Origin of the sequence: Enterococcus hailinensis, assembly GCF_045862035.1 — a bacterium.
In the GTDB taxonomy this organism is placed as follows: domain Bacteria; phylum Bacillota; class Bacilli; order Lactobacillales; family Enterococcaceae; genus Enterococcus_A; species Enterococcus_A hailinensis.
Genome location: NZ_BAAFRV010000012.1, coordinates 1 through 57671 on the forward strand (window position 1 = coordinate 1; position 57671 = coordinate 57671).

Sequence of the window (57671 nt, forward strand, 5' to 3'; positions counted from 1 at the left end):
GTGAGTGATCACCGTACCGGTTCGATTCCGGTCCTCGGCATTAATTAAATACGCACCCGTAGCTCAATTGGATAGAGTACTTGACTACGAATCAAGGGGTTAGAGGTTCGAGTCCTCTCGGGTGCATTTTCGGGAAGTAGCTCAGCTTGGTAGAGTACTTGGTTTGGGACCAAGGTGTCGCAGGTTCGAATCCTGTCTTCCCGATATAAAATAATGGGGCCTTAGCTCAGCTGGGAGAGCGCCTGCTTTGCACGCAGGAGGTCAGCGGTTCGATCCCGCTAGGCTCCATTTTTATTAATAACGCGGTGTAGCTCAGCTGGCTAGAGCGTCCGGTTCATACCCGGGAGGTCGGGGGTTCGATCCCCTCCGCCGCGATTTCATTCGAGCCAGGGACCTTTAGCTCAGTTGGTTAGAGCAGACGGCTCATAACCGTCCGGTCGTAGGTTCGAGTCCTACAAGGTCCATAGTGACTCTTATATGGAGGATTACCCAAGTCCGGCTGAAGGGAACGGTCTTGAAAACCGTCAGGCGGGTAAAACCGTGCAAGGGTTCGAATCCCTTATCCTCCTTTTTAATAATATTATCGCGGGATGGAGCAGTCTGGTAGCTCGTCGGGCTCATAACCCGAAGGTCGTAGGTTCAAATCCTGCTCCCGCAATTAAAACTAAAAAATACGGTTCCGTGGTGTAGGGGTTAACATGCCTGCCTGTCACGCAGGAGATCGCGGGTTCAAATCCCGTCGGGACCGCTTCTTGGCTCGGTAGCTCAGTTGGTAGAGCAATGGATTGAAGCTCCATGTGTCGGCAGTTCGATTCTGTCCCGCGCCATCCCAAGTTGCGGGTGTAGTTTAGTGGTAAAACCACAGCCTTCCAAGCTGTTGTCGCGAGTTCGATTCTCGTCACCCGCTTCTTTTAGTTTTTTATTTGGGGCCTATAGCTCAGCTGGTTAGAGCGCACGCCTGATAAGCGTGAGGTCGATGGTTCGAGTCCATTTAGGCCCATTAAAATTATGGCCCGTTGGTCAAGCGGTTAAGACACCGCCCTTTCACGGCGGTAACACGGGTTCGAGTCCCGTACGGGTCATTATTTTTTACCGGAGGATTACCCAAGTCCGGCTGAAGGGAACGGTCTTGAAAACCGTCAGGCGGGTAAAACCGTGCAAGGGTTCGAATCCCTTATCCTCCTTTTTAATAATATTATCGCGGGATGGAGCAGTCTGGTAGCTCGTCGGGCTCATAACCCGAAGGTCGTAGGTTCAAATCCTGCTCCCGCAATTAAAAACTAAAACATGGTTCCGTGGTGTAGGGGTTAACATGCCTGCCTGTCACGCAGGAGATCGCGGGTTCAAATCCCGTCGGGACCGCCATGCGGGTGTAGTTTAGTGGTAAAACCACAGCCTTCCAAGCTGTTGTCGCGAGTTCGATTCTCGTCACCCGCTTTAGTTTTTATTTGGGGCCTATAGCTCAGCTGGTTAGAGCGCACGCCTGATAAGCGTGAGGTCGATGGTTCGAGTCCATTTAGGCCCATTAAAACTTTTTGGTTTTTGGGGAAGTACTCAAGTGGCTGAAGAGGCGCCCCTGCTAAGGGTGTAGGTCGGGAAACCGGCGCGAGGGTTCAAATCCCTCCTTCTCCGTTTTTTATATTTATTATCATGGCCCGTTGGTCAAGCGGTTAAGACACCGCCCTTTCACGGCGGTAACACGGGTTCGAGTCCCGTACGGGTCATAGTTGAGACGTTTTTGAACGTCTCTTTTTTTGTATTCAAAAATAATTTCCATAAATTTTCTGAATTATTAGTGGATTATTAGTGACAGGTGCTATTTTTCTGTTATAATCGATTCGTTGCAAGTTCCCGATAGGTTCTGGAAAAACCAGAGATTCCTTGTAACCGAATAAAATTAGGGGGAATATTTATAATGGAAGAACGTCGTTTATTTACATCAGAATCAGTTTCAGAAGGACATCCAGATAAAGTTGCTGACCAAATTAGTGATGCTATCTTAGATGCAATTTTAGAAAAGGATCCGAAAGCTCGTGTTGCATGTGAAACATCAGTGACTACTGGGCTTGTTTTAGTTTTTGGAGAAATCTCTACTACCGCTTATGTGGATATCCAAAAAGTTGTTCGTGAAACAATCAAGCGTATTGGTTATACAGAATCAAAATTTGGTTTTGATGGAGACAATGTCGCTGTTTTAGTAGCAATTGATGAACAATCTCCGGATATCGCTCAAGGTGTGGATGATGCTTTAGAAACACGTGATAAAGAAGAAGCAATTGAAGATATCGGTGCTGGAGACCAAGGCTTGATGTTTGGGTTTGCAGTAAATGAAACACCTGAATTAATGCCTTTACCTATTTCGTTGAGTCATCATTTGGTAAAACGTTTAGCAGATTTACGTAAATCTGGTGAAGTTGCTTATTTTGGACCAGATGCAAAATCTCAAGTAACAGTTGAGTATGATGAAAATGGTAAACCACAACGTGTTGATGCAGTTGTTATCAGTACACAACATAGTGATAAAGTTGATAACGAAACAATTCGTAAAGATGTCATGGAAAAAGTAATCAAACATGAAATTCCAGCTGAATTACTAGATGAAAAAACAAAATACTATATCAATCCAACTGGCCGTTTCGTTATTGGCGGACCTCAAGGAGATGCCGGTCTAACTGGCCGTAAAATCATTGTAGATACTTATGGTGGTTATTCTCGTCACGGTGGTGGTGCTTTCTCTGGGAAAGATGCAACTAAAGTAGACCGTTCTGCTTCTTATGCCGCTCGTTATATTGCTAAAAATATTGTAGCAGCTGGCTTAGCAGAAAAAGTGGAAGTTCAATTAGCTTACGCTATTGGCGTAGCTCAACCGGTTTCTATTTCAGTAAATACGTTCGGTACAGCAAAAGTTTCAGAGGAAGCGCTAATCGGAGCGATTCGCGAAAACTTTGATTTACGTCCTGCAGGTATTATTGAAATGCTAGATTTATTGCGTCCTATTTATAGCGATACAGCTGCTTACGGCCATTTCGGACGTACAGATGTTGATCTACCATGGGAACACACAGATAAAGTAGATGCATTGAAAGCTAGTTTGGATTTAAAATAAATCGTACAGACATAAAGTATTTATGGAGTTCACGAGGCGGTTTCTATTGATTTTTTGAATCAATAGAACCGTCTCTTTTTGTCAATTTTTGAATAAGGACATAAAAAAATTGAGAGTCATTTTGTATCAAGACGTGCTATGCTACACAAGACTATAAAAATTCGGAGGTAAAAATGAAACGAACAACAAATGTTAAGGTTGTAACGATAGGTATTTTTATAGCGACATTTATGTCAGCAATCGAGGGAACGATTGTAACGACAGCAATGCCAACGATCGTAGGTAGTTTACAAGGAATCGAAATCATGAATTGGGTATTTTCGATTTATTTATTGACCAGTGCTATGATTACACCGATTTATGGAAAATTGGCTGATAAAATTGGTCGGAAACCAATTTTTTTCATCGGGATTTTACTCTTTGTACTAGGATCAGCACTGTGCGGTTTTTCAAATGAGATGTTGACGCTGATTATTGCTAGAGGAATCCAGGGTTTAGGTGCAGGGGCAATCATGCCTGTTTCTTTGACGATCATAGCAGATCTTTATGATATTGATAAGCGAGCAAAGGTTTTAGGGTTAACGAGTGCAGCTTGGGGAATTGCCAGTGTTTTTGGTCCTTTGGCTGGAGGAGTGATCGTTGATACAGTAGGCTGGCATTGGATCTTCTTTATTAATGTTCCGATTGGCTTGGGATTAATCGGTTTATTAAAGTACTTTTTTATTGAAGAGAAAAAAAATTATCAAGCAAAAAAAATGGATATCTTAGGAAGTTTATTTTTAATGCTAACGCTATTGAGTTTATTGCTAGGTTTTCAACTTTTAGGAGATGAAGGCTTATCCGCAGCGGTCATTGGGCTATTTATTTTTAGTATTGTGGTCTTGTTCTTATTTATTTATACGGAGAAACGGGCAGAAGATCCCGTGATTGACTTGAATCTTTTTAGTAATCAGACGTTTGCTAGTGTCAACATCGTGGCGGCATTGATCAGTGGCTTCTTAATGAGTTTGGATGTTTATATTCCGATGTGGATGCAAGGCGTACTAGAAAAGTCTGCCGGCTTGGGTGGTTTAGTATTAGCTCCGCTGTCGATTGTCTGGATGTATGGTTCTTTCTTATCAGGACGCTTATTATTAAAGTATTCAGCGAAGCGAATCATAATACTGGGTCTATTGATTATTTTAATTGGCGGTGGCTCCTTGTTGTTCTTGCCGCAAGCCAGCCCATTTTGGTTGTTTTTTGTAATCATGGGAATTCTTGGGATTGGATATGGTTTGGCTGTAACAACTACGACTGTGGAAGCTCAGGCGAGTGTTTTGCAAGAAGAAATCGGCGTAGCCACTTCATTCAATACATTGTCTCGTACGATCGGACAAACAATTATGGTCTCAGTTTTTGGAATTATTTTGAATGTTTCTAATGGTCGTCAATTAGCTCAAGCAGGTATCACGGATACCACACTCATGAATCGTTTGATCAACCCGCACACGGCATTGCAAATCGAGCAAACACTACGAGATGAATTGCGGACCATTTTATTCAATAGTTTGCATTGGATTTATTTGGCTGGTCTACTGTTGATTGTGATTGCGCTATTGTTTAGTGTTTTATTTGGCAAACAATCAAAACGTGTTAAACTAAACGAACAATAAGAAAACTGGAGGATCAAAATAGATGGCTTTTTTACAAGTAAATGTCTATTCAAATGTGTTGCAAATGGAAGTGGCAATGAATGTGATCTTACCACAGACAACGCATAAAAAAATAGGGACAGAAACAATCGGTATTACCGATGATATACCCGTACTTTATTTATTACATGGGATGGGCGGAAATCATAGCGTTTGGGAGCGTCGGACATCGATCGAGCGCTATGTTGCAGAGTATCAAATGGCAGTAGTCATGCCCTCAACAGACTTAGCTTTTTATACTGATACTACGTATGATATGAATTATTGGACGTTTGTAGCAGAAGAATTACCGGAAATAGTTCATGAACTATTCCCACAAATCACTAAAAAGCGTGAAAAAACATTTGCAGCAGGGCTATCGATGGGTGGCTATGGTGCTTTGAAATTAGGCTTAGCAAAACCCGAAAATTTTGCGGCGGTCGCTTCTCTGTCTGGTGCTGTAGTTTTAGCAGATATCAAGAGTTTGTTGTTGGTGCGAAATGAAGCCTACTGGCAAGGAATCTTTGGGCCATTGGATCAATTGCAAGGTTCTAAAAATGACCCGCTTTATCTATTAGAAGAATTAGTCAAAAGCGGCAAAGAAGCCCCGCGCTTTTTCTTAGCTTGTGGAACAGAAGACGATCTATATCCTGCCAGTCAATACATGGCGCACAAACTAGAACAGAACCAATTAGATGTCACCTTTGAAGAAGGTCCTGGAAAGCATGATTGGATCTTTTGGGATGCTTGGATTCAACGTGTATTGGAATGGTTTAATGAAAAGAACAGCTGACCTGAAGGTCAGCTGTTCTTTTTCTCTACGCATAATAAAATCGGCGGCGTATTCTTTTGATTGATAAATTGATAACTCAATACATTATAAGCTTCTTGCGGCAATGCTTGACAAAAATCGAGGACTTCATTTTTTTCTGTCTCACCGCCAGCATGACCGTAATAGATCACAACGATCATTCGGCCGCCAACAGTCAAGCGTTTTAAAATTGCTCCCATCGCTTGCTTAGTTGTTTCTGGTAACGTGATAATCTGTTTATCACTTTTAGGTAGATAGCCTAAATTAAAAATTGCGGCTTTGATCGGTTGATCGATGGAAATTTTTTCATCGATCGTTTCATGGCCCGCTAGAAATAATGTCGCTTGTTGATCAGCAGCAGCTAATCGTGTTTGGGTATTTTTTAAAGCTTGCTCTTGAATATCAAAGGCATAGACTTGGCCGCTTTTTCCGACCAATTCCGTTAGAAAAAGGGTATCATTTCCATTGCCCATAGTCGCATCGATCACATGATCGCCTTCGATAACGACTTCTTTTAAGAGTTGATGGCTAAAGCGTAAGGAGGTGAGCAGCATAGCCAGCGTCCTTTCTAATATCAAACTTGCCTTGATAGGAATCTCGTTGGATCAATTCTTGATCGATCGCATTCAAGACTTCCCATTTTTTTAAGCTCCACATAGGTCCAACTAAAGAATCCCAAGGTGCATCCCCAGTTAAGCGATGGATGATGATGTCTTGAGGAATCATTTCTAATTGATCGCAGATCACAGAAACGTAATCTTCTTTGGTCATCAGTTGCAAACGACCTTCAGCGTAATCACGTAACATTTTAGTATTACGCATCAGATGCATTAAATGAAGTTTGATTCCTTGGATATCAGAATCTAAAATAGTACGGCGAACATTTTCCCGCATCATCTCTAGCGATTCTCCAGGCAAACCATTGATTAAATGCGTGCAGACATTGATATTATGTTTGCGCAGGCGAGCGACCGCATCGACATAGGTTCCATAATCATGTGCTCGATTGATCGAATTACTTGTTTCCTCATAGGTTGTTTGCAAGCCTAATTCAACCCAAAGGTATAAGCGTTGATTCAATTCAGCTAAATAATCGACCACTTCTGGCGGTAAACAGTCAGGTCGTGTGCCGACGGAAAGTCCAACAACACCTGGAAGATTGACGACTTGTTCGAAACGCTCGCGAATCACTTCAACCGGTGCATGAGTATTTGTGAAATTTTGGAAATAGACGATATATTGTTCAACATGCGGCCATTTTTGATGCATCATATCGATTTCTTTATGAAATTGCTGTGGTAACGGATCGCTAGGAGCTACAATCATGTCGCCTGAGCCTGAAACACTACAGAAGGTACAACCGCCATGAGCCACAGTACCGTCACGGTTTGGACAGTCAAAGCCGCCGTCTACCGGGACTTTAAAGATTTTCCCACCAAATTCTTGGCGTAAAGCATAATTCCAAGAATGGTAACGTTTGTTTTCATCATCGCTATAAGTAAAGGTCATTTGTTTCTCCTAATTGCTTTTAAATCGTAAGCTAATTTTTTTTGTTGGTAATAAGGATAGGTGAAAAATAGCCAGCTGCTGCCTAAAAGCATCCCTGCTAAGACATCGCTAGGATAATGGACGCCTAAGTAGATACGGCTGATCATGATACTAAAAATCAATAATCCTAAAATGATTTGTCCAATCAAGCGAGGAGTCTTTTCTTTGATAAACAAAGGCAACACAAAGATCAACGTTCCATAAAGCAAGGTGCTGGCAGTCGAGTGTCCACTGGGGAAACTAAAACTGTGTTCGGTGACCATATGGGTAAGAACGGTAGGTCGCTCACGTTGGAAAAAGATTTTTAGTAAATGATTTAACGCGCCGCTGATCAAAACCATTCCCGCGCCTAACCATAGTGCAGTGATCTTTTGTTTATTAAAATAAAACAAACCGACAAAAACGATTGATAATAAGACGATCGTAATCGGATTGGCAAATTTTGTCACCCATAAAAAGTAACCGTTCATCTGCGGATATAAACGGTGGACCCCATGAATGATCGAGTGGTCAAAACCGGATAACGTATCGGGATAAAATCGGACGATGTAACAGAGCACTGCAAAAAACAGCAAAGTGAAACTTCCGATTAAATGATAGAGCGATTTATTTTTCATGATTCTACACAATTCATCCTTTCTATAACCGGAATCATTATATCATGTTTACTTAGCAGTACAATTCTTTCAATGGATTCTTAAAGGGAATTCAATTGAATTCTAGATAGTAATCTGCTAAGATGAAGTTACTTTAATATTTATTTGCCTAGAAGAGGAGTAGTAGAAAGAAACGCATTTCAGAGAGCCCACGGTGCTGAGAGTGTGGTATGCGAGAACTTCGAACTTACCTTGGAGCATGATCGAATGATCCGGTTAGAGACCGTTATTTCTGTTGAGTTCTGCCAGTGTGCAGATAAAGATAGGTGGTACCACGTTGATAACGTCCTATAAAAGTTGTTTTGAACTTTTGTAGGGCTTTTTTTGTTTCATTGAAGAAATGCAGTAAGGAACTAGTGTAAATTTTGTTACATCATCATTCTTTCGGGGATGATAAAAAATAAAAGATTAGGCTTATAGGAGGCGCAACATGAGTTACGATCACAAAGCGATTGAAAAAAAATGGCAAAAATATTGGGCAAGCCACAATACATTCAATACCCAAGATGACCCAGAAAAACCAAAATTCTATGCATTAGATATGTTTCCATACCCATCTGGTCAAGGATTACATGTAGGACATCCGGAAGGCTACACAGCAACAGATGTCATCTCACGGATGAAACGATCACAAGGTTATAATGTTTTACACCCAATGGGTTGGGATGCATTTGGTCTGCCAGCAGAACAATATGCTTTAGATACAGGAAATGATCCTGCAGAATTTACTCAAAAAAATATTGAAACATTCAAACGTCAAATCAATTCATTAGGCTTCAGTTACGATTGGAATCGTGAATTAAATACGACAGATCCTGAATACTATAAATGGACACAATGGATCTTTGAACAAATGTATGAAAAAGGTTTAGCTTATGAAGCGGAAGTTCCAGTCAACTGGGTGCCAGAATTAGGAACGGTTATCTCAAACGAAGAAGTCATCGACGGCAAGAGCGAACGTGGCGGCTACGACGTTATCCGCAAACCAATGCGTCAATGGATGTTAAAAATCACGGCTTATGCAGATCGCTTATTAGATGATCTAGAAACAGTGGATTGGCCTGAAAGTATCAAAGAAATGCAACGCAACTGGATCGGCCGTTCAATCGGTGCAAATGTCAGCTTCAAGATTGAGGGTAGTGAAGAAAGCTTTACGGTTTTCACAACACGTCCAGATACATTGTTTGGTGCGACGTATGCCGTATTAGCGCCAGAATTAGACTTGGTACAAAAAATCACAACGCCGGAACAAAAAGCGGCCATTGATGCTTACATCGAAGAAGCTTCTAAAAAATCAGATTTAAACCGGACAGATTTAGCAAAAGAAAAAACCGGTGTCTTCACTGGGGCTTATGCGCTCAATCCAGCTAACGGAAATAAAATGCCGATTTGGATCGGCGATTACGTCTTAGCATCTTACGGTACTGGTGCTATCATGGCGGTACCTGCCCATGATGAACGTGATTACGAATTTGCTAAAACTTTCGAATTACCAATCGTACCGGTTGTAGAAGGCGGCGATATTGAAAATGAAGCCTTCACAGGTGATGGTCCACATATTAATTCAGAATTTTTAGATGGTTTAGGTAAACAAGAAGCAATTGATAAAATGGTTTCTTGGTTAGACGAACATCAATGTGGTAAAAAAGAAGTAAGTTACCGTTTAAGAGACTGGTTATTCTCTCGTCAACGTTACTGGGGTGAACCAATTCCTGTGATCCATTGGGAAGACGGCACAACTGGTTTAGTTCCTGATTATGAATTGCCATTAGAATTGCCAAAAACAACAGATATCAAGCCTAGTGGAACAGGTGAATCACCACTAGCAAATATCGAAGATTGGGTAAATGTTGTTGATCCAGTTACTGGTAAAAAAGGTCGTCGTGAAACGAATACGATGCCGCAATGGGCTGGTAGTTCATGGTACTATTTACGCTTTATTGATCCGCATAATAAAGAAGCTTTAGCAGATTACGAAAAATTGAAACGTTGGTTACCAGTGGATCTTTATATCGGTGGTGCTGAGCATGCTGTGCTTCATTTATTATATGTTCGTTTCTGGCATAAATTCTTATATGATATCGGTGTGGTTCCAACAAATGAACCGTTCCAAAAATTATATAACCAAGGAATGATTTTAGGGCAAAGTTTCCGTGATAGCCGCGGTGCTCTTGTACCAACCAATAAAGTTGAAAAACGTGATGGTAAATGGTACAGCATCGAAACGGGTGAAGAATTAGAAGAAGCTCCAGCAAAAATGAGTAAATCATTGAAAAATGTCGTAAACCCTGACGATGTGGTAGAACAGTACGGTGCAGATACATTGCGGATGTATGAAATGTTTATGGGTCCATTAGATGCATCGATCGCTTGGAGTGAAAATGGCTTAGAAGGTTCGCGCAAATTCTTAGATCGTGTATGGCGTCTGATCGTAGACGAAGATGGAAAAATGCGTGACCACATTACCAACATCAACGATGGTTCATTGACGAAAGTCTATAATCAAACCGTCAAAAAAGTCACAGAAGATATGGAACAGCTGCATTTGAATACCGCCATCTCACAAATGATGGTCTTCGTGAATGAAGCGTATAAAGTTGAAGCGTTGACCTATGAATATGTGGAAGGTTTTGTTCAATTATTAGCACCGATCGCTCCACATATTTCAGAAGAATTATGGGCGATTTTAGGTCATGATGAAGATATCTCGTATGTTTCATGGCCAACTTATGATGAAGAGGCTCTGATTGAAAATGAAATCGAAGTGATCTTGCAAGTCAATGGCAAGGTGCGTTCGAAAGTAATGGTTGCTATTGATCTAGCAAAAGATGAGCTAGAAAAAATTGCTCTGGCAGATGAACACATCCAACGCAATATCGAAGGAAAAACGATTCGTAAAGTGATCGTGGTTCCTAATAAATTAGTGAATATCGTAGCTAATTAAAAAAAATAAAAGAGGTTGGAACAAAAGTATTCGCTACTTTTGTTCCAACCTCTTTTTACTAGTCTTTTATAAACAATTCAGCTAAATGATAATCACCTTCATAAGGAAGGTTCTCACCATTAACGGTCATGTATTTATCTGTTCCTTTACCAGCTAAAATAATCGCATCATTTGGACCGGCGGATTGGATCGCTTGTTGGATCGCTTGTTTGCGATCTTTTTCAAAGTGGACCTGTACCTGATCATTCTGGATTCCTTGTTGAATTTCAGTCGCAATTTTTTGGGGATTTTCGTAATTGGGATCATCGCTTGTCAAGATGGCAACATCTGCGTATTCGCCGATGGCTTGTCCAAGCCCTGCTCGGCGAGACTCGGCTTTATTTCCTGTTGAACCTGTTATGACTAAGATTTCACCAGCAGGGTGTTGTTCTTTAGCAAATGCAAGTAACGATTTCATACTTAAATAATTATGAGCGTAATCGACATAGATGTGTGCGCCGTTTGGTTTCAATAATAAATTCATGCGTCCTGGGACCAATGCTTCGGCTAAACCTTGTTGACCAGCTGTTTGGTCTGCGCCGACCAAGGCACTAGCAATCAATGCAGCTGCAGCATTTTCTTTATTGAAATCACCAGCTAATAATATCTCGTACGTACCATTGAGCATCAAACTATCTTTAGCACCGGTTAGTGAAAAGGCTAGAGGATGTTCCAACGGCTTCACTTGATAATCTGCTTCAACCTTGTTGCCATAGGTGATTACTGGAATCTTTTTAGCTTTTGCTAATTCGCTTAATAAATCAAAATGATCGATTTCATGATGTAAGATCATTTGGCGTGAGTTGGCTACCAACTGACGTTTGCAATAAAAATAATCTTCGAATGTCGGATGTTCGATCGGTCCGATATGATCGGGTGAGATATTTAGAAAGATCCCGACATCAAAAGTCAGGCCGTAAACACGTGCGACTTTATAGGCTTGCGAAGAAACTTCCATCACTAAGTGTGTCATACCATTTGTGACTGCTTCTGCCATCATACGGTACAAGTCTAAAGACTCAGGAGTGGTTAATTTAGATTTGAAAAAAGTGACTCCATCTAAAGTAGTGTTCAAAGTAGACAGCAAAGCCGTTTTTTGCTGGGTCGTGATATCTAAGATTTTTTTAGTGAAGTACGCAACAGTCGTTTTTCCTTTAGTTCCCGTGATACCGATCAGTTTTAGTTTATTTTGCGGATAGTCATAAAAAGCCATACTTAAAACAGCTAGAGCTTTACGGATATCTGTTACGATAATCGCTAACGCTGCATCGACTTCGTAAGGCTGTTCGGCAATGTAGCAAGCTAGACCTGTTTGTAGTGCTTGTTCCAAGTAACGTACTTGGAAATTATTTCCTTTACAGAAAAAAAGTGTGTCAGCATCTGCTTCACGAGAGTCATAAGAAAGTTTGTGGAAATTTTTTTCAAAAGGAGCAGCTAGACTCCAACGATCAGGCGTGATAAACTCACGCAATAAGTTTTCTTTTTCAAGGATTTGTTGAATTTGGGTAAGTGTCAGCATGTGATAGAGACCTCCATAATATTGTCTAGGCTATTATAGCATAGCTTTATAAATGGTAGGAAAACTAAGAAAAGAGTGATTGTCAGAAAACGTTTTTAGCTTTACTATTAGAGTAGTAATTTTGTAGGAGGAGATCATGAGAGAAACACGACCAAGTGACCTGAGTTATCAGGAAAAAATGATCCAAGGTTCAGCCTGGCTGACTGTAGGAAATATCTTTTCACGCTTACTAGGAGCTGTTTACATCATTCCTTGGTATGCCTGGATGGGTGAAAATGCTCGAGCGGCTAATGGGCTGTTTAATATGGGGTATACGTTTTATGCATTGTTCATGATGATTTCTACTGCTGGACTGCCCGGGGCAATCGCGAAACAGATTGCTCGTTACAATTCCAAAGGTGAATACCAGACAAGTCGTCGATTATTCATTAAAGCGCTCCAAGCCACAGCACTTTTAGGGATTCTTTTTGGCGGGCTGATGTTTTTTACTGCTCCTTTTTTAGCTAGTCTATCTGGTGGTGGTCAACAGCTGATCCCAGTGATCCGTGCATTGAGTATCGCAGTGATTGCTTTTCCTTGTATGAGTGTCTTGCGCGGCTATTTTCAAGGGCAACAAGATATGCGGCCTTCCGCCGTTTCTCAAGTGGTTGAACAAGCGATTCGGGTCTTTTATATGTTATTGAGTGTTTTTATTATCATGAAAGTTCAACATGGTGAATATTTAGCTGCGGTGATCCAGTCAACATTTGCTGCTGCAGTGGGAATGATCGGCTCGTATGGTGTTTTACTTTTTTATTGGTTCAAAGACAAAAAACGCAGTGATCTTCAATTGAACTACAGTTTAAATAAAGTAACCATCGATACAAAAAAATTATTATTAGAAACAATTAGACAAGCAATTCCATTTATATTATTAGGTGGGGGCATCACTTTCTATAAGTTGATCGACCAAGTAACTTTTATCCATACTATGGCAGCAAATACTAATTATAGCCACCGACAATTAGTCGATCTTTATGCTTTGTTCAGTGCAAATCCGGATAAGTTGACAATGGTCGTCGTGGCGTTAGGAACCTCATTAGCACTTACTAGTTTACCGATGTTGACAGAGTTATTTACATTAAGGCGGCGACCTGAATTAGGAAAATTAGTAAATACCAATATTCAATTGTTCGCATTTATCATGTTTCCAGCAATAGCTGGAATGATTTTACTGGCGTATCCACTCAACACACTTTTTTATACACCAGATGTACTGGGCAGTCGAATCTTAGTGGTAGCTTGCTGGGCGGGATTTGCTTCAGCTTTGTTTATGATGCTGTCGACTACACTTCAAGGTATTTCACACAGCCGCATTGCAGTAAGGTATTGGCTGTTTGGCTTAGCTTTTAAAGCGATTATCCAACTTCCGTTGATCAAATTATTTGAAGTATATGGACCGTTGATTGCTACCTTTATGGGCTTAGCTTTAACATGTGGATTGTGTTTATGGAAACTTCGAAGAGTCGTTCATGCAAACTATCAATTAGCGTTTAGACGTTGTCTTTTAATCGCGTTGCTTACAGTAATCATGCTAGTAGCGGCATTGATCGTTCGCCAGATAAGTTATATTGTATTAGATCCTACTTCTAGGATCCAAGCCATGCTGATTTGTGTTCTTACCGCAGGAGCTGGCGGTTTTGTTTATCTTAGCCTGAGTTTGAAACTTCGATTAGCTGATAAATTGATTGGACCGCAAGCGCTGAAGTGGCGCCGACGCTTACGAATTAAATAAAAAAAACTTCTGCTTTTTTAGCAGAAGTTTTTTTAACCCATAAATGGAATCGATCTATACAATTATTTAGCCAAAATTCTTCAGAAAAAATAGAGAGTCTTTATTAAGTTTCTTTACAAAAAGATTTCAATGTTTCTAAAAGTAATTTTTGTAATACAAATATAAAACAGTTACATTTTATTTTAACCCTGCTATAAAAGGGTTTTTAAAAATATGAATGAATATTATATATTTCAAAGTAACACACAAACGCTAGTTTTGTTACATTGTTTCATATTATTGTAATGTATTGTCACAGTAATATTACCCATGAAATACAAAAGGATGGTAAAGTAACTCTCGTAGTCAAAAGGACAGAAGAAAAAGAGACAAAACAATCGGAGGAATTTATATAATGAAATTAGGGAAAACACTTCTTTTTAGTACAGTATTAGCAGCAGGTGCAGGTCTAGCGATGGGAGCTACGGATGCACACGCATCAGAAACTTATACTGTTCAATCAGGAGATACTTTATCAAAGATTTCTCATAAGTTTGCTGGTAATGATAGTTTAGTAAGTTCAATTGCGAAAGCAAATAAAATTTCTAACGTAAACATGATTTTTGCTGGTCAAGAATTGACCATTAATGGTGATACAAAAGCAGCGACAACTTCTACTGAAGCGTCAGCTCCAGTTCAAGAAACTACAACACAAACAACGACAGTTCAAGAAACAGCTCCAGCAGCGACAACTACTGTCACTGAAACACCAGCTGCAACAACTTCTACTGAAACAACAACAGCTACTACAGCGGCAACAACTTCTTCAGCTAAAGAATGGATTGCTCAAAAAGAATCTGGTGGTTCTTATTCTGCATCAAACGGCCAATATGTTGGACGTTACCAATTATCAGCTTCATACTTGAATGGTGATTATTCTGAATCAAACCAAGAACGTGTAGCAGATCAATACGTAACTTCTCGTTATGGTTCATGGGAAGGCGCTCAAGCTTTCTGGCAAGCAAACGGTTGGTACTAAGAAAATAAATATTTTTAAGCCGAGATCCTTGGATCTTGGCTTTTTTTGTTGTGAAAAGTGGAATTTATTAAAAAAGAACAAAAAAAGTGTTGACACGAGGAGTAAATAGTGTGATTATAGTGAACAAATAATAAAGCTTTGAAGAGAAGAGTAACTGATAAGTCATAAGCACAGAGAACCCGGTCGGTGGAAAAGGGGATTGTAAACGTCAGTGAAGATGAGCTCTGAGCTATTTGGCTCGTTCACGCGAACCAAACGGGAAGTGACCGATATATCACCGGGTATCAACAGGTACCGATGAGGCATTATTCGTAAGAATAATGTAAATGAGGGTGGTAGCGCGAAAACATTCGTCCCTTTATCTATTGCAAAAGCAGTAGGTAAAGGGATGGATGTTTTTTTTGTTTCATCGCCTTTTCTTTAAAGCTAAAATTGGAGGAAATTTATTATGACAAAACGTACAACATCACCATTCGCATATGATATCGTAGGAAGTTTTTTACGACCTGAAAAATTAAAAACAGCCCGGACCGCTTTTGAAGCTGGAGAAGTAGACCGCGCATATTTAACGAAAATCGAAGATGAAGCGATTATTGATCTAATTAAAAAAGAGGAAGCTGCGGGGTTAAGAGCTGTGACTGATGGAGAATTTCGTCGTAGCTGGTGGCACCTGGATTTCTTTTGGGGGCTGCAAGGAATTGAATTTTATATTCCTGAACATGGTTATTTCTTTCACGGAGAGGAAACACGACCGGGGACAGTGATCGTTACAGGAAAAGTTTCTGGTGAAAATCATCCTTTCGTTGAACATTTTAAATTTACGCAAGCACATGTTAGTGAAGGAATAGAAGTGAAACAAACGATTCCTGCACCAGCACAGATTCTCGTGGAATTGTTACGACCTGATGTAATTGGAAAAGTTCGCGAGGTTTATCCAACGAATGAAGAATTGATTGCTGATATTGTTCAAGCGTATCGACAAGTACTCGCGGATCTCTATACAGCCGGTGCTCGAACGATCCAATTAGATGATTGTACTTGGGGTGTCTTGGTTGCACCATTGCCGGAAGGCTTTATCAGTGAAGAAGATAAAGATGAAAAAGAAGTACGTAAAGAATTAGCACAATTATATCTAACAATCAATAACGCTGTTCTAGCAGACCAACCAGCAGACCTAACATTGAATACACATGTTTGCCGAGGTAATTATCACTCAACGTGGGCAGCAGCTGGCGGGTATGACGATGTAGCAGATCCATTATTCACTTCGGAAAATGTGACTGCCTATTATTTAGAATACGATACGGATCGTTCTGGTGGGTTTGAACCTTTAGCAAAAGTCAGCGGTGATAAAAAAGTTGTCTTGGGGTTGATCACTTCGAAAGATGGTGAGTTAGAAGATCGGAAACAAGTAATCAATCGGATCAAAGAAGCAGCTCAGTATATTCCGTTAGATCGTTTATCTTTGAGTCCTCAATGTGGTTTTGCTTCAACGGAAGAGGGAAATATTTTGACGGAAGAGCAACAGTGGAAAAAAATTGCTTTGATCAAAAACATCGCCGAAGAGGTTTGGCCAGAAAAGTAGGGATAAAACGATGGTGGAAAATAAACAACCTGTGATCGAATTACAAGAGGCTGTTGTAACGTTTGAACGTAATAACAGTAAAATTACAGCTGTCGATCATGTTTCGCTGACAATTGATCGCGGAGAAATCTATGGCATTATTGGTTATTCGGGGGCTGGAAAAAGTACACTGATTCGTTTAGTTAATCATCTGCAAGTTCCGACCGCGGGAAAAGTACTCGTAAATCAGCAAGACTTAGCTGGGTTAACTAAACATCAATTTCAGCAAGCACGAAAAAAAATCGGAATGATCTTTCAGCATTTCAATTTGATGAATTCGCGAACGATTTTAAATAATGTTGAGTTTCCGTTATTAGGCGAGAAGTTAAGCAAAAATGAGCGGCGCGAAAAAGCATTGGCTCTATTGAAACTCGTTGAATTAGAAGAGTTAGCAGATGCTTTTCCAGATCAGCTTTCTGGCGGTCAGAAGCAACGTGTCGCGATTGCTCGAGCCTTAGCTAATAATCCTGATATCTTAGTGAGCGATGAAGCAACGAGCGCTTTAGATCCGAAAACAACATTGTCGATTTTAAAATTATTGCAGCGGTTAAATCAACAATTGGGCCTGACGATCGTATTGATCACACATGAGATCCAGGTCATCCAAACGATTTGTCATCGGGTGGGCGTGATGGAAGCAGGAAAAATTATCGAGCAAGGCAAAGTAGCAGAAGTATTCAGACATCCTAAAGAACGCCTAACTGAAGAATTTATTGATACATCGATCAATGTTCAAGAAGCACTAAGCCGGATCCAACAAAAACGTTTAGATAATTTGTTCTTGCTAAAATTCATTGGTGAAACGACCAATCAAGCCGTGGTAACTGAAATGGCGCAAAAATATGCACTTTCAGCCAATATCCTTTTTGCAAATGTTGATCAATTCGATGATCTGACTGTTGGTGTAATGATATTGGCATTGAACGGCCCTGAGGTCGCTGGCGGTGTCGAGTACTTACGAGAACAAGGAGTGAGAGTAGAAGAAATAGCGAAGAGGGTGAAACAAGCATGAGTCAACTATTTCCCAATGTGATTGCGATGCAGGCAGATATCTGGCAAGCCACATTAGAGACGATCTACATGACAATTGCGTCAGCAGTGATCGCTGGAGTACTAGGTTTATTGACGGGGTTAGTTTTAGTTGTGACTCAGCCCGGTGGGATTGCTGAAGATCGTCCTTTTTATAGTATTTTAGATAAAATCGTCAATCTTTTACGGAGCATCCCATTCATTATTTTGTTAGCAGTGATTTCTCCACTGACTAGTTTTCTAGTGGGTACGACGGTCGGTACAACAGCAGCACTCGTTCCGTTAGTGATTGGGATCTTTCCATTCTATGCGCGGCAAGTCCAATTGGCTTTACAAGAAGTAGGAACTGGCGTTGTCGAAGCGGCTCAGTCGATGGGCTTGAGCAATCAAGAAATTATTTTCCGTGTCTATTTACGTGAAGGCTTAGCAGATATCATCCGTGTTTCAACACTGACCGTCATCAGCTTAGTCGGTTTGACCACGATGGCCGGTGCTGTCGGTGCGGGCGGATTAGGAAATGTGGCGATCAGTATTGGCTATGCTCGCTTTCAAAATGACGTGACGTTTGTATGTATGATCATCTTATTAGTATTAGTATTTGTTATTCAATTTATAGGCGATCGTTTAGCCGATCGATTTATCAAATTTTAAAGTTAGAAAACAAAGGAGATGTAACATGAAAAAAATAATTGCTTTATTGGGTGTCATCATCGTATTAGGTGTTGTTGGATTTGGCGTACACAGTGTGAGCCACTCACAGAAAAAGGAATCCAATACGATCGTCATCGGATCGCAAGGATCTGATTTTCAAATTTGGCAGTATATCGCCAAAAGTGCAGAAGCTAAAAAAGCTGGTCTAACAATAGAAGTAAAACAAATTACAGACGGTGTTCAATTAAACAAAGCTACTGCAGATGGCAGTGTCGATGTAAATGCATTTCAATCGTATTCATACTTCAATGCTTACAATCAACAAAACAGTAAAAAGAAACTAGCAGCTTTAGGCACCACGTATTTGGAACCATTAGGAATCTATTCAGATAAATATGATTCGATCGAAGCGATTCCAGCTGGTTCGACGATCGCGCTCGCTAATAATCCTGCAAATACAGCACGTGGCTTACTTTTATTACAAAAAGCAGGCCTGATCACATTGAGTGATGATTTCGATGCCTTGAGTGGAGTAGAAAAAATTACTGAAAATCCTAAAAATTTAGTCTTTAAGCAAATCGATGATACGACTGGTCCACGTGTTTTGAAATCGGTGGATGCTGTCTTGATTTCAAATACAGTAGCTTTGGATGGTGGCTTGAATGTACTGGAAGATTCATTATTTCATGAAGAGGTTAATCAAACGACTAAAAATAATATCAATATCCTTGCCACAGCAGAAGATAATAAAGACAACGCTAATTTTAAAAAATTGGTGAAGTTGTATCATAATAAAACGATCCAAAAATATATCAGTAAAGAATTTGGCGGAACTAAAATCGAAGTCGATAAACCGCTAAGTTATTTAGAAAAATAAAGAGGAGTGTTTCAATAATGGCAGAAGTAGAAAGTTTTACCTTAGATCACACAAAAGTAAAGGCACCATACGTACGTTTGATTACAAAAGAAGAGGGTCCTAAAGGCGATGTTCTGACAAATTTTGATTTACGTTTTGTTCAGCCTAATGAAAATGCAATTCCGACAGCTGGATTGCATACGATCGAACATTTATTAGCAGATCTTTTACGCGATCGTTTAGACGGAGTGATTGATTGTTCACCATTTGGTTGCCGAACGGGGTTCCATTTGATTGTCTGGGGAGAACCCACGGCTCATCAAGTAGCTGTTGCTTTGAAAGAATCGTTAGAACAAATTGCTGAAAAAACTGAGTGGAAAGATGTTCAAGGAACAGATATCATCAGTTGCGGAAATTATCGGGACCATTCACTATTCTCTGCTAAGGAGTGGTCAAAGAAAGTTGTAGCTGAAGGTATCAGCGATGATGCATTTGAACGTCATTTGGTTTAGGTGATGACGATGTTTCCAGAGTTAAAGCAAAAAGTCGTTTTAGTCATCGGCAGTAGTCAAGGAATCGGTAAAGCTGTAGTGGATACCTTTTTAGCGAATCAAGCAATCGTGATCGCAGCGGATATTATTTATACTGCTTCACCGCTTGAGATAACCGAGAATCCACAGTATTATCAAGTCAAATTAGATATCAGTAGAGAAGTTGAGATTGCTGAATTGAATCAGCAATTGATTGAAAAACAATTGATTCCAGATATATTAGTGGATGTTGCTGGAATTTCGACGATGGATTTTTTAGTTGAAAGTCAAACGAGCGATTTTGATAAGACTTTTCAAGTCAATACACGCGGAGCTTACTTAGCTTTAAAATACTTTACTAAGACTATGATCGACCATCAGAAGCAAGGACGAGTGATCGTGATTGCTTCTCAAGCAGGTAAAAATGGCTATCGTGGAATGGCTGCGTATGTTGCCTCTAAACATGCGGTCTTGGGATTAGTGAAGACCTTGGCGATCGAAACGGCAGCCAATCAAATTTTAGTAAATGCGGTATGTCCAGGAATCATTGAAACTGAGATGAAACAGCGGGAGCGAGTGGAAGGCGGAACTTTGCGGGGGATGAGTGCAGAAGCTGTAAGGCAAGAAGATATCAGTCAAGTCCCGTTAGGTCGAACAGGAACGCCGCAAGACGTAGCAAATGTTGTTTTATTTTTAGCAAGTCCATTAGCTAGTTATATGACGGGGCAGTCAATCAATGTTACAGGCGGAATGACGATGCATTAAAAAAACAGTACAGCATAATTGCTGTACTGTTTTTTTACCATAATCCAGGAAGTGCTCGAACCGAAATCGATTGACCGGTAAAAGGATGATCAAGATTTAACTCATAGGCATGAAGCATCAAGCGACCTTTGGGATGTTTACTATATAATGGATCTCCAACTAGTGGGTGTCCGATACTTGCAAGATGTACTCGAATTTGATGGGTACGACCTGTTTCAAGTTGGCAGAATATGGCACTTTGATTGGACTTAACGGCTATATCTTTAGCCACTGTCACGTGAGTGATCGCTGGTTTGCCATTTTTATTATCAATACGGCGCTTTTGTCGATCATGTCGATCGCGACCGATTTTTTGATTGATTGTTCGCTCTTGAGTTAGCAAGCCATGGACGAGTGCTTGGTAGCGACGATAGATGTTCTTTTGTTCCAATAAATGTCCTAAGATGGGTAAGACGAAAGGATTTTTAGCAAATAAAATCGCTCCGCTTGTGTCTTGATCCAAACGATGAACAACATGGGGCTGTGTCTCTGGTGCTAGATAATCAGCCAAATGATTTAATAAGGTGTCTTGTTCTTCTGGTTGATTCGGATGGGTCTTCATTCCGTATGGCTTATTGACGATAATCAAATGTTCATCTTCATATAAAACGTCGATTTTTGAGGCATTTCCTAAACGAATCGCTCGTTTAGGGTAGTCGCTCGTTTCTAGCATAATAGTGATAGTATCACCGGCTTTGACTAGGGAGTGAAAAGGTCGGGCTTCGCCATTAACTAAGATCCCTTTTCGTGTTCGGATAAAATGACGAATTTTTCTAGGAACAAACCATTTATTTTCTAATAAATCTTGGATGCTCATCTCAGAAAAATTGAGGGGTAAAGTAATCGTAAATTTCATATAGTAACTCCTAGGATTGATTTTATTGAATAGCTAACGAGAAAATTTCATCGAGTTTATTGTAGCACTTTTAACGGATATTTAAGAAAAAAATTAGTCTTTCCTTGAGAAGCCATGCTAGAATACTACCATATGTGTATCGGTCTTTAGACCCACGCAGTATCACTGTGTTTTATGGTACACTGTGTCTGAATTTTTTTATAGAATGGAGACCAGAGAATGGATTTTCAGGAAATTTGGCGCAAGATAAAAAGTGGAGCGAAAGCGTTTTGGCTGTGGATCAAACCCTATTTGCTTCGTTTTCATCAATGGCGCAAACGAATTTGGAAAAAATATCATGTGAATAAAATCGTATTGCTACTCGCACTTGTCGGTATTTTAGTAATGAGTGTTTACTTATTCATCTTAGCGAAATCTGTCGATGTAGAAACGTTGCAATCTAGTCTGAAACAATCAACGGTCATCTATGATGAAAAGAATGAACAAGCAGGAACTCTTTATGGCCAAAAAGGCACCTATGCAGAAAGTGACCAAATCTCACAAAATTTGAAAGATGCCGTTGTTTCGACAGAAGATCGGAATTTTTATAGTCATCATGGTTTCGACATCAAAGGGATTGGTCGTGCAGCACTGGGCTTAGTGACGTCGGGCCACATCACTGGTGGTGGGAGTACGATCACTCAGCAATTAGCCAAAAATGCTTATTTAAGTTTAGATCAGACGCTAGAACGTAAAGCTAAAGAAATTTTCATGGCGATCGAAATCGAAAAAAAATATGATAAAGACCAAATTTTGACGATGTATCTAAACAATGCTTATTTTGGTAATGGTGTCTGGGGCGTACAAGATGCCGCGCACAAATATTTTGGTGTAGATGCGAGTCAAGTGACTGTCGGTGAAGCAGCCACGATCGCTGGAATGTTAAAAGGACCAGGAATCTATAACCCAATCGATCATTTAGACAATGCTGTCGATCGACGAAATACTGTTTTGTCGGTAATGGTAGAAAACGGCAAATTGACTAAAGAACAAGAAGCCCAAGAAAAGGCTGTTGATCTAGGATCACAATTGAATGATACCTATTCATCTGCTGATTCAGGTTATCGCTATCCTTCATACTTCGATGCTGTTATCGATGAAGCCGTCGAACGTTATGGTCTATCAGAAAAAGATTTATTGAATAAAGGCTACAAAATTTATACAGCACTTGATCAAGATTATCAACAACAGATGGAAGCCGTCTACGAAAATAATTATAATTTTCCGGCTAACGCAGAAGATGGTGCGATGCCGCAATCAGCGTCTGTCGCAATGAATCCAAAAAATGGCGGAGTACAAGCTTTAGTTGGACGGCGTGGAGAGCATGTTTTCCGTAGTTATAATTTTGCGACTCAAATGCAGCGTTCACCGGGCTCTACAATGAAGCCATTAAGTGTGTATGCTCCAGCATTAGAAGCTGGCTATAAACCAGATAGCGTGTTGAAAGACGAACCACAATCGTATTACACAGCAAAAAATTATGATGGAACTTATCAAGGCGAAGTACCAATGTATCAAGCCGTTGCTCAAAGCTTGAATTTACCCGCAGTTTGGCTACTTCATGAAATTGGATTGAGCAAAGGTTATGCTAAAGCTGAAGAGTTCGGAATTCCTTTAAGTAAATCTGATAAATATTATGGTTTAGCTTTAGGTGGATTAGAAAAAGGAACATCGCCACTTCAAATGGCGGCGGCTTATGGTGCGTTTGCAAATGAAGGAAAAGTGTATCAACCATATTTGATTACAAAGATCATTGATTCAACAGGAGCAGTAGTGGTAGATAACAATTCTCCAAAATATGAACAAGTCATCTCAAAACAAGTGGCGAATGAAATGACCTCGATGCTATTAGGAACTTTTTCAAACGGAACAGCTGCTCAAGCAAATCCTTATGGCTATACAGTAGCAGGAAAAACCGGAACAACTGAGACCAATTTTGATGCCAATAAAGTCAATGACCAATGGATCATCGGCTACACGCCCAATATCGTGATCTCTACTTGGCTAGGTTTTGAAAAAGTAAGTGAGACCCATTACCTGAGCGGAACCAGCGGATCAGAAGTTGGACAAGTCTTTAAAGCTGAAGCAGAGTCCATTTTGCCGTATGTGAAACAATCGGCCTTTAATGTAGCGGATGCATATGCTACTGGCGGACAAGTCGTTGCAGCAGATCAGGTCAATACGCAAGAAGACAGCAGTTCTGATTCTAGTAAATGGAAAGAAGACCTCAAAGATATTGGTGGAAAGGCGAGTGAAGCAGCGGCTAGCTTCTTTGAAAAAGCCAAAGCCGGTGCGGATAAACTGAAAGAAAAAGGCCAAGAATTATGGCAACAATACCAACCAGGAAATTAGGGTATGAACCCGTTTCCATTCATGTTACAATAAAAAAGTAACTTTGATAGAAAATGAGGGATACGAAATGGCAAATATTTACGATACAGCAAATGGATTAGAACGTGAAATCCGTGAGTTACCAGAATTCAAATCTTTAGAAGAAGCTTTTGCACAATTAAAAGCGAATGAAACAGCATATGCTGCATTCAAGGATTTCCAAGCTTTCCAACAAGGATTACAAGAAAAACAAATGCGCGGCGAAGATTTTAGCGATGCCGATGCTGAACAAGCACAAGCATTAGCTGAAAAAGTTCAACAAGAAGAATTGATCAATGAATTGATGATGAAAGAACAAGCTTTCAGCGTCATTATCAATGATCTAAATCGTGTAATCATGACACCGATCCGTGAATTATACGAAGGCTAATCAAAAGAATAGAAGAGGTCAAATCAAAAGTAGAAAATACTTTTGATTCGACCTCTTTTTTTATTACCTAATTAAAAGAATTTCTTGAATTGCTCTTTTAGTCCATCGAATTTTTCTGAATTTAACAGGACTTTGGCCTTGTCATAGTATTCGCCTAATTCGTCTTTATGTTCTTCAACAAACAGTTTGGCTTTTTCAACATTGCCTTCATTTAACAACTCTTTGATTTTCTTGATTAGCTGATCATTCGTCATGAGTATCACTCCTTTTTGATGCTCTTATTTTAACGAATTCTTCGTTTTCTTTCGAGAATTTAACTTTTTAAAATCTTCGCTTGAATACGAACAGACTTTCGCTTTTTTATGTTAAAATAAGTGCAGATTGGATAAAATACTTAGCAATGCAAGCTTTTATGCTAAAAAAATAAATGTACTGCTATAGGTGAGGAGGAGAAAAATGAAATTTTTACATGCAGCCGATCTCCATTTGGATCGCTCCTTTGAAGGTCTGACGACTGTACCTGAATATTTCGAAAAACAATTGATGACAGCCAATCAAACAATGTTGCAAAATATCGTTGATGTTGCTGTCAATAATAATGTAGATTTTGTTTTATTAGCTGGCGATACCTTCCATCAAAATCGGCCAACTTTAAAGACTCAACGTTTCTTTTTCCAAGAAATGGCTCGCCTCGATGAAGCCGGTATCCCAGTCTTTATGAATTTTGGTAATCATGATTTTTATCAAGCGGAACGTTATTGGTTCGCTTTTCCAAATAATATTCAATTATTTTCTGACGAGCAGGTTGAAACAAAACAACTAATGACTAGAGCGGGGGAGCAAGTTGCGATCACGAGTTTCAGCTATCAGCATCCAACGATAGAAACAGCGATGGCTGAAAGCTTTCCTTATAAAGGAGCAGCTGATTTTCATATTGGGATGTATCATGGGGGACAAATGCCCTATGCTCCTTTTCAATTGAGTGAATTACTTACAAAGGGATACGATTATTGGGCGTTAGGACACATTCATGTACCGCAAGTATTGTCAGAAAGTCCTTTTATCATCTACCCCGGAACGCCACAAGGGCATACACAAAAAGAAACTAATCTTTCTGGAGTGACGTTAGTAGAATCAAACGGTAGTCAGTTGCTGCGTCAAACGGTTCCGGTAGAAGTGATTCGCTGGGAAAAACGAATCCTTTCATTGAAGGGTGTTCGCCAACCAAGGGAGGTATTTCCTTTGATCCGTAAACTTGAAGCAGCGATGCCGACAATTTTACAATTAGAGTTTTGTGATGTGGAAGGTCTAGGAGAAGAATTAAGCTATCAAATCGCTTCGGGAGAGTTATTAGAGGCAGTACAAGATGAAGTCGCTGACAATATCTTCTTATGGCAATTAGCCGTAGCTGATTTACCACAAGAACGTCCATATCTAGCGGTGGATGAAGCCTTGGTAGAACAATTGCTCACGACCTATCGAGAACCTGAGATTTTCAATGAATTATTAAGTGAGTTGAATCTAAATCCACAATTACATCAAATGATGAATCAATCATTTAGAGAAACGATCGTTGCAACGGTCAAAGAGAAGATGGAGCAACGATATCAGTTTAGGAGGGACGCTGATGTGGATTAAAAAAGCTGAAATCACGAGTTTCGGCAAGTGGCGTCAGCAAAGTTTTATCTTTGAATCTTCAAATCAATTAGTTTATGGATTGAATGAGGCTGGAAAATCCACTTTATATCAATTTATCCAAGCGATTTTATTTGGATTTCCTGCAAAACGAAAAAAAGGTAAAGACTATACACCAAATGATGGCAGTGGTTTTGGCGGTCGTTTACAACTTGTCCATCCAACGTATGGGATCGTAACGGTCGAACGTTATAAAACAAAAAATAAAGGCAAAGCAAAAGTATGGCTGGAAGATGGTCAACAAGGAGAAGAGGATTTGTTAGAGCGAATCCTCTATCCATTAACATTACAATTGTTTCGTGAAGTATTTACTTTCCAGCAAGAGCAACTTCAACAAATGGATGCATTAAGCGAAGAAAATCTACATGATGCACTAATTTCACTAGGTTTGTCAGGTAGTAATGAATTGTTTGAACAACGGTTGCGATTAAAAAATAATTACGAGCGGATCTATCGTCCACGAGGGAAAAAACAGCCGCTTAACCAAGCTCTTCAAACGTATCAGCGCCTACAACAACGAATCAAAGAAAAGGAGTCGCAAGAAGCTTCTTTTCAGCAGCTAGTGAGTCAAGCGGATATTCAAAATGAACAAGTAGCTAAACAAACCCGTAAAAACCGGCAGTTCCAAGAACAGCAATTGAAATTGGAACAGCAGCGAATGAACTGGTCAGCCTATGTGGAGTATTTGACTTTGCGTAAAATGGATCTGCAACGTACCGCGAGTGATACAGAGCAACAAAAATTACAAGTTTTTTATCAAGAGTATCAGCAATTATCAAAGGAACGAGAAAAATTACATGCGGCATTGCAGCAGCATAGTGGCAATCAAGAATCGGCTCGCTATTATTTTTATTTAGAATATGAAAATAAAATTCAACAGCTGTTAACAGAAAAAGTAGCAATTAGCCGGATGTTGGATGAGGAACAACGGATCGCTAATCAGTTAGCTGAGATGAATCACGGGCAAACTGCTGGCTGGCAAGATCATCCACCACGACCATTTGCGGATGAACAAGCGATTCAAAAGCTGTTTCTTCCATTACAAAATCAGCAAAAGACGGAAGATGAATTGAAGATTCGTTTGCATCTGGTCACAGAGCAGCGAAATCAGGCGGAGAAAAGTTTAAACGATTATGAACAAAAACATCCAGAGTTGTTTGAACAAAAGAAAACCATGCCGTGGTTATTTATCATTGCAGGTATTGTAGTGGTCAGTTCGCTCTTTTTACCCGCACCTTTGCGCTATATCGGATTAGTAGCTGCAGTTGTTTGTGTAGTTAGCGGCTTTATCAAACGTAATCAACCAGTTGATAAAAGTACTTGGCAGGAAAAATTAGGCCAATTAGATATTCATGAAGGTCAATTAGCCGAATTAAAAGAGCAGGCTTTGCAAAGTCAGAAAAGTTTGTTAGCTTTGATCAATCAGTTAGAGCATGAATTAGAGCAACGAAATATAACTAGTGAAATCAATGAGTTTGCAGTGATCAAAATGAATCAACAAGCCCAGAATTTTTTAGCCCAATTAAAAACACAGCGAGAGTTGCAACATCGTCAAGCAGATTTACGACAAAATTTGATGCAGCAAGAACAGCGATTTGATTTTTTAGCGGAATGGTTGCCGTTACGTGAAAAAAATCTTTCTGAAAAATTACCAATCGTGGAGCAATTCGCAAAAGAAATGGAACAGATTCGTTTTGCTCAGACGTATCAAGAAAATACAGTCTTGCAACAGCGCATCCACGAGACACAGCGGCAGCAACAGCAACTGCTAGATCAACATCAAGTATTGATGGAAAATCTACGGTTGGCTTATCCGGCTGAGATACCTGCTTTCTTACAGCGAGAAGCGGATGTTGCAAAAAATCAATTGCGATTAAAAGAATTGACTGAAAGAGTAGTCCCATTATTTGATCAAGAAACCACTCAAGCGGAAATCGAAGAAGCTTTGCGTACGTTACGACAAACGATTCAAACGGGTGAACAGCAGCTGCACCAATTACAAGAGCAGGAACAGCGTTCTCGACTTCAAATTCAGCAAATGCAAGCCGATGGAACGTTAGACAGCTTGTATCAGCAAGCAAGTCAACAACGAGCTCATGTTGAAAAATTGACTAAAGATTATGCGATCACCAAATTAGAGAATCAATTGTTGCAAGATGTTGCAACTGAGTTGTCTGAACAGCAATTGCCGGAATTACTCGCGCAGGCGACAACCTATTTCCGTTTGTTAACGAATCGTGAACAGACCAAACTAGATTTTAGTGAAGGCATTTTAACGGTTGATCGAATGAGTGTCTATAATCTATCGACTGGAACAAAAGACCAGTTAATGATGGCTTTTCGTTTCGCTTATTTAGCTTTGCAACAGAAGCATCCTTTGTGTCCAGTGATCATCGATGACGGCTGGCTGCACTACGACTATCAACGAAAATACCAATTCGCAAAATTATTACAGCAATTTAGTGAAAATTATCAAGTCATTTGTTTGTCATCTGATCAAGAAATGGTAAGCTATTACCAAGAGCTTCACCAGCCAGTCTGGGAATTGAAGGGAGTCTAATGATGAAGAAAATTAAAGAATTAACGGTCGACGAGCAATTTGAGATGTATGTATTGATCAAGAATGCGGATGTCCGTTTAGCTAAAAATGGGAAAAAATTTATTGCGTTTACGTTCCAAGATACTTCGGGAACAGTAGATGGGAAATTCTGGGATGCTTCAGAAGAAGAAATCAAACGTTACAAAGCGGGACAAGTGGTTATGCTGAATGGGAAACGCGAAGTCTATCAAGGCAATCCACAAGTGAAAATCATGCATTTACGAACAACCAAACCAGAAGAGCCTAATGATCCTTCTCTATACATGGAGCGGGCACCGATCAAACGAGAAGATATGGAAGAAGAGATCAATCAAACATTATTTGAAATCACAAATCCTCATTGGAACCGGATCGTTCGTTTCTTACTAAATAAATATCAAAAAGAATTCTTTGAATTTCCGGCTGCCAAACGCAATCACCATGCATTTGCTGGCGGTTTAGCATTTCACACATTGACAATGCTACGCTTAGGCAAGGCGATCGCTCATGAATATCCGCAATTAAATGCTTCCTTACTTTATGCAGGTATCATCATTCATGACTTAGGAAAAGTGATCGAATTGACCGGACCTTCTGCGACAGAATATACCGTTGTAGGAAATCTAGTCGGTCACTTAGTTTTAGTCGATGAAGAAATCACCAAAGCTTGCATCGAATTGAAAATCAATGATGCGGAGGAAGATGTAGTTATTCTACGCCACATGGTTCTTTCTCATCATGGGTTATTAGAATATGGCTCACCAGTCCGTCCAAAAATAATGGAAGCAGAGATTTTACATCAAATCGATAATATCGATGCTTCGATGCAAATGTTATCAGGTGCAGTCAAAAATACAGAACCAGGAACTTATACGGAACGGATTTTTGGAATGGATAATCGTAGTTTTTACGTGCCAAAAGATATTTAATTTAAGTATGTCGCAAGAATATTGCGGCATACTTTTTTTCATTACTAGGAATAATCTTAGAAAATAATTTAAGAAACATTCTTAATAAGGCTCATTCCCGACTTAAAGTCTAAGTAGTGTTAAGATAAATGTAGAAAAAAATACATTGATCGCTGAATATCAGCATTTGTTACAAATGGAGTGAGAGGTACTATATGAAAAAGAAAAAAGAAACGATCCAAGTAGTTGAAGAAAATTTCGATGATGTACTGATTCCTGAGGAGTTAAAAGGATTAAGCACAGCAGCTGTTCAACAAAAAACAGCAGAAGGACAGGTAAATCAGAGCGAAGAAAATTTGTTGAAGTCAGATAAAGAAATCATCAAAGAAAACACGATCAATATTTTTAACCTGTTAAACTTAGTGTTAGCCATCTTGGTTCTATTAGTTGGTTCCCCAAAAAACACACTTTTTTTTGGTGTTGTTATTATCAATACGTTGATTGGGATCATTCAAGAATTACGAGCGAAACATACGATCGATAAGTTATCGGTATTAGCAAAAACTAAAGCGATTGTCTTGCGAAATGGGCAGTTACAGCAAATCGATCAAGAAGAAATTGTTCTAAGCGATATTCTTTATTTAAGAAACGGTGATCAAGTTCCGGTCGATGGAAAATTGATCTCAGGAGCGGGCATCGAAGTTGATGAATCATTATTGACGGGTGAATCTGATCGTGTTCAAAAAAAAGAACAAGATGAATTGTATAGCGGAAGCTTTGTAACAGCAGGAGAAGGTTTCTATCAAGGTACAGCAGTAGGAAAAGATAATTTTGCAGAACAATTGACAAGCGAAGCGAAAACCAAAAAGACGGGCAATTCCGAACTAACAAAAGTTTTGGATCGAATGATCGCTGTATTGACGATCATCATCATACCGGTCGGATTAGGATTGTTTTATAGTCAATATCAAACATCTTCTTCGATCAAGCAAGCTGTTTTAGGAACAGTTGCTGCGTTAGTCAGTATGATTCCGGAAGGCTTGATGTTATTAACTAGCGTAGCCTTTGCCGTTGGTGCAGCTAATTTGGCCCGAAAAAAAGTATTAGTCCAAGCGCTACCTTCCATCGAAACCTTAGCTCGAGTCGATGTGATTTGTTTGGACAAGACTGGGACTATCACAGACGGCACGTTGAAATTTGAAGAAGCACTTTTGGAAAATATTTCTGATTTGCGCTTAAAGACGATCATGGGGGCTTTGATGCATCAACTCAAAGACCAAAATGCAACAGCTAAAGCTTTGCGGAAGGCTTTTCCTTTGATTGAGGATTGGGCTGTTGAAACGGTTGTTCCATTTTCTTCTGCTAGAAAATGGAGCGGGGTGTCTTTCAAAGAAGAAGGGCATTTTGCCGTCGGTGCACCAGAGTTTATTTTCCATGAACAATCAACAGAATTGGAAGCTAAAATCAAACCTTATTTAGAGGCGGGACAGCGAGTATTAGTATTAGTGGAATACCCAGAAGTGCTTGCAGAAAAAATGGCTGTCGAACCTAAGTTACTAGCTATTTTGATTATTTCAGATAATCTACGGGAAAATGCACGGGCGACATTTGGTTATTTTGCGAAACAAGACGTTCAATTAAAAGTTATCTCTGGTGACCATCCATTGACCGTTTCAAAAATTGCTCAAAAAGCTGGAATCAAAGATGCAGAGATATTTGTCGATATGTCGAGTTTGAAAGAGCCTATCGATTATCCGTATTTAGTTGAACATACGACTGTTTTTGGACGAGTAACACCAAAGCAAAAACAATTATTGATCCAAGCATTGAAGCAAAAACATACGGTTTGTATGACTGGCGATGGTGTCAATGATGTTTTAGCTTTACGTGAGGCTGATATCGGTGTAGCTATGGCTAACGGCAGCAGTGCTGCGCGGGCAGCTTCGGATGTCATTTTATTAGATTCTGACTTTGCACGGATGCAAAATGTCTTGAACGAAGGGCGCCGAGTAATCAATAATATTGAACGCGTAGCCTCGATGTATCTAGTTAAAACGATCTATTCATTGATTTTGGCGGTAATTTTTATGTTCATTACGAATCCTTATCCGTTTGAACCCGTTCAACTTACGCCAATCAATGCACTGACTGTTGGGATTCCATCGTTCTTCCTAGCGTTGAAACCAAGTTATGAACGAATCAAAGGCGACTTTTTGAACAATATTTTACGTGTCTCACTGCCGGGAGCACTCACGGTTGTAGGAGCGGTCATGATCATTCAATTAGCCGATGTTTTGTTTGACTTAGATTTTATTGCTTCTTCTACGATGTCGGTCTTCTTGACTGGTTGTGTAGGTCTGTTAGTGTTGTACAAAGTGTCGTTTCCATTGGACAAGAAAAAAATTGCACTGATCGCGGTCTTAAGTACAGCTTATCTTAGCTGTTACTTATTCTTTAGAGACTTTTTTGATTTTGATAAATTGTGGAATCGTAATTTATTCTTTGTCATCCCATTAACAATTGGAAGTTATTGGTTGTTTAAAGGCTTGACGATCGTCATGGATAAAATCGTTTCTTGGCGCATTCAATGGCAGCAAAAACGTCAAGCAAAAAAGAATCCGTCGTCACGCGTCATTTAAAAAAATAAAATTTCATTAATTTAGTAAAAAATTCCGGAAAAGGCTTTCTTTTCCGGGATTTTTGGTATAATGAACTAAAAGTAGAATTGAAGGGAGCCCATCCATGGAATTAACAAAATTGCAAAATGGTTCAGATATTCGTGGAATCGCTATCACAGAGGGAGATAAAATTAAAAACTTGGGAACAGAAGAGGCACGTCAAATTGCCCAAGGAATTCTTAACTGGTTAGATGACAAAGGCGTCACGCGACCATTTAAAATCGGTATTGGTCATGATAGCCGCTTAACGGGTCCGGAATTAAAACATGTATTGATCGAAGTGTTCGAGAAAGCAGGTTGTGATGTTTTAGATTTTGGTTTAGCTACGACCCCAGCTTTATTTATGGCGACTCAATTTGAAGAATTCAAATGCGATGCCGGGATCATGTTGACAGCGAGCCATTTACCATATTATTTTAATGGTATCAAAATTTTCAGTCAAAGCGGCGGCGCAGAAAAAAGTGATATCGCTTTTATTTTATCGCATACAAAGGCGAGTGATCCAGCAGCCGGAACTGTAAAAAAAGCAGATTTATTGTCTCGTTATGCTCAAGATTTAGTTGTAAAAATCCAGCAAGGCAGTGGATCGGAGCAACCATTAAAAGACTTGAAAATCGTGGTTGATGCAGGCAACGGTGCTGGCGGCTATTTTGCAGAAAAAGTGTTAGCTGTTTTGGGTGCAGATACGACAGGCTCTCAATTCTTAGAACCAGATGGCCATTTTCCAAATCATATTCCTAATCCAGATAATAAAGAGGCAATGGCTAGTATCAAGCAAGCTGTCTTAGAAAACCAAGCAGATTTGGGAGTGATTTTTGACACGGATGTGGATCGTTCAGCGATCGTTTCCAAAGATGGACAAATGATCAATCGAAATAATCTGATTGCGGTATTATCAGCAATCGTTTTACAAGAACATCCCGGCAGTACGATCGTTACAAATTCTCCAACGTCTGACCATCTGAAACGTTTTATTGAAGAAAAAGGCGGCAAGCAATACCGTTATATTTCGGGTTATCGAAACGTCATCAATAAAGCAATTGAATTAAATGATGAAGGGATTGATTGTCAATTAGCGATTGAAACTAGCTCTCATGCAGCCTTCAAAGAAAATTATTTTTTAGATGACGGTGCTTATGTGATCGCCAAAGTATTAATGTTACTACCAAAATTGCAAAAAGAAAATCGTGAATTGACTGATTTAATGGCAGAGCTAGCACAGCCAGAAGAGACTTTAGAGCTTCGTTACCCGATCAGCGGTGAGGAATATCAAGCAACCGGTCAAAAGATGATTGATCGTTTCAAAGTAGAACTGGCGCAGCAAACAGGTTTTGCGGTCAATCCAGAGAATCAAGAAGGCATCCGCTTCTCAGTAGATGCACCTTTCGGAACAGGTTGGATGCTGTTGCGCTTGAGTCTGCATGAACCGCTATTAGTAATGCAAGTAGAAAATGATCAGGCAGGTCAGATCCAAAAGCAATTGCCAATTTTCAAAGCAATTCTAGCCCAAGATACTCAAATCGATAGCACAAAATTAGATCAGCAAATAAATCAATAGTTTAACTAGGTCCTTTGACTTGAATGGAAATTCAAATCAAAGGACTTTTTTTGTAGTTGCTGCAAAAAAAATGATCGATTTAGCCAGATTGACTACCAAGCGATCATGAAATTATTTTTGCTAAAGATTACATTAAATGGGGAACAGTTAGCCTTTCATTTCTTAAGCATTCTTTGATATGATGAAGGCAGAAAGTGGTGAATTACATGGCAAAGATCATGATCGTAGAAGATGAAGCAGTCATCAGCCAATTGATCAGTGAAGAGCTGACTAAGTGGAAATTTGAGGTGCTTCAAACGAAAGATTTCAATCAAGTATTTGAAGAATTCGAACAAGCTGCACCTCAATTAGTGTTATTGGATATTAACTTACCAGCTTATGATGGGTATTATTGGTGTCAAAAAATTCGGGAAGTTTCTAAAGTACCGATCATTTTTATTTCTTCGCGTAACACGAATATGGATCAAATCATGGCAATGAACATGGGGGCGGATGACTATATCACTAAACCGTTTCAAATTGATATTTTAGTAGCTAAGATCAATGCATTGTTGCGTCGTTCATATAACTACGCAGAAAGCGGAGAAGAATTGGAGCACAATGGGATCACATTGAATATTGATAACAGCAGTATGACGATCCAAGAAGAAGTGGTGGATTTAAGTAAAAATGAATATCGGCTGTTGTTTATTTTGATGAAACAGCATGGGAAAATTTTGAGTCGTGATAAATTGCTGCGCGCATTATGGGACGATGAGCGTTTTGTCGATGATAATACATTGACGGTAAATATCAATCGCTTGCGCCGTAAAATCGAACAAGCGGGCATTGAAGATTATATCCAAACAAAAGTTGGTCAGGGATACATTGTGCCATAGATTATTCAATCAATAGTGAATGAAGTCCTGCTAAAAAGGAGTAATTATGACATTTCTCAAATATTTAAAAGATCGATCATTGATAATAATCGGCTGGTTGATACTTAGTTTATTGATGGTTTTTATGGTTTGGCTGACCCCAGGACTTAATCATTTCTGGGATAATATCAGTTATCTGCTTGTCTTACAGTTGTTTTTGATTTTTGTTTTTTTTGCGCTTGACTATTATCGTCGTGGTAAGTGGTATAAAGCATTGGATCACCAAGCAGATTCACATTTACAACATTTTGTGGAAGTGGCCAATACGAATGAAGAGCAAATGGTCCAAGCCTATATTAATCAGCAAGTTCGAGAGCATCATTTGATGCTAGAACAGCTATTAGACAGTCAAAAAGATCAAAAAGATTATATGGATTCTTGGATTCATGAAATCAAAGTTCCTTTAGCTGCCGTTGATTTGATTTTAAATGCCATTGAATTTGATATCCCTGATGAAAAATTTATCTCATTACAAAATGAAATCCAAAAAATCGATGAGTACGTCGAACAAATCCTGTATTATTCTCGCTCAGACGAATTCGTCAACGATTATTTGATCCAAGAATATTCACTGAAAAAAATTATTCAACCGATCATCCGTAGCCAAGCCAATTATTTTATTCAGAAAAATCTGCAACTGACCTTGTCTGAAGAAGATGTAAAAGTGCTAACAGATGCGAAATGGATCGAATTTATTTTTCGCCAATTATTAAGTAATGCCATTAAATATACACCCAGTCATGGAACGATCGATATAAAAATCGTGACTAAAAGTTCAGGTATTTCTCTGATTTTGGAAGATAATGGTATTGGTATTCCTGCCGAAGATTTAGGCCGGATCTTTGATAAGGGCTTTACTGGCGAGAATGGTCGTAAAGCACAGCAACATTCTACAGGCATCGGTTTATATTTGGCAAAGACCTTGGCGACTAAATTAGGGGTTACGTTGACGGCTGAATCGCAGACAGGAATCGGGACTAAAATGACTTTATTTTTCCCAAGGCTAGATTTTTATCACGAAGAACGTTAAATTTTCTAATTTTATATTGCAAAAAAGCCTTTTTTTCGCTAAACTGTTTCAGTTGTGAATTGAAGGGAGTAAGTTTATGAGTATTTTAATTGCCCTAATACCGATGGTGGCATGGGGAAGCATTGGTTTGGTGAGCGGGAAATTAGGCGGAGACGCTAATCAGCAAACCTTAGGAATGACAATTGGTGCCTTAGTTTTTGCAGTAGTCACTTATTTTGTTGTTCAACCAGCAATGAGTAGTTGGATTTTGTTAATCGGTTTCTTGTCAGGTCTTTTTTGGTCCGTTGGTCAAAATGGCCAGTTCCACGGGATGAAATTCATGGGAGTATCGGTTGGTTTACCGATCTCAACCGGCTTTCAATTAATTTTGAATACCGTCGCCGGCGCAGTCTTTTTCCATGAATGGACAAAAACAAAAGATTTCGTTTTAGGTTTTATTGCCTTAGCTTTGTTAGTTTTGGGCGCATATTTAACCGCTCGCAAAGACGATCAAAGTGGCGTGAAAACAGACAATGGTATGCTGGATTTCGGTAAAGGATTCCGTGCATTGATCTTTTCAACCATTGGTTATGGTGTCTATACGATCATTATTACTTGGGCTGGTTTAGATCCATTAGCAATTATTTTACCGCAAAGCATCGGGATGTTGGTCGGCGCAAGCTTCTTTGCCTTCCGCAAAGCGAAAGTAGATCGTTACGTATGGCGTAACACTGTTTCTGGTCTATTATGGGGAATCGGAAACATCTGTATGTTGCTAAGTGTTCAAAACATTGGTTTAGCTGTTGGTTTTTCATTGTCACAAATGGGAATTATCATCTCAACATTGGGTGGTATCTTCTTACTAGGCGAACGCAAAACCAAAAAAGAAATGTACTATGTTATTATCGGCTGTCTGTTGATTATCGTCGGCGGCGTCGTGTTAGGATATATGAAAGCATAATAAAAACGCATGCCTTTAAGGCATGCGTTTTTATTTTCCAGAATTCAATTCCATTAGTTTTTCTTTTAAATCACTTTCCATATGACCGATTTCGATTTCAGCAGCTTGACGACGTTCACGGCCTTCTTTTTGAATCCGCAATGTTTCTTCTAACGTTTCAACTAAATCGTTTTGCGTTTGTTGCAAGGTTTCTAGATCAACGATGCCGCGTTCATTTTCCTTAGCAGTCTCAATCGTAGAGATTTTCAACATCTCAGAATTTTTCTTCAATAAATCATTGGTCGTTTCAGAGACTTGACGTTGAGCAGTAGCAGCATCCTTTTGGCGTAATAATGTCAAAGCAATCGCCACTTGGTTTTTCCATAAAGGAATCGCCGTGTTGATCGAGGCTTGGATTTTTTCAGCCAAAGCTTGGTTCGTATTTTGAATCAAGCGAATTTGCGGTGCTTGCTGGATCGTGATTTGACGTGCTAATTTTAGATCGTATGTCCGTTTGTCTAAACGATCTAAGAATTGCGTATAGTCATTTACGACTTGGACATCCATTTGATCGCCGGAAGCTTGAGCTTTTTGCGTTGCATCTGGAATCGTTTGGAATTTCAATTCTTCCATTTTTAATTCCGCAGCAGCAATGTAGATATTCAAAGCATCGAAATAATCTTTATTTTTATTGTAAAGCGTCTCTAACATTTGGTTGTCTTTTAAGAGACCATCTTTTTCAACATTCAACTTAGTAGCAATTTTATCGATTTGAGCACCAATTTTTTGGTATTTAGTGGTGATTTCATAGATCGATTGTTTTACTTTGCCAAACATTTTTTGGAAGATATTGCCTTCGCCGACGCGTAATTCATCGGGATTAGCTTCGTTCAAGCGATACATCAATTGATTCAATGAATCACCGATCGGACCGATATCTTGAGAAGAGACGGTATTAAGCATTGATTGTGAGAATTCACTTAATTTGGTTTGTGCAGTTGCCCCATAGCCAATGACGGCTTGTGAGTCATTCACGTCGATTTTTTTGGCTAATTCACGAGCTTGAGCTTGACGTTCTGCCGGTAATTTATCGACTAAACGATCTGCTTGTTCCTGAGTTTGCAGGTTCGAGATCTCTTCTTGCTGAACGGGGGTCAAGGCATCAGTTCCAAAAGGATTGCTAAGTAAATCATCTAATGTATTGTCGACTGACTGCGTTTGCGGTTTATTTTCTGGCTCCACTAGGGTTCCTCCTGTTCGAAAAAAATCTAGCTACAGCTAGATTTTTTGTTTCGCTATTTTATTTTGTAGACAAATCAGGATCTTGTTTCAGGTTCTTTTTGGCAATCGAAATCTCGATGTCCATATCTTCTAGATCATCAGCGACAAATTGTTGATAGTCTTTAACGATCAAATCAGCCATTTGATCAATGATTTGTGCACTTTCTTCTAGTTTACCATAAACTTCTTTTGACTTGACCTCATGGTCGTTGATTTCAACATAATTATCAGTCAAATCGACGATATTAGGCAAATGAGTATATAAAAATTGACTAGCTTCTGGTAAGCGTGTTGGCTCTTTGACTAATTCTTTGAACAACGCTTTCGAAGCTTTCAAAGTATCATGACGTAAATCAATTGCTTTTAATTTGGCATTTTTTTGGATGTTTTGTTGTAATTTCAAAATTTGTTGTTTTGAGAGATTCATCGTTTCACGGAACAATTCGATTTCGCGCTCACTCATCCCAACTTGTTTATAGTACGCTTCTTTTTCCTTTGTCAAAAACGGCAGCTCCTCTTTTTGCGGCTGGATTTTCCGACCTTTGAAGCCACGGTAAATCAACCAAAAACCGACTACCAACATTAAAAAGACGAGATAGTCACCAAAATCGCCTTCGAAAAAGCAGAGAACACCCACCGCTGCGATGACAATAGGGAATATTTTCCTTCGCATAATAATCCTCCTAATCTAGTAAGAACCCTTCACATTATCTATTCAAACTACTTGATTTCTTTACACGCTAATAATAGCATGAATTTCTATAGATTTAGTATGGGACTAAAGATGGATTTTTCAGATTTAGAAAAAACGTAAGAATTATCTGTGATACAATAAAGCAGAACGATCGAGCGATGGGTATAAGAAGTGTAAAAGGTTTGCTGCAGTATAAGCTCGAATCATGATTAAGTATCAAGAATACTTTCGTAACGTAAATAAGGAGGTCAGTAATCAGATGTTAGAATATAAAGATTTTGAAGAAAAAACAATTGAGCGTAAAGAGATTTTTAAAGGAAAGATCATCGATGTTTATTTAGATGATGTAGCTTTACCGATGGGAGGAAATGCCAAGCGTGAATTGGTCTTTCACCATGGTGGCGTAGGAATCATTCCAATTACCGCAGAAAATAAAATGATCATGGTCAAACAATTCCGTAAACCATTAGAAAAAGTTGTTTTGGAAATCCCAGCTGGAAAAATCGATCCTGGCGAAGGTCAACAACCAGAAAAGACAGCTAGCCGAGAATTAGAAGAAGAAACGGGGTATCGGACCGATAATTTGATGTACATAAGTGAGATGTATCTGTCTCCAGGATTTTCAAATGAAAAATTATATATTTATTTAGCCACAGATTTAGTAAAAGTAGAAAATCCTCGCCCGCAAGATGAGGATGAAGTATTGGAATTATATGAATTAACCTTAGCCGAAGCTAAGCAAGCAATCCAGGATGGAGAAATTTGTGATGCAAAAACGATTTTTGCGGTTAATTATTGGGAATTGCTTCAATATAAACAAAGTTAAAACAGCGAATAAGAATTAAGGAGAGGATATGCATGGGCCAATCCCCCCTAGTGACACGCAGTGAGTTGCGTAAGCGCAAGGAAGCGCAAGAACGTTTAGCAGACGAGCAACGACAAGCAGCTGAACGAGCATACGAAAAAAGAGAAAAAGAAATCAGTTCTGTTTATCGTAAAGAGTTGAAGAAAAATAAACCTGTAACAAAAAGCCGGAGCAGTGAACGTGCAAAACAAAAAGAACGAGGCAGCTTTTTGAACAAAGCCATTATTATTGTTTTACTGCTATTGGTTGTAGTCATGTTGGCAGTCTTTTTCCTTTAAATCGATTTGGTTAGAATGGTAAACTGATAAAGATAAAAATTATTGATAAAAAGAACTAGGAGAATTTGTATGAAAATTGGAATTATCGGCGCAATGGAGCCAGAAGTCAAGGCATTGAGAGAACAATTAGAACACCCACTTTCTTGGGAGCAATCAGGAGCATTATTTATTTCTGGTAGTCTAGGAAAACATGAAGTGATCGTCGTTCAATCGGGGATCGGAAAAGTATTAGCATCGATCACGACTTCAGTCTTGATCCAACAATATAAAGTGAATATGGTCATTAATACTGGGACAGCTGGCGGTATTGGGAACGGTCTTTCTGTAGGGGATTTAGTAATTGCTGATAAAGTAGCCTATTTTGATGTTGATGCGACTACATTTGGCTATAAGATCGGCCAAGTTCCTGGAATGCCGCTCTATTTTGATGGTTCGACTTATTTGAAAGCCGAAATGATCAAAGCAAGTGAAAAAATGAACCAAACAACTCATGTAGGTTTAGTCGTTTCAGGTGATACTTTTGTCAGCAGTTCGGAAAAAATCAATCAGATCAAATCAGCTTTTCCTGAAGCTCTAGCAGTTGAAATGGAAGGGGCAGCTATTGGTCATACTGCCGCTCAATTTGGAATCCCATTCTTGATCGTCCGGGCGATCAGTGATACTGCCGATGGTGAAGCTACAGAGACGCATGAAGAATTTGTTGAACGTACCGGGACCTTGTCCGCTCAATTAGTGATTGAATTTGTGACTCATTTAAAATAAAAAACAATTTAAGTAGAGGAGGAAGGTAAATGCGCGCGCTGCTTTCAATTGACTACACATATGATTTTGTTGCAACCGATGGGAAATTAACAACAGGTGAAGCTGGACAAGCGATTGAAGAGGCACTAGTTGCGGTAACGAAAGATTATTTTGATCAAGCGGATTTGATTGTTTTTGCCATTGATGGCCATGATCCTGCTGATCGTTATCACCCAGAAAATAAGTTGTTTTCACCACACAATGTCGTGGGCACAGCCGGGCGAGCGCTTTACGGCTCATTAGCTGTGTTTTATCAAACCAATCAAGCTGCAGAAAATGTTTATTGGCTCGATAAACGGCATTACTCCGCATTCAGCGGAACGGATTTAGATATTCGTTTACGTGAGCGAGGAATCACCGAATTATGTCTTACGGGTGTTTGTACAGATATTTGTGTACTCCATACGGCTGTTGATGCGTATAACTTAGGCTATCAATTAGTGATACCGAAAAATGCTGTTGCTAGTTTTGATCAGGTGGGTCATGAATGGGCTTTGAACCACTTCCAAAATACTTTAGGTGCAAAAATCATATAAAAAAACCGCAGCGAAGGATTTCGCTGCGGTTTTTTGTTAATTTAGATAGCTTGAGCTGAAGGTTGAAAAATCTTCGATCACACCATCTGGTGCCAGTTTTTCTGCTTGGAAAATAGCGCGATGTTGATGGAATGGATCAATCGCAACGATCGTACCGATTTGGGCGTTACGCGCGGCTTGCAGACCTGAGTAAGAATCTTCGATCACTAAACAATCTTTCGGAGCAAGCTTGATTTTTTCAGCCGCAATCAAGAAAATATCCGGTGCTGGCTTTCCAGGAAAAGAACCGTCATGGTAGACGATTTTTGATTCATCGAACCACTTGCCTAAGTTTAAATAATCAAAATAAAAATCCATATTCACTTTAGGCGATGCTGAGGCAATCGTCATAGGAATATTTTTAGCTTTCAGTTCATCCAATATATTTGTTAAACCAGGCGTAAATGTATTATGTTCGGGACTATCGACAACTAACTGACGATAATAAGCCTCTTTTTCATCCGATAGTTTTTGAAGCTCTTCATCCGATAGATCAGCGGAAAGAAAATAACGTAAAATCACGTCGTTAGTTTTACCGTGGATATTTTTAAGAATATCTTCTTCAGTCATTGTTTTAGCTGAATATTTTTGAATCAGATACAGCCAAGCGGCTTCATGTAAATCAGAATCTAAAAACATAGTACCGTTAAAATCAAAAATGATGCCTTTCATATAAAACCCTCACTTTTTATAGAGATAAGTTTAGTGTAGCACTTTTAAACTACTAGCAAATATAAAAAATATTTTTTCTTTATGAGACTGTGAAGCTACTGCTGATTTGGCATACTTTTACAGTCTTTTTATTTTTTATTAGAAAACAATTTGATCATCAAATATTAGCCAAAACATGCTAGCCTCAAGTTATTATGCATGTTCAACAGCATTCAAATAGCTTTAAAAAAAAGAATCAGGTACACTACATTAGAATAATATTAATGTAACATAAATGAATTAGGAGAAAATTATATGGAAGAATAGAACTCGCATTGATTTATTTGATTTATTGAGTAAAAAAATGGGCCTAAAGGCTGGTTTAAAATAGATGAAGTATTTTTTAGAAGAGAGGAATGAAATTGGTCACTAGCACTACTTCTTTTTACGACAATCATTTACTTTTTAATGAGCACCAAGAAAAAAGCTTTCAGGAAGAAACGACACGCTATCCGACGATTGAGATTGGACGTGTGAGGTTTTACGAACCCGATAGTGTTTATTTAGAAAGTCGAAATCCAGTGTCGGAAGTTGGAACTCTTTTTGTGGCAGGAAAAGCTGCATGGATTGTTTTTGATAATTTGCTTGAAGATGTAAGAGTCATCCAGGAAGAAACGATGGAATTGAACATTTCAACGTTTGTAGGAAAAAATATTGCCAAAATCACCTATAACGGCATCGTTTTAGAACTGACAAATATGAAGCAGTGGGAACGCTTATCCAGTCATGTCCAAACCATTGAAAAGGAATCGGTTCAGGCCTATATTTCAGCGTATCAAAAAAAATATCATGAGCTTTTAAAAGAGCATCGCACATTATTTATCAGTTATACGGATAATTTCATCACTAAATTTGTAACACAATCCTTTTTTTATGATTTAGAATTTTTATATTTGGTAGACGAGTGTCTATTAAAAGCGGATCAGAAATTCAGTGCGGTTCGAATCATTGATTATTTGACGGCAACTCGAATGGCTTATGCGAAAGAACATGGGTATGATGCTCGTGAGCTTCATTTTAAAGACAGTTACGCTGAAACAATCAAAAACTTTGAGTTGTTGAAAAGCCTATTTAAGAAAAAAATGATTCTCGACGAAGCGACTGCGACTTTTGTCACGCACCAAATATTTTGGAGTCGCTTAAAGCATCATAGTGCTACTGAATGGCATACAAATTACGGTAATTCTTTTAGAGATTGTGTAAAAAACTTAGCAGCATATATCGAAGTTTATGCGACCATGTCTGAAATCATTCCAGATGATACACGCAATATTACCTTGTTTACTTTATATATGATGGAGATGACTTCATTTTTAGAAAAAGAAAATTATGTATATAGTTTGAGAACAGTTGAAAAGTTAGTTGAAAAAATTTTACATGACCGGCAATTGGAGCAATTTGAACAATTTTTGTTAAGCCAAGCATCAAAACCCAAAATCACGATTGAAGATATCGATAAAATGAATGCCGAAGATTTTAAAGTATTCATCGCTGGAATCTTTAGAGGTTTGGGGTATGGGGTTGAAATGATTAAAGAGGAGACTGTTCCATCAATAAATTTAATCGCCACGATCAAGACAGCTTCATTAGGAATCCAAGTCAAAAAAATTTGTTTTCCACTTGGTGATGCGGCGATTCAAGAGATTGCGGAAGACTTAGCAACACTCTCTTTACAGGAAGGCTTGGTTATTACCAATGCCACTTTTACAAAATCAGCAACTGAATTAGCGAAAGAACATCGAATCGTTTTATGGGATCGTAAAAAATTGATTACGGAACTTGAAAATAAGCTAATTATAAAGTGAAATCCAAAAGTCAGATGCAAAGTATAGATAGTAAAAGGAGCATAGCCAATGTTGGCTATGCTCCTTTTACTTCGTATGAATACGCTGATTCTTTTGGTATTCTGATAAACTTATTTTTCTTCAACTGGTACTTTATTTTCCAAGTCAGTACGTACGATCAAGACATCACAAGATGCATTGCGAATAACGTATTCTGAAACAGATCCGATGAATAAACGTTCAACGGCATTTAAACCAGTGGCTCCCAACATAATCAAATCGATTTGATTATCTTCAGGAATTTGTTTAGCGATCATGACTTTTGGCGCACCGTATTCAATGACTTTATTGACGGTTGAAACGCCAGCTGTTTTTGCTTCAGCTTCATAATCATCTAATGTTTGTTTTGCCATATCAGTTGCTTGTTCTGCCAAAACATTATCAAAAGAAGAAACTGTTTGAAACGCACGTGTATCAATAACATTAACAAGTAATAATTCTGCTTGGTTCCGTTTTGCCACGTTTACCGCTTTTCTGAAGGCTAACTCTGCTTCGTTAGATCCATCGATTGCTACCATAATTTTACTGTACTCTTGTTCCATCGTTTCCAACTCCTTTTCACACTTTTATTTTAAAACAAAACATCAAAAAATGGTACTATTAACCTTTTTTCGTTTTAGCGCCCATCATCAAAGCAAAAACGGCCGCTATCACTAATAGAGCTACAAGATAGATCATAGAATAAGCGCGATGATCGATCACTCCGATAACTAGTCCAATGATTCCTAAAAACGCATACAGGTAGCCAAACTGTCTTAAAAAACTCAAAGCATCTTCTTGGTCTTCTTGACTGAACAAAACTAAAAAACCAGCTGGCTTTTTGATTAAATAATAGCTGCAAAATAATACGATCAAAGCCAATACAAATAATAAAATACGGATCATAATTTTCCTCCAATACAATAAAAAGCAATTTGCACGAAGCAAATTGCTTTTATTCCATAAAAAATGGAAATTCCGTCGATGCCGTTATAAACCCGGTAGTATTGATCCCGCAAAGTCTAGCAGGTGGGTTCCATGGTCTAAGTATCGAACTACCAAATGAAAAGGCATGTTACCAACTTTGACACAAGACAGATCCCAAGATATCAATAAAAATGTTCGGTCAACACTGTAATGGGTAATGCGCACATCACAGAACTTCCATCTCAATCATAGCACAGAGATTATTGTGACGCAACGAAGTGGCTTATTACAATAAATTGTATGAACCAAAAACGTTCTCGTCTTCTATACGTACATTGTATAAAAAAGGAGGGCAATATGTCAAAAAAAATTGTTTATCTTTTGCCAATTATATATATCTTATTATTTTTAGCTGTTCCACAAGAAGCTCAGTCTCAGTCATTAGAACTGATACCAGCTGTAAAACAAGAAGCGTTATATCCAGTAACTGTCGATGGATTCAAGCGATTATTATTAGACATAGATGAATTAGGAGCGGCCGAGGAATATGAAATCTTGTTAGATGGTGAATTAGATCTAAGCCAGACTTTTGTTGGAAGAGATATTGTTGCAAAAGTTCCTTCGCTTGATACGGTAACATTTATGAGCATTGAAAGTCAGTTGAATTTTAAAGGAAAAACAAAAGATGCCTTTCTCAAATTGCCCACTCAAAGTTTTATGGGTCAAACGGCCAGCTTTAGTAATTTGACACTACAGGCGGATGAGTTATATGGAAATGGTCACCGTTTATTGTTTGAAAATATTCACCATGTAGGAAAAACGTTCCTATATGGTGGAGGTAGCCGAAATTTAATTGGCGATCCTAAGCTTTTGTTTGATCAAGTTACTGGTGGTAATTGGGAAATTTATGGTGGAAATGAGAAAGGAATAGTAACTGGAAATATTCAAATAAACATACTAAATATGACAGGGACGATTGATCGTTTATGTGGCGGTTCTGTTAATGGAAAAATCGAAGGGAATATCACGACCGAAATAGATTCTATGGCAGGATTTTTAATTGATTATTATGGCGGCGGATTAGGGACAGAAGCCGACCCAGTGACTGTAAATGGTGAGATCAAAAATAAGATTGCTTCTACTAATCCAAATTTTATTTTGGGTAATTTTATTGGCGGTGTCGCAGTCGGAACAACTGGGAAAATAAATACCCAGATTGAAGGTAAAGGAAGTTTTTCAACCAACGGATGTTTGGTAGGCGGTTCTCAAATCGGTGACATCAATGGCGGGATTATTACTTCAATCGATTCTCGAGCCTTTCAGCAAGGGGAACGCAGCTATGTTGGCGGCAACCAAAAACGGGGAGCAATTTATGGTTCGATCACAAATAAAATCTATGCCGGTAGCGCTGATGCAGGGTCATTTAAACGAATCGACGGTGCCGGTAGTCTAGAAATCCCAAAAGTCAGTTTGACTAATTCAGAAAGTTTACTTCCAAACGTAGATTTGAGCGACCCGCAAAAGCGTACATCAGAAGAGCTTGCTTATGATCAATTAACTCCAGGTGCACGTTTGTCTTTAGCTAAAAGCAAAACAAATTTTTTAGTTGTAGGGGATGTGACGACACAAATATTAGGCGGATGTGTCAGCGATGGTTTAGGAATGGATCATATACTCACTGGCGCCGGTGCTAGCGGTGTAGTCAAAGGAAATGTTTACTTGAGTTTAGGTGAGGCGAGTTTGGCTTACAGTAAAAGTTGGGCTTTACGAATGGAACAATTAGGCAAAGATCCGAATCGATTAACATCAGAAAATTTTTTAGGCGGCCTTTACGGCTTCAGTGTAGCAGCTGGCGGTGGAAGTACTCAACAAACGTTAGAAACGAGTTTATATATTCAAGGGAATACTACATTAGACATTCATGAAGCATTAGTTAATTATGCCTATGGTGGTAGTTTCAGCGGAATTGTCGAAGGTGATTGTCAGGTGATTTCTAGAGGCGGACAATCAAAAAATATTTTTGGCGCTGGAGGCGGTTGTTACCGAATTTATGGAAATAGTTTGTTCGAGATGATCGATGGAAAAATCGAGAGCATTGGTGCTGCCGGCAGTGAGAAAGATCGTCGAATGATCGGTAATGCGGAGGCAAAAATATCGGGTGGAGAATTTTTAGGAACTATAGTAGGAACCTATGGAGTGGCATCCAACCATCTAATTGATGGAGATGTCAAAACACATATCAGCGGCGGTCGTTTTGTTGATAACAATAATCCAGTAAAGGTCATCGGCAGTGTTGCTAAAGAAGGGATGATCAGTGGTGACATCGAGCTGCAAGTAACGGGTGAAGTGGAATTGCCGGATGATAGTCAAATTATTGCTGGACGCCCTAAAGAAGCCAATACTAAAAATTATCTCGGAAGTTCAGATAAACAGATCTTTTTTACCATGAAGACGGATCAGCAATTTTCAGGCATTGAAATTATTGGAGATGGGTCAGACAATATTAAAACGATATATAGCCCGAAGATTGAATTAACTATTGATGCACCAAAAAGTGAGTTCGCTTTGATTCAAGGAATGATAAAAAATAGTTTTGCTGGAGAATTAGCTCGTGAGGTAGCGATTGATATTCAAGCAGCTAAAAGCATTAATCGATTGATTGGATCCGATTCGACTAGTTTTACGAATGACTTGGTTGCAAATAGTAAAAATAATGTCATGCTAAATATTGGAGCAGCTGAAATAAATGAACTAATGAATTTTACACATTTGACTATATCTGGCCAGCTGACTGCTCAGAAGATTTTAAATGGCAGTAACGCTACAGCGGATAATTTTGCTCAAAATTATTATCAGTTTGGTGAGATAAAATTAATTGGAAAAGCCATTTTAAAGGTAGCTCAATTAAAAACGGGTTCTTTGAAAGCAGCAACAGGTTCAGAGTTGCATTCACCTGCTGGAGCAGAAAATATTTATTTAGACCATTTGCTAACAGAGTCACAGTTAACTTGGCGGATGTTGACATCAAGTGGACAACAAACGATTACCGGTAATTATTTTGGGATACAATCAGGATTTGCTGTTATGACTTTTATAAACCAGGATCAAGCATTATCACCAGCCAACTTTATTGGATTTGATGAGTATGGGTATTCCTACACCGGTGATAAAAATGGAAACATCGGTTGTGCTATCGCAGCAACGATTCTTGATTATCACGTAATCAGTCCCTATGGAGAAATTAACTACCGGCCAATACCTTCAGAGAATGAATCTTTACCAATGGAAGTATGGGGGAATGGAACAAATAAATCAGGAAAAGTGGTGGTTCCATTGAATAGCCCAGCCCCCTTGGAAATCACTTTTATGGAGTCTGATTTATTCGAATTTATGCAGGCGGAAGTAAAAATAAGCAAAGGAGAAGAAAAACATCTCACTGAAATCACTTGGCAGCCAGAAAGAGGCTATTCTCATCGATTAAACGCGATGTTTCAACCAACGATTGAAACGTTGAAATTAGTATCTGTTCCCTCAATGATTGATTTTGGGACACATTCTGTTGGACGAACAACAATTTTTTATCCGCAAGTATTTGGGGAATTACAGATCAAAGATACAAGGAGCGGAAAAGAAAATTGGCAGCTGACAGTGCAGGCTAAATCAGATACTTACGGTGAATTATTTTTCAATAATCAAGGCCGAGCGTATTCAATTGAAGAAGCATATCTATTAGCAGAAAATCAGGGTTCCTTCACAACTGATTTTAGTGACTGGGATACAGAGCAAGGACTTTTTCTATTACTTGATAAAGAACGGCAAAAAATAGGAAGTCATCCGATCACCTTTCATTGGGTGTTAACGACGAAAGTTGAATAGCTTTGTTGAAAAAGAAACAAAAATATCCTAGAATGATGGAGCACGTATTAGCGCAAGTAGTCTATGTGAATAGATAGGAGAAAAAGATGAGTAAAAGAGAAGAAGTCTTAGATGGCTACAGTGCTGTATTCAATAAGCTTGCTTGGCTCAATAAAGTAAAAATGGAACAAGCTTTGTCTGGTTATACAGCCTCTGAAGTACACTGTATTGAATTTATTGGGAAAAACGAAGATCCTAACGTAACAAAAATGGCGGAATCTCTTTATATGACTCGTGGTGCAATCAGTAAGTTAACAAAAAAAATGCTGAAGAAACAGTATATCGAAAGTTATCGCAAAGCAGAAAATAAAAAAGAAATTTATTTTAGCTTAGCTGAAGAAGGCAAACAGGTTTTTGAGCTTCATGAAAAATTGCATGAAGAATTTACAGAACGCGATAAAGAAGTCTTTGATCCAATTACAGATGAACAATATGAAGGTTTTTTTAAATTCCTCCAACGTTACGATCAGCATCTGGATCGAGAAATTAAAGAACAAGGGATTAAAATCAACTAGGAAGTAGTCGAAGGACTGCTTCTTTTTTATTTTTATATTTTTGTTGACAAAGAAACAAAAAAGCCATATAGTTTCCTGGGAAACAAAAAACATTTAGCTGCAGCAAATGATTTCACGTTAGTCTTGATCAAAAAGGCGAAAAATAATAATCAATTCTCTTAAAAAATGAAAGGAGTTTATTATGACTCAATCAAATAAATTACCAAAAGAAGTACTTTCAGCCGCTTGGGCAATTGCTTTAGGAGCGATTGCGCCGATGCTGGATTCTACGATGGTCAATATCGCTATCGATCAATTGACCAAAACATTTCAAACCGATCTAGCTATGATCCAATGGGCGATCACGGGTTATGTATTGGCGATGGCCATGGCAGTGCCGATCGCTGGCTGGTTAATGAATCATTTCAATGGAAAGAAAATTTTTATTGGAGCAGTTATCTTATTCGGGATCACTTCGATCCTTGCTGGAATTAGTTGGAACGTCACTAGTTTTATTGTCTTTCGATTATTACAAGGTTTCAGCGCAGGGATTATTACACCACTAATGTCTACGCTGCTAGTTAAAACTGCAGGACCAGAAAATGTAGGTCGGGTAATGGCGATCGTTAGTACGCCGATGATCTTTGGACCAATCTTAGGGCCTGTGCTAGGAGGATTCATTGTCCAAGCTGCTTCATGGCGCTGGATTTTCTTTATCAATGTTTTCATTATATTGATTGCTGCACCATTAATGGCAAAGACTTTGCCGAAGTTTGATCCCTTTAATCGCAAGAGTAAACTAGACATTTTTGGCATTGCTGATTTGTCGATCATGAGTGCCGCACTGATTTATGGTATTTCAAAAGCTGCAGATCACGCAACATTCAAAAATAGTGAATCATTGCTATGGACAGGTATTGGGATTATTTGCTTAGTTGTCTATATCTTTTATGATCGATTCAAAAGGCATGCGACTGTGTTACCATTAACCATCTTTTCACATCGGAGTTTCAAAGCCTCTAGTATCGGATTATTTTTTGCCAATATCGCAATTATGGGTCCAATGTTGATCTTGCCGCTCTTTTTCCAAAATTTCCGTCACTTTTCAGCGATGGAAGCAGCAATCGCAATGATTCCTCAAGGAGTCGGCATGTTGATCACTCGTCCATTGATTGGCAAAATGATTGATAAACTAGGTGCGAAATACGTTGTCATTGTCAGCTTGATCATTTCTTTAATTGGTACGATTCCACTAGTATTCGTTACCAATACTACAAGTATGGTTTGGATCGCATTGATTTTATTTATTCGGGGTACTAGTTTCGGTGGGATCAATCTTCCATTAACTAGTGATGCGTATACTGGTTTGGAAGATGAAGAATTGCCGGATGCTGGAGTCGGAATCAATATCATTGAAAATCTTGGCTCAAGTTTTGGTTCAGCGATGATCGCAACTGTGGTAGCAACAGTACTGCAAGGAGCTCAGCCAACTATTACTCATCAATTAGCTGCGTATCATGCAGGCTTTCTTGTATCTGTCATCGTCTTGGCTTTGATCTTCATTCCAAGTCTGTTCTTAACGAATAAAACAAAAAGCACAGGCCGTTAATCGGCTTGTGCTTTTTGTTTTATCTTTTTTTCTTTTTCCATTCCAAAATTCGCTGATATTGTTGTCCCAGCGCTTGCTCGTATTTTCCAGTCGCTTTTGGTTCATAATAATGAGCATGTTTAATTTTATCGGGCAAGTATTGCTGGTCGACCCAAGCATTGTCAAAATTATGCGGGTATTGATACCCAACACCACGATTTAATTTTTCAGCGCCTTTGTAATGGCTGTCGCGTAAATGGTCAGGAACTTCCCCGGCATTCCCCATGCGGATATCTGCAATCGCGGCATCCAAAGCAGCGTATGCAGAATTAGATTTCGGTGAAAGACAAAGGTCGACCACCGCATCCGCTAAAGGAATCCTTGCTTCAGGAAAACCTAATTTTTCAGCTGCTTGGACGGCTTGAACTGTTCTAGCCGCTGCCGCTGGATTTGCCAGTCCAATATCTTCATAGCCGATCACCATCAATCGACGACAGATAATTGGTAAATCTCCGGCTTCAACTAAACGGCCTAAATAATGCAAGGCAGCATTGACATCACTTCCCCGAATGGATTTTTGGAAAGCAGAAATCACATCATAATGGGCGTCACCATCTTTGTCGTGGGTCAAAGCTTTACGTTGGACACATTCTTCAATAATGGAAAGGGTCAAATGGATCTGACCAGAATCATTTTTCGGTGTTGATTTAGTGGCTAGTTCTAATCCGTTCAGGGCACTTCGAAGATCTCCATTGGTCGCCCGCGCAAGATGTTTTAACGCTTCTTCATCTAGTTCTACCGGGTATTCGCCAAGCCCGCGTTCAGGATCGTTCAAAGCCGCTTGGACAGCGGTGATTATATCGTCTTCATCAAGTGGCTTGACTTCAAAAATTTGTGTCCGACTACGGATCGCAGGATTGATTGTAATATAAGGATTTTCAGTAGTTGCACCAATCATGATGATTCTTCCGCTCTCTAGATGCGGCAAAAGAAAATCTTGTTTGGTTTTATCTAAACGATGGACTTCATCTAATAATAAAATGACAGTCCCGCTCATTTTTGCTTCTTCCGCTACGATCTGCAAATCTTTTTTTGTATCGGTTGCTGCATTCAACATGCGAAAAGCATAATTCGTCGAACCAGCGATGGCACTAGCGATACTCGTTTTTCCAGTACCAGGTGGTCCATATAAAATCATTGATGAAAGCATACGAGCATCGACCATTCGGCGGATGATTTTTCCTTTTCCGACTAACTGCTGTTGACCGACTACTTCGTCTAGATTACGCGGACGCATACGGTAAGCTAAAGGTTGTTGCATCATAGACCTCCTTGATTTAGTAGCTATAGATGACAAGTTACTGCTATGTATAAATTATGAAGCGATAAATCAGCAAATAGATTGTTCTAATTATATCATTTTTCTCTTATGTTTGTTGGGTTTTGATTGCTGGACGTAGCGTGGGACTGGATTATTGTGTATCATGGAGAAGGTGAATAAAATGGAAGAAGTTATCGAGTATTTTAATCATGAAACAACTGAAAATATTGCTAAATATTTGTTAGGAATGTATATCGAACATGAGACTCCAACTGGAAAATTAGGGGGATACATCGTGGATTGTGAAGCCTATCTAGGTCCTGATGATGAAGCGGCGCACAGTTATGGGATGCGTGATACACCCAGGGTTCGAGCGATGTATGAACAACCGGGAACGATTTATTTGTATACGATGCACACACATTTGATTTTGAATATGATCACACAACCTGTTGGAATCCCACAAGGAGTGATGATCCGAGGCTTTGAACCGGTAGAAGGTTTAGAGCAAATGATTGTGAATCGTCATGGAAGATTGGGAGCTGAACTTTCAAATGGTCCTGGAAAATTGGTGGAAGCACTAGGAATCGAACCTGAATTATATGGCAGCTCTATTTTTTCTAGTTCTTTACATTTGGTTCCCGAGAAACGTCGGTTACCTAAAGTGATCGATGCACTTCCGCGAATTGGTATTCCCAATAAAGGTATCTGGACTGAACGTCCTTTACGTTTTGTCGTTCGTGGGAATCCGTACATAACGAAACAAAGAAAAAGTTTAATTGATAAAGAAAATGGTTGGAGGAAATAAAGATGGCAAAAGAAACGATGATTACTTATTTAGATAGTTATTTGAACAAAAAAATTCCAGATTACGAATTGGCATTAGATTGGGATGTTCGCAATCGTAGTTTTGAGATCGCTTTTCGGATTTATGGTGAAAACAAAGCACAGATCGCGATCGATGACGTTGACGGAATCGCATCAGAAGAAGAAATCATTGAATTTGAAGATGCGATTTTGTTGGTGGATCCTGCTAAATCTAAATACGATACCGAGGATTTTTTAGCGGTCATTCCCTATGAAGGCAAAAAGGGTATGAAAAAAAATGAGCTGACTGCTGTCGTCGATTATTTAAGAGATGTGATCGAAGAAGGACAAAGTGATTTACTAGACTTCTTGGCAGATGACAGTGAAGATGCAGTCTTTGAGATGCTTTGGGACGATACGATCTTCAAAGCATTGATCAAACCAAGTGATAGTAGTTATCTACCTTATCCAAGCTATTAACAGACAGCGATCAACTGAAAATTAATAAGCTGAAATTATTTTAAGAAGAGCAAGGAGAACCTTTATGAAATGGAATGAAGTAAAAGTTACTACTGAAAGTGAAGCAGTCGAAGCTGTTTCGAATATTTTGATGGAAGCTGGAGCATCGGGTGTAGCGATTGAAGATGCCCTGGATTTTGAAAATTATCAAGAAGATCAATTCGGTGAATTGTTAGATAAAGAAACGATTTCTAGCATTAAAGAGGGTGCAATCGTAGCAGCTTACTTTCCAGAAACGATTTTCTTACCCGAAATCTTACCCTTTATCAAAGATCGAATCGCACTGCTGCCAGAATTTGGCTTGAACATCGGTAAAAATATCGTTGAAGTCAGTGAAGTAGAAGAAAGCGACTGGGCGACGGCTTGGAAGAAATATTACCATCCCGTTCGAGTAACACGTTATTTAACCATCGTTCCTAGCTGGGAAAAATATGAAGCTCAGCATGTAGATGAAAAAATTATTACTTTAGATCCAGGAATGGCTTTCGGAACCGGAACACATCCTACGACAAACTTAACCTTACAAGCATTGGAAACAGTCTTACGCGGTGGTGAAACAGTTTTAGATGTCGGTACTGGTTCAGGCGTGTTAAGTATTGCCAGCTCACTTTATGGAGCCAAAGAAATCTATGCTTATGACTTAGATGAAGTCGCTGTCCGTTCAGCCCAAGAGAATGTAGACTTGAATGATAATACTGAAAATATCCATGTATCTGCAAATAACTTATTAGTTGGTATCGAACAAGAAGCCGATGTGATCGTTGCTAATATTCTAGCGGATATCATAGTATTGATGGTGGAAGATGCATGGCGTTTATTGAAACAAGATGGAACATTGATCGTTTCAGGAATTATTGAAGATAAAAAAGAAATGGTCTTAGAAAAAATGACTGCCCAAGGTTTTGAAGTAGATCGGATTTTCCAACAAAAAGATTGGTTTGCGATTATTTTGAAGAAACCTGAGGAAAATTAAGATGCAACGCTATTTTATCGATCAACCCTATCAATCAGCTGTCAAAATCAGCGGAGAGCCGCATCATCATATGTCTAGAGTCATGCGGATGACTGTAGGAAATCAAGTATTCCTTGTTTTCAATAATCAAGTAACAGTCAAAGCAGAAATTACTGAAATCGATAGCGATCACGTACTTTTAGCCGAAATAGAAAAAGAAGCGTTGGAACGTGAATTGCCGATTACAATTACAATCGCTAGCGGTTTTCCTAAAGGTGAAAAACTCGAACTGATCGTTCAAAAAGGAACTGAACTTGGAGCTTCAGCGTTTATCGCCTTTCAAGGTGAGACGTCAGTTGCTAAATGGGATGCTAAAAAGCAGCAGAAAAAGCAGCAGCGATTAAATAAAATTGCGCAAGAAGCTGCGGAACAATCCCATCGTCAAGCCTTGCCGATGGTGCAATTTGCTTCAGAAAAAGAATTGATTGCTTCATTTAACGAATACGATGCGGTTTTGATCGCGTATGAAGAATCAGCTAAACAAGGGGAACAAGCGCAACTTGTCCAAACGTTCCAATCTCTGACTGCGGGTCAAAAATTATTGGTCGTTTTCGGTCCAGAGGGCGGTTTGACACCAAAAGAGATCGAAGCATTCCAATCAGCAGGCGCAAAACTTTGCGGATTAGGTCCACGGATTTTGCGAACTGAGACAGCACCATTTTATCTTTTAAGTGCGGCCAGTTTCTATTACGAATTGGAACGCTGATTTGATTGAAAAAGCTTACGAGAGTTTGTATAATAAGAACCATCATTTTCAGAAAATAAAAGGAGGAACGTCACATGGCAAAAGAAGTTGAATTAACTGGTCCTGACGTCATTAGGATGGTTAGTACATACATGGGAAAAGAGCACGTGGCGTTTGTACAAAAAGCCTACGATTTTGCTTATGAAGCCCACAAGCCGCAAGTACGAAAATCAGGCGAACCGTATATTATCCATCCGATTCAAGTAGCGGGAATCTTAGCAGATCTACATATGGATCCGCATACTGTAGCTACAGGTTTTTTACATGATGTAGTTGAAGATACGCCCGTAACATTAGAGGGTTTAAAAACAGAATTTGGAGCGGACGTGGCTTCTTTAGTTGATGGCGTGACCAAATTAGGGAAGATCAAATATAAATCTCACGAAGAACAACTTGCTGAAAATCACCGTAAGATGTTGTTAGCGATGGCGCAAGATCTACGAGTGATCATGGTCAAATTAGCGGACCGTCTGCACAACATGCGGACCTTGAAATATTTACGCGATGATAAGCAGCGCCGGATCGCTCGAGAAACGTTAGAGATCTATGCACCTTTAGCGGATCGTTTAGGGATGAGCCGGATCAAGTGGGAACTAGAAGATACGGCATTACGTTATTTAAATCCGAAACAATATTATCGGATCGTCCACTTGATGCGCAGCAAGCGGGATGAACGTGAAGGGTTTGTTGAGAAATCAGTCAATGAGATCAAAGAAGCGACCCAAGAATTAGGGATTGAAGCAGATATTTACGGACGACCAAAACATATTTATTCGATTTATCGTAAAATGCGTGATCAAAAGAAACAGTTTGATGAAATTTATGATCTATTAGCGATTCGTGTCATCGTAGATTCAATCAAAGATTGCTATGCAGTATTAGGGGCGATCCATACAAAATGGAAACCGATGCCTGGACGCTTCAAAGACTACATCGCGATGCCTAAAACCAACATGTATCAATCGTTGCATACAACGATCATTGGACCTAGCGGCAATCCGATCGAAGTCCAAATTCGGACCCATGAAATGCATCAAATCGCTGAGTTCGGGGTTGCAGCACATTGGGCGTATAAAGAAGGTAAAACCGAAAAACAAGAAACCAATCAAGATAATCGTCAATTGGATTGGTTCCGTGAAATCATCGAATTACAAGATGAAAGTTACGATGCTTCTGAATTTATGGAAAGTGTCAAAGGCGATATCTTTAGTGACAAAGTGTATGTCTTTACTCCAAAAGGTGATGTGACTGAATTGCCTAAAGGTTCTGGTCCCTTAGATTTTGCTTATAGTATCCATACTGATATCGGAAACAAAACGACCGGTGCCAAAGTCAATGGCAAGATGGTCCAATTGGATTATAAATTAAAAAATGGCGATATCATTGAAATTATGACTTCTGCTAATTCTTTTGGTCCAAGTCGTGACTGGCTGAATTTAGTCAAAACAAGTAAAGCTAAAAATAAAATCAAACGTTTCTTCAAAACACAAGATCGTGATGAAAATGTCACTAAGGGCCATGATGCAGTCGTGAAATGTTTGAACGATCTTGGTTTTGTACCAAAAGAATTTTTGACGAAAGACAAATTAGCTGAAGTATTGGATAAAATGAATTTCCATAGCGAAGAGGATTTGTACGCGTCTATTGGTTTTGGTGAATTAAGTGCTTTGACCTTTACTAACCGTTTAACCGAAAAAGAACGTCGGGAACAATTGAAACAAAAACAACAGGATGCAGTTGATGAGATGATCAATACGCCAAAAGAACCTGAAAAAATCAAGGTTCGGCATGAAGGCGGTATTGTCATTCAAGGAATCGATAATTTATTGATTCGGATCAGCCATTGCTGCAACCCAGTTCCTGGCGATGATATTGTCGGATATATTACAAAAGGCCGAGGTATCTCGATCCATCGAGCTGATTGTCCAAACATCGCAAAACAAGATGAAGAAGTTCAGCAACGTTTGATTGATGTTGAATGGGAAGATACTTCTAATTCAATTCAAGAGTACGATGCCGATTTAGAAATTTATGGCTTTAATCGTAATGGTTTATTAAATGATGTTTTGAATGTCGTGAGCGGTATGACGAAAAAATTGGTCAGCGTAGAAGCTAAACCAACCAAGGATCGCTTAGCAGTCATCAATCTGACCTTGAAAATCCAAAACTTGAATCATTTGTATTCGATTGTTGATAAAATCAAAACTATTCCTGATATTTACAGCGTCAAGCGAACGAAAGGATAGTTTACGAAATAAACGCAGGAGGTACGTATGCGAGCAGTTGTGCAACGAGTAAGTCAAGCCAGTGTGACGATTGAGGATCAAATCATTGGTGAAATCGATTGTGGCTTTATGATTCTTTTAGGGATTCACGAAGAGGATACCCAAGAAGATGCGGATTATTTGATTCGTAAGATCCCATTATTACGAGTGTTCGAAGATGAAGCAGGAAAAATGAATCAATCTGTGCAAGATATCAACGGCAGTATATTGAGTGTTTCTCAATTCACATTATATGCGGATACGAGAAAGGGTAATCGCCCAAGTTTCATTAAAGCGGCGCGGCCGGAGACGGCGATTCCTTTGTATGAATATTTCAATACTGGATTACGTCAAGCTGGATTGACGGTCGAGACTGGAAAATTCGGTGGCGATATGGATGTGGCGCTAGTCAATGATGGCCCAGTTACGATTATTTTTGATACCCGAGATAAATAGCAAAAAGGACAAGAGCTTAAATCCTCTTGTCCTTTTTTGTACTGATAAATCAATTAAAACGGACATTCAGCAATAAT

General features: G+C 39.1%; 48 protein-coding genes, 19 tRNA genes, 1 other RNA gene, 1 riboswitch and 1 other annotated feature. Of the genes, 55 read left to right on the forward strand and 13 right to left on the reverse strand.

The window, feature by feature from the left end; translation table 11 throughout:
* The first annotated feature begins 52 nt into the window (after positions 1–52).
* From ACKTSC_RS09260 to ACKTSC_RS09365, 22 genes are all read left to right on the forward strand, one after another.
* Positions 53–126 (forward strand) — tRNA-Arg (locus ACKTSC_RS09260).
* A 4-nt stretch (positions 127–130) separates the two neighbouring features.
* Positions 131–204, forward strand: a tRNA-Pro gene (locus ACKTSC_RS09265).
* An 11-nt stretch (positions 205–215) separates the two neighbouring features.
* Positions 216–288 (forward strand) — tRNA-Ala (locus ACKTSC_RS09270).
* A 13-nt stretch (positions 289–301) separates the two neighbouring features.
* Positions 302–375 (forward strand) — tRNA-Met (locus ACKTSC_RS09275).
* 15 nt (positions 376–390) lie between these two features.
* Positions 391–464: transfer RNA gene (locus tag ACKTSC_RS09280), tRNA-Ile, on the forward strand.
* Between the two features lie 15 nt (positions 465–479).
* Positions 480–569 (forward strand) — tRNA-Ser (locus ACKTSC_RS09285).
* Positions 570–584: 15 nt separating this feature from the next.
* Positions 585–658 (forward strand) — tRNA-Met (locus ACKTSC_RS09290).
* 17 nt (positions 659–675) lie between these two features.
* Positions 676–748: transfer RNA gene (locus ACKTSC_RS09295), tRNA-Asp, on the forward strand.
* A gap of 6 nt (positions 749–754) precedes the next feature.
* A tRNA-Phe gene (locus ACKTSC_RS09300) sits at positions 755–827 on the forward strand.
* Positions 828–836: 9 nt separating this feature from the next.
* Positions 837–907: transfer RNA gene (locus tag ACKTSC_RS09305), tRNA-Gly, on the forward strand.
* Between the two features lie 19 nt (positions 908–926).
* Positions 927–1000 (forward strand) — tRNA-Ile (locus tag ACKTSC_RS09310).
* Between the two features lie 10 nt (positions 1001–1010).
* Positions 1011–1082 (forward strand) — tRNA-Glu (locus ACKTSC_RS09315).
* A 12-nt stretch (positions 1083–1094) separates the two neighbouring features.
* Positions 1095–1184, forward strand: a tRNA-Ser gene (locus ACKTSC_RS09320).
* 15 nt (positions 1185–1199) lie between these two features.
* Positions 1200–1273, forward strand: a tRNA-Met gene (locus ACKTSC_RS09325).
* A gap of 16 nt (positions 1274–1289) precedes the next feature.
* Positions 1290–1365 (forward strand) — tRNA-Asp (locus ACKTSC_RS09330).
* A gap of 1 nt (position 1366) precedes the next feature.
* Positions 1367–1437, forward strand: a tRNA-Gly gene (locus tag ACKTSC_RS09335).
* Positions 1438–1451: 14 nt separating this feature from the next.
* A tRNA-Ile gene (locus ACKTSC_RS09340) sits at positions 1452–1525 on the forward strand.
* A 19-nt stretch (positions 1526–1544) separates the two neighbouring features.
* Positions 1545–1632: transfer RNA gene (locus ACKTSC_RS09345), tRNA-Ser, on the forward strand.
* Between the two features lie 20 nt (positions 1633–1652).
* A tRNA-Glu gene (locus tag ACKTSC_RS09350) sits at positions 1653–1724 on the forward strand.
* A 112-nt stretch (positions 1725–1836) separates the two neighbouring features.
* Positions 1837–1918, forward strand: a riboswitch (SMK box riboswitch).
* Positions 1916–3106 carry a methionine adenosyltransferase gene (gene metK, locus ACKTSC_RS09355; protein WP_332580729.1) on the forward strand — a complete coding sequence of 397 codons (1191 nt, stop codon included), beginning with the start codon at positions 1916–1918 and terminating at the stop codon, positions 3104–3106. Its footprint overlaps the riboswitch before it by 3 nt.
* A gap of 173 nt (positions 3107–3279) precedes the next feature.
* Positions 3280–4758: an MDR family MFS transporter gene (locus ACKTSC_RS09360; RefSeq protein ID WP_407857436.1), complete on the forward strand. Its 1479-nt coding sequence runs from the start codon at positions 3280–3282 to the stop codon at positions 4756–4758.
* A gap of 22 nt (positions 4759–4780) precedes the next feature.
* A complete protein-coding gene (locus tag ACKTSC_RS09365) occupies positions 4781–5569 on the forward strand; it encodes an alpha/beta hydrolase (RefSeq protein ID WP_332580727.1) in 789 nt (262 codons plus the stop codon).
* An 8-nt stretch (positions 5570–5577) separates the two neighbouring features.
* Here ACKTSC_RS09365 and mnmM read toward each other — a convergent pair whose 3' ends face one another.
* Genes mnmM through ACKTSC_RS09380 form a run of 3 tightly spaced genes read right to left on the reverse strand, consistent with a single transcriptional unit; the run spans position 5578 to position 7752 of the window.
* On the reverse strand, positions 5578–6141 hold the full coding sequence (mnmM, locus tag ACKTSC_RS09370) for a tRNA 5-(aminomethyl)-2-thiouridylate-methyltransferase MnmM (RefSeq protein ID WP_332580726.1): 564 nt from the start codon (positions 6139–6141) through the stop codon (positions 5578–5580).
* Positions 6116–7096: a tRNA modification radical SAM protein MnmL/YtqA gene (mnmL, locus tag ACKTSC_RS09375; RefSeq protein WP_407857437.1), complete on the reverse strand. Its 981-nt coding sequence runs from the start codon at positions 7094–7096 to the stop codon at positions 6116–6118. Before mnmL ends, mnmM begins: the two co-directional genes overlap by 26 nt.
* Positions 7093–7752 carry a phosphatase PAP2 family protein gene (locus ACKTSC_RS09380; RefSeq protein ID WP_407856039.1) on the reverse strand — a complete coding sequence of 220 codons (660 nt, stop codon included), beginning with the start codon at positions 7750–7752 and terminating at the stop codon, positions 7093–7095. Before ACKTSC_RS09380 ends, mnmL begins: the two co-directional genes overlap by 4 nt.
* A 140-nt stretch (positions 7753–7892) precedes the next feature.
* Positions 7893–8085: a binding site (T-box leader), on the forward strand.
* Positions 8086–8221: 136 nt separating this feature from the next.
* Between ACKTSC_RS09380 and leuS the strand changes: the two genes are divergently transcribed.
* Positions 8222–10735, forward strand: a complete 2514-nt coding sequence (gene leuS / locus ACKTSC_RS09385; RefSeq protein WP_407857438.1) for a leucine--tRNA ligase — start codon at positions 8222–8224, stop codon at positions 10733–10735.
* 58 nt (positions 10736–10793) lie between these two features.
* Here the strand turns inward: leuS and ACKTSC_RS09390 are convergent, their stop codons facing one another.
* Positions 10794–12293 (reverse strand): UDP-N-acetylmuramoyl-L-alanyl-D-glutamate--L-lysine ligase, encoded by a 1500-nt coding sequence (locus ACKTSC_RS09390; protein ID WP_407857439.1) that lies wholly within the window; start codon positions 12291–12293, stop codon positions 10794–10796.
* Positions 12294–12429: 136 nt separating this feature from the next.
* On the opposite strand from ACKTSC_RS09390, the gene ACKTSC_RS09395 reads away from it, so the two are divergent.
* The 8 genes from ACKTSC_RS09395 (at position 12430) to ACKTSC_RS09430 (ending at position 20540) form a co-directional block, all read left to right on the forward strand.
* Positions 12430–14067 (forward strand): putative polysaccharide biosynthesis protein, encoded by a 1638-nt coding sequence (locus ACKTSC_RS09395; protein WP_332580721.1) that lies wholly within the window; start codon positions 12430–12432, stop codon positions 14065–14067.
* 394 nt (positions 14068–14461) lie between these two features.
* Entirely contained in the window at positions 14462–15085 is a 624-nt protein-coding gene (gene apf, locus ACKTSC_RS09400; RefSeq protein WP_407857440.1) for an aggregation-promoting factor, read from the forward strand.
* A 448-nt stretch (positions 15086–15533) separates the two neighbouring features.
* On the forward strand, positions 15534–16670 hold the full coding sequence (locus ACKTSC_RS09405; RefSeq protein WP_407857441.1) for a 5-methyltetrahydropteroyltriglutamate--homocysteine S-methyltransferase: 1137 nt from the start codon (positions 15534–15536) through the stop codon (positions 16668–16670).
* 10 nt (positions 16671–16680) lie between these two features.
* Entirely contained in the window at positions 16681–17721 is a 1041-nt protein-coding gene (locus tag ACKTSC_RS09410; protein WP_407857442.1) for a methionine ABC transporter ATP-binding protein, read from the forward strand.
* Entirely contained in the window at positions 17718–18389 is a 672-nt protein-coding gene (locus ACKTSC_RS09415) for a methionine ABC transporter permease (protein WP_332580717.1), read from the forward strand. Before ACKTSC_RS09410 ends, ACKTSC_RS09415 begins: the two co-directional genes overlap by 4 nt.
* Before the next feature lie 25 nt (positions 18390–18414).
* Positions 18415–19266, forward strand: a complete 852-nt coding sequence (locus ACKTSC_RS09420; RefSeq protein WP_332580716.1) for a MetQ/NlpA family ABC transporter substrate-binding protein — start codon at positions 18415–18417, stop codon at positions 19264–19266.
* Positions 19267–19283: 17 nt separating this feature from the next.
* Complete coding sequence (locus ACKTSC_RS09425) at positions 19284–19757, forward strand: S-ribosylhomocysteine lyase (RefSeq protein WP_332580715.1); 474 nt, start codon at positions 19284–19286, stop codon at positions 19755–19757.
* 9 nt (positions 19758–19766) lie between these two features.
* Positions 19767–20540, forward strand: a complete 774-nt coding sequence (locus tag ACKTSC_RS09430) for an SDR family NAD(P)-dependent oxidoreductase (protein ID WP_407857443.1) — start codon at positions 19767–19769, stop codon at positions 20538–20540.
* Positions 20541–20574: 34 nt separating this feature from the next.
* Here the strand turns inward: ACKTSC_RS09430 and ACKTSC_RS09435 are convergent, their stop codons facing one another.
* Entirely contained in the window at positions 20575–21435 is an 861-nt protein-coding gene (locus tag ACKTSC_RS09435; RefSeq protein WP_407857444.1) for an RluA family pseudouridine synthase, read from the reverse strand.
* Between the two features lie 219 nt (positions 21436–21654).
* Between ACKTSC_RS09435 and ACKTSC_RS09440 the strand changes: the two genes are divergently transcribed.
* Both ACKTSC_RS09440 and ACKTSC_RS09445 read left to right on the forward strand, forming a co-directional pair.
* Positions 21655–23826: a PBP1A family penicillin-binding protein gene (locus ACKTSC_RS09440; RefSeq protein ID WP_407857445.1), complete on the forward strand. Its 2172-nt coding sequence runs from the start codon at positions 21655–21657 to the stop codon at positions 23824–23826.
* A gap of 67 nt (positions 23827–23893) precedes the next feature.
* Positions 23894–24235, forward strand: coding sequence for a YlbF/YmcA family competence regulator (locus ACKTSC_RS09445; protein WP_407856028.1), 342 nt, complete (start codon positions 23894–23896; stop codon positions 24233–24235).
* Positions 24236–24306: 71 nt separating this feature from the next.
* On the opposite strand, the gene ACKTSC_RS09450 is transcribed toward ACKTSC_RS09445, so the two are convergent.
* On the reverse strand, positions 24307–24489 hold the full coding sequence (locus ACKTSC_RS09450; RefSeq protein WP_407856027.1) for a hypothetical protein: 183 nt from the start codon (positions 24487–24489) through the stop codon (positions 24307–24309).
* 202 nt (positions 24490–24691) lie between these two features.
* Here ACKTSC_RS09450 and ACKTSC_RS09455 point away from each other — a divergent pair, with 202 nt between their 5' ends.
* The 8 genes from ACKTSC_RS09455 to ACKTSC_RS09490 all read left to right on the forward strand — a co-directional run bounded on the left by ACKTSC_RS09455 (position 24692) and on the right by ACKTSC_RS09490 (position 36539).
* A complete protein-coding gene (locus tag ACKTSC_RS09455; protein ID WP_407856026.1) occupies positions 24692–25873 on the forward strand; it encodes a metallophosphoesterase in 1182 nt (393 codons plus the stop codon).
* Positions 25863–28490: an ATP-binding protein gene (locus ACKTSC_RS09460; RefSeq protein WP_407857446.1), complete on the forward strand. Its 2628-nt coding sequence runs from the start codon at positions 25863–25865 to the stop codon at positions 28488–28490. The genes ACKTSC_RS09455 and ACKTSC_RS09460 overlap by 11 nt, the downstream gene beginning before the upstream one ends.
* 2 nt (positions 28491–28492) lie before the next feature.
* The gene (locus ACKTSC_RS09465; RefSeq protein WP_407857464.1) at positions 28493–29437 is read left to right on the forward strand and encodes a 3'-5' exoribonuclease YhaM family protein; all 945 of its coding nucleotides are present in this window, start codon (positions 28493–28495) and stop codon (positions 29435–29437) included.
* 194 nt (positions 29438–29631) lie between these two features.
* The gene (locus ACKTSC_RS09470; RefSeq protein WP_407857447.1) at positions 29632–32055 is read left to right on the forward strand and encodes an HAD-IC family P-type ATPase; all 2424 of its coding nucleotides are present in this window, start codon (positions 29632–29634) and stop codon (positions 32053–32055) included.
* Between the two features lie 103 nt (positions 32056–32158).
* On the forward strand, positions 32159–33652 hold the full coding sequence (locus tag ACKTSC_RS09475; RefSeq protein ID WP_407857448.1) for a phosphohexomutase domain-containing protein: 1494 nt from the start codon (positions 32159–32161) through the stop codon (positions 33650–33652).
* A gap of 206 nt (positions 33653–33858) precedes the next feature.
* Positions 33859–34530, forward strand: coding sequence for a two-component system response regulator SapR (gene sapR / locus ACKTSC_RS09480; RefSeq protein ID WP_332580704.1), 672 nt, complete (start codon positions 33859–33861; stop codon positions 34528–34530).
* A 46-nt stretch (positions 34531–34576) separates the two neighbouring features.
* A complete protein-coding gene (sapS, locus tag ACKTSC_RS09485) occupies positions 34577–35599 on the forward strand; it encodes a two-component system sensor histidine kinase SapS (RefSeq protein WP_332580703.1) in 1023 nt (340 codons plus the stop codon).
* Positions 35600–35675: 76 nt separating this feature from the next.
* Positions 35676–36539, forward strand: a complete 864-nt coding sequence (locus ACKTSC_RS09490) for a GRP family sugar transporter (protein WP_332580702.1) — start codon at positions 35676–35678, stop codon at positions 36537–36539.
* Positions 36540–36569: 30 nt separating this feature from the next.
* On the opposite strand, the gene ACKTSC_RS09495 is transcribed toward ACKTSC_RS09490, so the two are convergent.
* On the reverse strand, positions 36570–37760 hold the full coding sequence (locus ACKTSC_RS09495) for a toxic anion resistance protein (RefSeq protein ID WP_332580701.1): 1191 nt from the start codon (positions 37758–37760) through the stop codon (positions 36570–36572).
* A gap of 58 nt (positions 37761–37818) precedes the next feature.
* Complete coding sequence (locus tag ACKTSC_RS09500; protein ID WP_332580700.1) at positions 37819–38472, reverse strand: 5-bromo-4-chloroindolyl phosphate hydrolysis family protein; 654 nt, start codon at positions 38470–38472, stop codon at positions 37819–37821.
* A gap of 280 nt (positions 38473–38752) precedes the next feature.
* On the opposite strand from ACKTSC_RS09500, the gene ACKTSC_RS09505 reads away from it, so the two are divergent.
* From ACKTSC_RS09505 to ACKTSC_RS09520, 4 genes are all read left to right on the forward strand, one after another.
* Positions 38753–39319, forward strand: coding sequence for an NUDIX hydrolase (locus ACKTSC_RS09505; protein WP_332580699.1), 567 nt, complete (start codon positions 38753–38755; stop codon positions 39317–39319).
* A 32-nt stretch (positions 39320–39351) separates the two neighbouring features.
* Entirely contained in the window at positions 39352–39636 is a 285-nt protein-coding gene (gene macP / locus ACKTSC_RS09510; protein ID WP_332580698.1) for a cell wall synthase accessory phosphoprotein MacP, read from the forward strand.
* A gap of 69 nt (positions 39637–39705) precedes the next feature.
* Entirely contained in the window at positions 39706–40398 is a 693-nt protein-coding gene (locus ACKTSC_RS09515) for a 5'-methylthioadenosine/adenosylhomocysteine nucleosidase (RefSeq protein WP_332580697.1), read from the forward strand.
* Between the two features lie 29 nt (positions 40399–40427).
* The gene (locus ACKTSC_RS09520; protein ID WP_332580696.1) at positions 40428–40973 is read left to right on the forward strand and encodes a cysteine hydrolase family protein; all 546 of its coding nucleotides are present in this window, start codon (positions 40428–40430) and stop codon (positions 40971–40973) included.
* 36 nt (positions 40974–41009) lie between these two features.
* Here ACKTSC_RS09520 and ACKTSC_RS09525 read toward each other — a convergent pair whose 3' ends face one another.
* A complete protein-coding gene (locus tag ACKTSC_RS09525; RefSeq protein ID WP_407857449.1) occupies positions 41010–41684 on the reverse strand; it encodes an HAD family hydrolase in 675 nt (224 codons plus the stop codon).
* A gap of 395 nt (positions 41685–42079) precedes the next feature.
* Here ACKTSC_RS09525 and ACKTSC_RS09530 point away from each other — a divergent pair, with 395 nt between their 5' ends.
* Complete coding sequence (locus ACKTSC_RS09530) at positions 42080–43528, forward strand: restriction endonuclease (protein ID WP_407857450.1); 1449 nt, start codon at positions 42080–42082, stop codon at positions 43526–43528.
* 110 nt (positions 43529–43638) lie between these two features.
* Here the strand turns inward: ACKTSC_RS09530 and ACKTSC_RS09535 are convergent, their stop codons facing one another.
* From ACKTSC_RS09535 to ssrS, 3 genes are all read right to left on the reverse strand, one after another.
* The gene (locus ACKTSC_RS09535) at positions 43639–44109 is read right to left on the reverse strand and encodes a universal stress protein (RefSeq protein WP_332580686.1); all 471 of its coding nucleotides are present in this window, start codon (positions 44107–44109) and stop codon (positions 43639–43641) included.
* A gap of 58 nt (positions 44110–44167) precedes the next feature.
* Positions 44168–44452, reverse strand: a complete 285-nt coding sequence (locus tag ACKTSC_RS09540) for a hypothetical protein (protein ID WP_407856018.1) — start codon at positions 44450–44452, stop codon at positions 44168–44170.
* Positions 44453–44517: 65 nt separating this feature from the next.
* Positions 44518–44711: non-coding RNA, 6S RNA (ssrS, locus tag ACKTSC_RS09545), on the reverse strand.
* A gap of 119 nt (positions 44712–44830) precedes the next feature.
* Here ssrS and ACKTSC_RS09550 point away from each other — a divergent pair.
* The 3 genes from ACKTSC_RS09550 (at position 44831) to ACKTSC_RS09560 (ending at position 50491) form a co-directional block, all read left to right on the forward strand.
* Positions 44831–48349, forward strand: a complete 3519-nt coding sequence (locus ACKTSC_RS09550) for a hypothetical protein (protein WP_407857451.1) — start codon at positions 44831–44833, stop codon at positions 48347–48349.
* A gap of 86 nt (positions 48350–48435) precedes the next feature.
* Positions 48436–48903: a MarR family transcriptional regulator gene (locus tag ACKTSC_RS09555; protein ID WP_407857452.1), complete on the forward strand. Its 468-nt coding sequence runs from the start codon at positions 48436–48438 to the stop codon at positions 48901–48903.
* 181 nt (positions 48904–49084) lie between these two features.
* Complete coding sequence (locus ACKTSC_RS09560) at positions 49085–50491, forward strand: MDR family MFS transporter (protein ID WP_407857453.1); 1407 nt, start codon at positions 49085–49087, stop codon at positions 50489–50491.
* 19 nt (positions 50492–50510) lie between these two features.
* Here ACKTSC_RS09560 and ACKTSC_RS09565 read toward each other — a convergent pair whose 3' ends face one another.
* On the reverse strand, positions 50511–51791 hold the full coding sequence (locus ACKTSC_RS09565) for a replication-associated recombination protein A (protein WP_407856015.1): 1281 nt from the start codon (positions 51789–51791) through the stop codon (positions 50511–50513).
* A gap of 181 nt (positions 51792–51972) precedes the next feature.
* On the opposite strand from ACKTSC_RS09565, the gene ACKTSC_RS09570 reads away from it, so the two are divergent.
* The 6 genes from ACKTSC_RS09570 (at position 51973) to dtd (ending at position 57594) form a co-directional block, all read left to right on the forward strand.
* On the forward strand, positions 51973–52599 hold the full coding sequence (locus ACKTSC_RS09570; protein WP_332580679.1) for a DNA-3-methyladenine glycosylase: 627 nt from the start codon (positions 51973–51975) through the stop codon (positions 52597–52599).
* 2 nt (positions 52600–52601) lie between these two features.
* Entirely contained in the window at positions 52602–53078 is a 477-nt protein-coding gene (locus tag ACKTSC_RS09575) for a DUF3013 family protein (protein ID WP_407856013.1), read from the forward strand.
* Between the two features lie 64 nt (positions 53079–53142).
* Positions 53143–54090 (forward strand): 50S ribosomal protein L11 methyltransferase, encoded by a 948-nt coding sequence (gene prmA / locus ACKTSC_RS09580; protein WP_332580677.1) that lies wholly within the window; start codon positions 53143–53145, stop codon positions 54088–54090.
* Position 54091: 1 nt separating this feature from the next.
* Positions 54092–54835, forward strand: coding sequence for a 16S rRNA (uracil(1498)-N(3))-methyltransferase (locus ACKTSC_RS09585; protein WP_407857454.1), 744 nt, complete (start codon positions 54092–54094; stop codon positions 54833–54835).
* Between the two features lie 74 nt (positions 54836–54909).
* Positions 54910–57120 (forward strand): RelA/SpoT family protein, encoded by a 2211-nt coding sequence (locus ACKTSC_RS09590; RefSeq protein ID WP_407857455.1) that lies wholly within the window; start codon positions 54910–54912, stop codon positions 57118–57120.
* Positions 57121–57147: 27 nt separating this feature from the next.
* A complete protein-coding gene (dtd, locus tag ACKTSC_RS09595) occupies positions 57148–57594 on the forward strand; it encodes a D-aminoacyl-tRNA deacylase (RefSeq protein ID WP_407857456.1) in 447 nt (148 codons plus the stop codon).
* Positions 57595–57671: the final 77 nt, after the last annotated feature.

Excerpts from the sequence above, each read along its gene's own strand:
- metK (WP_332580729.1), top strand. The coding sequence starts at position 1,916 with ATGGAAGAACGTCGTTTATTTACATCAGAATCAGTTTCAGAAGGACAT.
- ACKTSC_RS09360 (WP_407857436.1), top strand. The coding sequence starts at position 3,280 with ATGAAACGAACAACAAATGTTAAGGTTGTAACGATAGGTATTTTTATA.
- ACKTSC_RS09365 (WP_332580727.1), top strand. The coding sequence starts at position 4,781 with ATGGCTTTTTTACAAGTAAATGTCTATTCAAATGTGTTGCAAATGGAA.
- mnmM (WP_332580726.1), bottom strand. The coding sequence starts at position 6,141 with ATGCTGCTCACCTCCTTACGCTTTAGCCATCAACTCTTAAAAGAAGTC.
- mnmL (WP_407857437.1), bottom strand. The coding sequence starts at position 7,096 with ATGACCTTTACTTATAGCGATGATGAAAACAAACGTTACCATTCTTGG.
- ACKTSC_RS09380 (WP_407856039.1), bottom strand. The coding sequence starts at position 7,752 with ATGAAAAATAAATCGCTCTATCATTTAATCGGAAGTTTCACTTTGCTG.
- leuS (WP_407857438.1), top strand. The coding sequence starts at position 8,222 with ATGAGTTACGATCACAAAGCGATTGAAAAAAAATGGCAAAAATATTGG.
- ACKTSC_RS09390 (WP_407857439.1), bottom strand. The coding sequence starts at position 12,293 with ATGCTGACACTTACCCAAATTCAACAAATCCTTGAAAAAGAAAACTTA.
- ACKTSC_RS09395 (WP_332580721.1), top strand. The coding sequence starts at position 12,430 with ATGAGAGAAACACGACCAAGTGACCTGAGTTATCAGGAAAAAATGATC.
- apf (WP_407857440.1), top strand. The coding sequence starts at position 14,462 with ATGAAATTAGGGAAAACACTTCTTTTTAGTACAGTATTAGCAGCAGGT.
- ACKTSC_RS09405 (WP_407857441.1), top strand. The coding sequence starts at position 15,534 with ATGACAAAACGTACAACATCACCATTCGCATATGATATCGTAGGAAGT.
- ACKTSC_RS09410 (WP_407857442.1), top strand. The coding sequence starts at position 16,681 with ATGGTGGAAAATAAACAACCTGTGATCGAATTACAAGAGGCTGTTGTA.
- ACKTSC_RS09415 (WP_332580717.1), top strand. The coding sequence starts at position 17,718 with ATGAGTCAACTATTTCCCAATGTGATTGCGATGCAGGCAGATATCTGG.
- ACKTSC_RS09420 (WP_332580716.1), top strand. The coding sequence starts at position 18,415 with ATGAAAAAAATAATTGCTTTATTGGGTGTCATCATCGTATTAGGTGTT.
- ACKTSC_RS09425 (WP_332580715.1), top strand. The coding sequence starts at position 19,284 with ATGGCAGAAGTAGAAAGTTTTACCTTAGATCACACAAAAGTAAAGGCA.
- ACKTSC_RS09430 (WP_407857443.1), top strand. The coding sequence starts at position 19,767 with ATGTTTCCAGAGTTAAAGCAAAAAGTCGTTTTAGTCATCGGCAGTAGT.
- ACKTSC_RS09435 (WP_407857444.1), bottom strand. The coding sequence starts at position 21,435 with ATGAAATTTACGATTACTTTACCCCTCAATTTTTCTGAGATGAGCATC.
- ACKTSC_RS09440 (WP_407857445.1), top strand. The coding sequence starts at position 21,655 with ATGGATTTTCAGGAAATTTGGCGCAAGATAAAAAGTGGAGCGAAAGCG.
- ACKTSC_RS09445 (WP_407856028.1), top strand. The coding sequence starts at position 23,894 with ATGGCAAATATTTACGATACAGCAAATGGATTAGAACGTGAAATCCGT.
- ACKTSC_RS09450 (WP_407856027.1), bottom strand. The coding sequence starts at position 24,489 with ATGACGAATGATCAGCTAATCAAGAAAATCAAAGAGTTGTTAAATGAA.
- ACKTSC_RS09455 (WP_407856026.1), top strand. The coding sequence starts at position 24,692 with ATGAAATTTTTACATGCAGCCGATCTCCATTTGGATCGCTCCTTTGAA.
- ACKTSC_RS09460 (WP_407857446.1), top strand. The coding sequence starts at position 25,863 with ATGTGGATTAAAAAAGCTGAAATCACGAGTTTCGGCAAGTGGCGTCAG.
- ACKTSC_RS09465 (WP_407857464.1), top strand. The coding sequence starts at position 28,493 with ATGAAGAAAATTAAAGAATTAACGGTCGACGAGCAATTTGAGATGTAT.
- ACKTSC_RS09470 (WP_407857447.1), top strand. The coding sequence starts at position 29,632 with ATGAAAAAGAAAAAAGAAACGATCCAAGTAGTTGAAGAAAATTTCGAT.
- ACKTSC_RS09475 (WP_407857448.1), top strand. The coding sequence starts at position 32,159 with ATGGAATTAACAAAATTGCAAAATGGTTCAGATATTCGTGGAATCGCT.
- sapR (WP_332580704.1), top strand. The coding sequence starts at position 33,859 with ATGGCAAAGATCATGATCGTAGAAGATGAAGCAGTCATCAGCCAATTG.
- sapS (WP_332580703.1), top strand. The coding sequence starts at position 34,577 with ATGACATTTCTCAAATATTTAAAAGATCGATCATTGATAATAATCGGC.
- ACKTSC_RS09490 (WP_332580702.1), top strand. The coding sequence starts at position 35,676 with ATGAGTATTTTAATTGCCCTAATACCGATGGTGGCATGGGGAAGCATT.
- ACKTSC_RS09500 (WP_332580700.1), bottom strand. The coding sequence starts at position 38,472 with ATGCGAAGGAAAATATTCCCTATTGTCATCGCAGCGGTGGGTGTTCTC.
- ACKTSC_RS09505 (WP_332580699.1), top strand. The coding sequence starts at position 38,753 with ATGTTAGAATATAAAGATTTTGAAGAAAAAACAATTGAGCGTAAAGAG.
- macP (WP_332580698.1), top strand. The coding sequence starts at position 39,352 with ATGGGCCAATCCCCCCTAGTGACACGCAGTGAGTTGCGTAAGCGCAAG.
- ACKTSC_RS09515 (WP_332580697.1), top strand. The coding sequence starts at position 39,706 with ATGAAAATTGGAATTATCGGCGCAATGGAGCCAGAAGTCAAGGCATTG.
- ACKTSC_RS09520 (WP_332580696.1), top strand. The coding sequence starts at position 40,428 with ATGCGCGCGCTGCTTTCAATTGACTACACATATGATTTTGTTGCAACC.
- ACKTSC_RS09525 (WP_407857449.1), bottom strand. The coding sequence starts at position 41,684 with ATGAAAGGCATCATTTTTGATTTTAACGGTACTATGTTTTTAGATTCT.
- ACKTSC_RS09530 (WP_407857450.1), top strand. The coding sequence starts at position 42,080 with ATGAAATTGGTCACTAGCACTACTTCTTTTTACGACAATCATTTACTT.
- ACKTSC_RS09535 (WP_332580686.1), bottom strand. The coding sequence starts at position 44,109 with ATGGAACAAGAGTACAGTAAAATTATGGTAGCAATCGATGGATCTAAC.
- ACKTSC_RS09540 (WP_407856018.1), bottom strand. The coding sequence starts at position 44,452 with ATGATCCGTATTTTATTATTTGTATTGGCTTTGATCGTATTATTTTGC.
- ACKTSC_RS09550 (WP_407857451.1), top strand. The coding sequence starts at position 44,831 with ATGTCAAAAAAAATTGTTTATCTTTTGCCAATTATATATATCTTATTA.
- ACKTSC_RS09555 (WP_407857452.1), top strand. The coding sequence starts at position 48,436 with ATGAGTAAAAGAGAAGAAGTCTTAGATGGCTACAGTGCTGTATTCAAT.
- ACKTSC_RS09560 (WP_407857453.1), top strand. The coding sequence starts at position 49,085 with ATGACTCAATCAAATAAATTACCAAAAGAAGTACTTTCAGCCGCTTGG.
- ACKTSC_RS09565 (WP_407856015.1), bottom strand. The coding sequence starts at position 51,791 with ATGCAACAACCTTTAGCTTACCGTATGCGTCCGCGTAATCTAGACGAA.
- ACKTSC_RS09570 (WP_332580679.1), top strand. The coding sequence starts at position 51,973 with ATGGAAGAAGTTATCGAGTATTTTAATCATGAAACAACTGAAAATATT.
- ACKTSC_RS09575 (WP_407856013.1), top strand. The coding sequence starts at position 52,602 with ATGGCAAAAGAAACGATGATTACTTATTTAGATAGTTATTTGAACAAA.
- prmA (WP_332580677.1), top strand. The coding sequence starts at position 53,143 with ATGAAATGGAATGAAGTAAAAGTTACTACTGAAAGTGAAGCAGTCGAA.
- ACKTSC_RS09585 (WP_407857454.1), top strand. The coding sequence starts at position 54,092 with ATGCAACGCTATTTTATCGATCAACCCTATCAATCAGCTGTCAAAATC.
- ACKTSC_RS09590 (WP_407857455.1), top strand. The coding sequence starts at position 54,910 with ATGGCAAAAGAAGTTGAATTAACTGGTCCTGACGTCATTAGGATGGTT.
- dtd (WP_407857456.1), top strand. The coding sequence starts at position 57,148 with ATGCGAGCAGTTGTGCAACGAGTAAGTCAAGCCAGTGTGACGATTGAG.